This window comes from Streptomyces sp. NBC_01283 (assembly GCF_041435335.1).
Lineage (GTDB): Bacteria > Actinomycetota > Actinomycetes > Streptomycetales > Streptomycetaceae > Streptomyces.
This window is the reverse complement of sequence record NZ_CP108430.1, coordinates 401,842-458,326: the sequence shown is the minus strand read 5'-3', so window position 1 is coordinate 458,326 and position 56,485 is coordinate 401,842. Positions and strand designations below refer to the sequence as shown.

The 56,485-nt window shown below is 68.6% G+C and carries 50 protein-coding genes and 9 pseudogenes (2 of these 59 running past the window's edge); 27 read left to right on the top strand and 32 right to left on the bottom strand.

The window, feature by feature from the left end:
* Nucleotides 1–160, bottom strand: partial view of a hypothetical protein gene (locus tag OG302_RS01955; RefSeq protein WP_371750393.1) — the beginning only. It extends 560 nt beyond the left edge of the window; 160 of the gene's 720 nt are visible here — the first part of the coding sequence; its start codon is at nt 158–160; its stop codon lies beyond the left edge, outside the window.
* A 443-nt stretch (nt 161–603) separates the two neighbouring features.
* Nucleotides 604–660, bottom strand: a pseudogene (locus OG302_RS01950) (hypothetical protein); the annotation flags it as partial.
* Between the two features lie 31 nt (nt 661–691).
* On the opposite strand from OG302_RS01950, the gene OG302_RS01945 reads away from it, so the two are divergent.
* The 3 genes and pseudogenes from OG302_RS01945 to OG302_RS01935 all read left to right on the top strand — a co-directional run bounded on the left by OG302_RS01945 (nt 692) and on the right by OG302_RS01935 (nt 2,686).
* Nucleotides 692–1,318, top strand: coding sequence for a sensor histidine kinase (locus tag OG302_RS01945; RefSeq protein ID WP_371525029.1), 627 nt, complete (start codon nt 692–694; stop codon nt 1,316–1,318).
* Nucleotides 1,315–2,054: pseudogene (locus tag OG302_RS01940) on the top strand (response regulator). The gene OG302_RS01945 and the pseudogene OG302_RS01940 overlap by 4 nt, the downstream one beginning before the upstream one ends.
* Nucleotides 2,055–2,275: 221 nt before the next feature.
* A complete protein-coding gene (locus OG302_RS01935; protein ID WP_371525028.1) occupies nt 2,276–2,686 on the top strand; it encodes a VOC family protein in 411 nt (136 codons plus the stop codon).
* Between the two features lie 386 nt (nt 2,687–3,072).
* On the opposite strand, the gene OG302_RS01930 is transcribed toward OG302_RS01935, so the two are convergent.
* A complete protein-coding gene (locus OG302_RS01930; RefSeq protein WP_371525027.1) occupies nt 3,073–3,558 on the bottom strand; it encodes a phospholipase in 486 nt (161 codons plus the stop codon).
* A 335-nt stretch (nt 3,559–3,893) separates the two neighbouring features.
* On the opposite strand from OG302_RS01930, the gene OG302_RS01925 reads away from it, so the two are divergent.
* Both OG302_RS01925 and OG302_RS01920 read left to right on the top strand, forming a co-directional pair.
* Complete coding sequence (locus OG302_RS01925; RefSeq protein ID WP_371525026.1) at nt 3,894–4,208, top strand: ArsR/SmtB family transcription factor; 315 nt, start codon at nt 3,894–3,896, stop codon at nt 4,206–4,208.
* Complete coding sequence (locus OG302_RS01920; protein ID WP_371525025.1) at nt 4,205–4,621, top strand: SRPBCC domain-containing protein; 417 nt, start codon at nt 4,205–4,207, stop codon at nt 4,619–4,621. The genes OG302_RS01925 and OG302_RS01920 overlap by 4 nt, the downstream gene beginning before the upstream one ends.
* A gap of 375 nt (nt 4,622–4,996) precedes the next feature.
* Here the strand turns inward: OG302_RS01920 and OG302_RS01915 are convergent, their stop codons facing one another.
* Nucleotides 4,997–6,136: an AI-2E family transporter gene (locus OG302_RS01915; RefSeq protein ID WP_371525024.1), complete on the bottom strand. Its 1,140-nt coding sequence runs from the start codon at nt 6,134–6,136 to the stop codon at nt 4,997–4,999.
* Nucleotides 6,137–6,667: 531 nt separating this feature from the next.
* On the opposite strand from OG302_RS01915, the gene OG302_RS01910 reads away from it, so the two are divergent.
* From OG302_RS01910 to OG302_RS01900, 3 genes and pseudogenes are all read left to right on the top strand, one after another.
* Nucleotides 6,668–7,960 (top strand): ATP-binding protein, encoded by a 1,293-nt coding sequence (locus OG302_RS01910; RefSeq protein WP_371525023.1) that lies wholly within the window; start codon nt 6,668–6,670, stop codon nt 7,958–7,960.
* A gap of 323 nt (nt 7,961–8,283) precedes the next feature.
* A pseudogene (locus OG302_RS01905) lies at nt 8,284–8,475 on the top strand (hypothetical protein); the annotation flags it as partial.
* A gap of 175 nt (nt 8,476–8,650) precedes the next feature.
* Entirely contained in the window at nt 8,651–8,983 is a 333-nt protein-coding gene (locus tag OG302_RS01900) for a metalloregulator ArsR/SmtB family transcription factor (protein WP_363199308.1), read from the top strand.
* Nucleotides 8,984–9,318: 335 nt separating this feature from the next.
* Here OG302_RS01900 and OG302_RS01895 read toward each other — a convergent pair whose 3' ends face one another.
* The gene (locus OG302_RS01895) at nt 9,319–10,047 is read right to left on the bottom strand and encodes an SDR family oxidoreductase (RefSeq protein WP_371525022.1); all 729 of its coding nucleotides are present in this window, start codon (nt 10,045–10,047) and stop codon (nt 9,319–9,321) included.
* Between the two features lie 75 nt (nt 10,048–10,122).
* Here OG302_RS01895 and OG302_RS01890 point away from each other — a divergent pair, with 75 nt between their 5' ends.
* Nucleotides 10,123–10,500 (top strand): MerR family transcriptional regulator, encoded by a 378-nt coding sequence (locus tag OG302_RS01890; RefSeq protein WP_371525021.1) that lies wholly within the window; start codon nt 10,123–10,125, stop codon nt 10,498–10,500.
* 219 nt (nt 10,501–10,719) lie between these two features.
* On the opposite strand, the gene OG302_RS01885 is transcribed toward OG302_RS01890, so the two are convergent.
* The 6 genes from OG302_RS01885 to OG302_RS01860 form a co-directional block, all read right to left on the bottom strand.
* A complete protein-coding gene (locus OG302_RS01885) occupies nt 10,720–12,372 on the bottom strand; it encodes a methyltransferase domain-containing protein (protein ID WP_371525020.1) in 1,653 nt (550 codons plus the stop codon).
* 485 nt (nt 12,373–12,857) lie between these two features.
* The gene (locus OG302_RS01880; protein ID WP_371525018.1) at nt 12,858–13,223 is read right to left on the bottom strand and encodes a DUF3662 domain-containing protein; all 366 of its coding nucleotides are present in this window, start codon (nt 13,221–13,223) and stop codon (nt 12,858–12,860) included.
* Nucleotides 13,224–13,600: 377 nt separating this feature from the next.
* Nucleotides 13,601–14,122 (bottom strand): GNAT family N-acetyltransferase, encoded by a 522-nt coding sequence (locus OG302_RS01875; protein WP_371525017.1) that lies wholly within the window; start codon nt 14,120–14,122, stop codon nt 13,601–13,603.
* Nucleotides 14,123–14,272: 150 nt separating this feature from the next.
* A complete protein-coding gene (locus tag OG302_RS01870) occupies nt 14,273–15,013 on the bottom strand; it encodes a class I SAM-dependent methyltransferase (protein WP_371525016.1) in 741 nt (246 codons plus the stop codon).
* Between the two features lie 316 nt (nt 15,014–15,329).
* Entirely contained in the window at nt 15,330–17,447 is a 2,118-nt protein-coding gene (locus OG302_RS01865; protein WP_371525015.1) for an NB-ARC domain-containing protein, read from the bottom strand.
* Between the two features lie 109 nt (nt 17,448–17,556).
* The gene (locus tag OG302_RS01860) at nt 17,557–18,081 is read right to left on the bottom strand and encodes a SpoIIE family protein phosphatase (protein WP_371525014.1); all 525 of its coding nucleotides are present in this window, start codon (nt 18,079–18,081) and stop codon (nt 17,557–17,559) included.
* 166 nt (nt 18,082–18,247) lie between these two features.
* Here OG302_RS01860 and OG302_RS01855 point away from each other — a divergent pair, with 166 nt between their 5' ends.
* From OG302_RS01855 to OG302_RS01845, 3 genes and pseudogenes are all read left to right on the top strand, one after another.
* Nucleotides 18,248–19,453: a serine hydrolase domain-containing protein gene (locus tag OG302_RS01855; RefSeq protein ID WP_371525013.1), complete on the top strand. Its 1,206-nt coding sequence runs from the start codon at nt 18,248–18,250 to the stop codon at nt 19,451–19,453.
* Nucleotides 19,454–19,749: 296 nt separating this feature from the next.
* Nucleotides 19,750–19,803: pseudogene (locus tag OG302_RS01850) on the top strand (hypothetical protein); the annotation flags it as partial.
* An 18-nt stretch (nt 19,804–19,821) separates the two neighbouring features.
* Nucleotides 19,822–20,070, top strand: coding sequence for an ABC transporter ATP-binding protein (locus tag OG302_RS01845; RefSeq protein WP_371525012.1), 249 nt, complete (start codon nt 19,822–19,824; stop codon nt 20,068–20,070).
* A gap of 24 nt (nt 20,071–20,094) precedes the next feature.
* Here OG302_RS01845 and OG302_RS01840 read toward each other — a convergent pair whose 3' ends face one another.
* From OG302_RS01840 to OG302_RS01830, 3 genes are all read right to left on the bottom strand, one after another.
* Complete coding sequence (locus OG302_RS01840) at nt 20,095–20,640, bottom strand: DoxX family protein (RefSeq protein ID WP_371525011.1); 546 nt, start codon at nt 20,638–20,640, stop codon at nt 20,095–20,097.
* Between the two features lie 408 nt (nt 20,641–21,048).
* Complete coding sequence (locus OG302_RS01835) at nt 21,049–21,300, bottom strand: WhiB family transcriptional regulator (RefSeq protein ID WP_371525010.1); 252 nt, start codon at nt 21,298–21,300, stop codon at nt 21,049–21,051.
* 10 nt (nt 21,301–21,310) lie between these two features.
* Nucleotides 21,311–21,943 carry a hypothetical protein gene (locus tag OG302_RS01830; RefSeq protein ID WP_371525009.1) on the bottom strand — a complete coding sequence of 211 codons (633 nt, stop codon included), beginning with the start codon at nt 21,941–21,943 and terminating at the stop codon, nt 21,311–21,313.
* A gap of 325 nt (nt 21,944–22,268) precedes the next feature.
* Between OG302_RS01830 and OG302_RS01825 the strand changes: the two genes are divergently transcribed.
* On the top strand, nt 22,269–22,817 hold the full coding sequence (locus OG302_RS01825) for a phosphatase PAP2 family protein (protein ID WP_371525008.1): 549 nt from the start codon (nt 22,269–22,271) through the stop codon (nt 22,815–22,817).
* 150 nt (nt 22,818–22,967) lie between these two features.
* Here OG302_RS01825 and OG302_RS01820 read toward each other — a convergent pair whose 3' ends face one another.
* On the bottom strand, nt 22,968–24,434 hold the full coding sequence (locus OG302_RS01820) for a non-reducing end alpha-L-arabinofuranosidase family hydrolase (protein WP_371525007.1): 1,467 nt from the start codon (nt 24,432–24,434) through the stop codon (nt 22,968–22,970).
* Between the two features lie 753 nt (nt 24,435–25,187).
* On the opposite strand from OG302_RS01820, the gene OG302_RS01815 reads away from it, so the two are divergent.
* The 3 genes from OG302_RS01815 to OG302_RS01805 all read left to right on the top strand — a co-directional run bounded on the left by OG302_RS01815 (nt 25,188) and on the right by OG302_RS01805 (nt 29,610).
* The gene (locus OG302_RS01815; protein ID WP_371525006.1) at nt 25,188–26,618 is read left to right on the top strand and encodes an endo-1,4-beta-xylanase; all 1,431 of its coding nucleotides are present in this window, start codon (nt 25,188–25,190) and stop codon (nt 26,616–26,618) included.
* Between the two features lie 340 nt (nt 26,619–26,958).
* Nucleotides 26,959–28,935 (top strand): hypothetical protein, encoded by a 1,977-nt coding sequence (locus OG302_RS01810; protein WP_371525005.1) that lies wholly within the window; start codon nt 26,959–26,961, stop codon nt 28,933–28,935.
* A gap of 126 nt (nt 28,936–29,061) precedes the next feature.
* The gene (locus OG302_RS01805) at nt 29,062–29,610 is read left to right on the top strand and encodes a hypothetical protein (protein ID WP_371525004.1); all 549 of its coding nucleotides are present in this window, start codon (nt 29,062–29,064) and stop codon (nt 29,608–29,610) included.
* Between the two features lie 55 nt (nt 29,611–29,665).
* Here the strand turns inward: OG302_RS01805 and OG302_RS01800 are convergent, their stop codons facing one another.
* Together OG302_RS01800 and OG302_RS01795 are read right to left on the bottom strand one after the other, a co-directional pair.
* Entirely contained in the window at nt 29,666–30,421 is a 756-nt protein-coding gene (locus OG302_RS01800) for an SDR family NAD(P)-dependent oxidoreductase (RefSeq protein WP_371525003.1), read from the bottom strand.
* A gap of 78 nt (nt 30,422–30,499) precedes the next feature.
* Complete coding sequence (locus OG302_RS01795) at nt 30,500–31,270, bottom strand: SDR family NAD(P)-dependent oxidoreductase (RefSeq protein ID WP_371525002.1); 771 nt, start codon at nt 31,268–31,270, stop codon at nt 30,500–30,502.
* A gap of 160 nt (nt 31,271–31,430) precedes the next feature.
* Here OG302_RS01795 and OG302_RS01790 point away from each other — a divergent pair, with 160 nt between their 5' ends.
* Together OG302_RS01790 and OG302_RS01785 are read left to right on the top strand one after the other, a co-directional pair.
* Nucleotides 31,431–32,267 (top strand): helix-turn-helix transcriptional regulator, encoded by an 837-nt coding sequence (locus OG302_RS01790; protein WP_371525001.1) that lies wholly within the window; start codon nt 31,431–31,433, stop codon nt 32,265–32,267.
* Between the two features lie 260 nt (nt 32,268–32,527).
* Nucleotides 32,528–32,774: pseudogene (locus tag OG302_RS01785) on the top strand (aldo/keto reductase); the annotation flags it as partial.
* Between the two features lie 449 nt (nt 32,775–33,223).
* Here OG302_RS01785 and OG302_RS01780 read toward each other — a convergent pair.
* The 3 genes from OG302_RS01780 to OG302_RS01770 all read right to left on the bottom strand — a co-directional run bounded on the left by OG302_RS01780 (nt 33,224) and on the right by OG302_RS01770 (nt 36,043).
* Nucleotides 33,224–34,729: a caspase domain-containing protein gene (locus OG302_RS01780; RefSeq protein WP_371525000.1), complete on the bottom strand. Its 1,506-nt coding sequence runs from the start codon at nt 34,727–34,729 to the stop codon at nt 33,224–33,226.
* A complete protein-coding gene (locus tag OG302_RS01775) occupies nt 34,722–35,153 on the bottom strand; it encodes a hypothetical protein (protein ID WP_371524999.1) in 432 nt (143 codons plus the stop codon). The genes OG302_RS01780 and OG302_RS01775 overlap by 8 nt, the downstream gene beginning before the upstream one ends.
* 317 nt (nt 35,154–35,470) lie before the next feature.
* Entirely contained in the window at nt 35,471–36,043 is a 573-nt protein-coding gene (locus tag OG302_RS01770; RefSeq protein ID WP_371524998.1) for a hypothetical protein, read from the bottom strand.
* A 212-nt stretch (nt 36,044–36,255) separates the two neighbouring features.
* On the opposite strand from OG302_RS01770, the pseudogene OG302_RS01765 reads away from it, so the two are divergent.
* A pseudogene (locus tag OG302_RS01765) lies at nt 36,256–36,540 on the top strand (replication-associated recombination protein A); the annotation flags it as partial.
* A gap of 114 nt (nt 36,541–36,654) precedes the next feature.
* Here the strand turns inward: OG302_RS01765 and OG302_RS01760 are convergent.
* Nucleotides 36,655–37,029, bottom strand: a complete 375-nt coding sequence (locus OG302_RS01760) for a VOC family protein (protein WP_361835504.1) — start codon at nt 37,027–37,029, stop codon at nt 36,655–36,657.
* A 539-nt stretch (nt 37,030–37,568) separates the two neighbouring features.
* Complete coding sequence (locus OG302_RS01755) at nt 37,569–37,811, bottom strand: DUF6479 family protein (protein ID WP_371524997.1); 243 nt, start codon at nt 37,809–37,811, stop codon at nt 37,569–37,571.
* Nucleotides 37,812–39,130: 1,319 nt separating this feature from the next.
* On the opposite strand from OG302_RS01755, the pseudogene OG302_RS01750 reads away from it, so the two are divergent.
* Nucleotides 39,131–39,337, top strand: a pseudogene (locus OG302_RS01750) (transposase family protein); the annotation flags it as partial.
* A 164-nt stretch (nt 39,338–39,501) separates the two neighbouring features.
* Nucleotides 39,502–39,859 (top strand): annotated as a pseudogene (gene tnpA / locus OG302_RS01745) (IS200/IS605 family transposase).
* Between the two features lie 488 nt (nt 39,860–40,347).
* Here tnpA and OG302_RS01740 read toward each other — a convergent pair.
* Both OG302_RS01740 and OG302_RS01735 read right to left on the bottom strand, forming a co-directional pair.
* Nucleotides 40,348–41,688: an FG-GAP and VCBS repeat-containing protein gene (locus OG302_RS01740; protein ID WP_371524996.1), complete on the bottom strand. Its 1,341-nt coding sequence runs from the start codon at nt 41,686–41,688 to the stop codon at nt 40,348–40,350.
* Nucleotides 41,689–42,291: 603 nt separating this feature from the next.
* Nucleotides 42,292–42,447, bottom strand: coding sequence for a hypothetical protein (locus tag OG302_RS01735; protein ID WP_371524995.1), 156 nt, complete (start codon nt 42,445–42,447; stop codon nt 42,292–42,294).
* Nucleotides 42,448–42,992: 545 nt separating this feature from the next.
* Here OG302_RS01735 and OG302_RS01730 point away from each other — a divergent pair.
* Nucleotides 42,993–43,688, top strand: coding sequence for a L,D-transpeptidase (locus tag OG302_RS01730; RefSeq protein ID WP_371524994.1), 696 nt, complete (start codon nt 42,993–42,995; stop codon nt 43,686–43,688).
* A 459-nt stretch (nt 43,689–44,147) separates the two neighbouring features.
* Here OG302_RS01730 and OG302_RS01725 read toward each other — a convergent pair whose 3' ends face one another.
* Nucleotides 44,148–44,591 (bottom strand): pentapeptide repeat-containing protein, encoded by a 444-nt coding sequence (locus tag OG302_RS01725; RefSeq protein WP_371524993.1) that lies wholly within the window; start codon nt 44,589–44,591, stop codon nt 44,148–44,150.
* A 58-nt stretch (nt 44,592–44,649) separates the two neighbouring features.
* Nucleotides 44,650–45,126, bottom strand: a complete 477-nt coding sequence (locus OG302_RS01720; RefSeq protein WP_371524992.1) for a hypothetical protein — start codon at nt 45,124–45,126, stop codon at nt 44,650–44,652.
* A 258-nt stretch (nt 45,127–45,384) separates the two neighbouring features.
* Between OG302_RS01720 and OG302_RS01715 the strand changes: the two genes are divergently transcribed.
* Together OG302_RS01715 and OG302_RS01710 are read left to right on the top strand one after the other, a co-directional pair.
* Nucleotides 45,385–45,690 (top strand): DUF6247 family protein, encoded by a 306-nt coding sequence (locus OG302_RS01715; RefSeq protein WP_371524991.1) that lies wholly within the window; start codon nt 45,385–45,387, stop codon nt 45,688–45,690.
* Nucleotides 45,687–45,947, top strand: coding sequence for a hypothetical protein (locus tag OG302_RS01710; protein WP_371524990.1), 261 nt, complete (start codon nt 45,687–45,689; stop codon nt 45,945–45,947). Before OG302_RS01715 ends, OG302_RS01710 begins: the two co-directional genes overlap by 4 nt.
* Before the next feature lie 119 nt (nt 45,948–46,066).
* Here the strand turns inward: OG302_RS01710 and OG302_RS01705 are convergent, their stop codons facing one another.
* Together OG302_RS01705 and OG302_RS01700 are read right to left on the bottom strand one after the other, a co-directional pair.
* Nucleotides 46,067–46,591 (bottom strand): hypothetical protein, encoded by a 525-nt coding sequence (locus OG302_RS01705; protein WP_371524989.1) that lies wholly within the window; start codon nt 46,589–46,591, stop codon nt 46,067–46,069.
* A 225-nt stretch (nt 46,592–46,816) separates the two neighbouring features.
* Nucleotides 46,817–50,170 carry a S8 family serine peptidase gene (locus OG302_RS01700; RefSeq protein WP_371524988.1) on the bottom strand — a complete coding sequence of 1,118 codons (3,354 nt, stop codon included), beginning with the start codon at nt 50,168–50,170 and terminating at the stop codon, nt 46,817–46,819.
* Between the two features lie 529 nt (nt 50,171–50,699).
* Here OG302_RS01700 and OG302_RS01695 point away from each other — a divergent pair.
* On the top strand, nt 50,700–51,917 hold the full coding sequence (locus OG302_RS01695; protein WP_371524987.1) for an alpha/beta hydrolase family protein: 1,218 nt from the start codon (nt 50,700–50,702) through the stop codon (nt 51,915–51,917).
* Between the two features lie 92 nt (nt 51,918–52,009).
* Here the strand turns inward: OG302_RS01695 and OG302_RS01690 are convergent.
* Nucleotides 52,010–53,192 (bottom strand): annotated as a pseudogene (locus OG302_RS01690) (PP2C family protein-serine/threonine phosphatase).
* A 350-nt stretch (nt 53,193–53,542) separates the two neighbouring features.
* Nucleotides 53,543–53,785: a hypothetical protein gene (locus OG302_RS01685; protein WP_371524986.1), complete on the bottom strand. Its 243-nt coding sequence runs from the start codon at nt 53,783–53,785 to the stop codon at nt 53,543–53,545.
* 108 nt (nt 53,786–53,893) lie between these two features.
* On the opposite strand from OG302_RS01685, the gene OG302_RS01680 reads away from it, so the two are divergent.
* Entirely contained in the window at nt 53,894–54,253 is a 360-nt protein-coding gene (locus tag OG302_RS01680; RefSeq protein WP_371524985.1) for a TetR family transcriptional regulator C-terminal domain-containing protein, read from the top strand.
* Between the two features lie 82 nt (nt 54,254–54,335).
* Here the strand turns inward: OG302_RS01680 and OG302_RS01675 are convergent, their stop codons facing one another.
* Nucleotides 54,336–54,995: a class I SAM-dependent methyltransferase gene (locus OG302_RS01675; protein WP_371524984.1), complete on the bottom strand. Its 660-nt coding sequence runs from the start codon at nt 54,993–54,995 to the stop codon at nt 54,336–54,338.
* A gap of 128 nt (nt 54,996–55,123) precedes the next feature.
* Complete coding sequence (locus tag OG302_RS01670; protein ID WP_371524983.1) at nt 55,124–55,537, bottom strand: DUF4190 domain-containing protein; 414 nt, start codon at nt 55,535–55,537, stop codon at nt 55,124–55,126.
* 563 nt (nt 55,538–56,100) lie between these two features.
* Between OG302_RS01670 and OG302_RS01665 the strand changes: the two genes are divergently transcribed.
* On the top strand, nt 56,101–56,485 hold the beginning of the coding sequence (locus OG302_RS01665; protein WP_371524982.1) for a low temperature requirement protein A. The gene runs 881 nt beyond the window's last position; only the first 385 of its 1,266 coding nucleotides appear in the window; the start codon lies at nt 56,101–56,103; its stop codon lies beyond the right edge, outside the window.

Below are 56,485 nucleotides of genomic sequence, written 5' to 3'. Positions count from 1 at the left end.
CGCTGCCGACAACGGCAGTCACCGGGGAGCGACGGTTCACCCGCCACAAGCGAGTGACGGGGCGCGTGTTTCGGAAGTAGGCGACCAGAGTGCGTATGAGCCACCCGAGCAGAAAGGCAAGGAGAGATGCGACGAGGTTGACCAGCACATCAAGTGGCACGACCCACCCCGCCCCCACACTCGCGACGCTCCAGAGACAAGAACACCGCACCTCCCCTGCAAGCCAGGATGTCGCACGAGCGTGGGTCTGAGAAGAGCGCACCGCAGCCTTCGGCGCCACGGGCCGGTCGATAGCCGAATGATCATCGGGGCTCTGCTGTGGGGAGGAGCCCTTCCGCGCAGCATCGCCCGGTCGTGGGAGGGGATGCGGGACAGTCCGCGCGAGAGGGGCCGTCGCGTGCTGTTTGGGATTCGCGGGTCCCACAGCCCTGGGTATCTCCGTGAGATGCCCGCCCCTTTCAGAGGCGTTGCGTCCACCTGCACGGCATTGGGACGGGAGATGTGCGCGGCTGCTACTTCTGCCCGGGCGGAGCCTGACAGGTCGTCCTTGGCGGGGAGCCTGCCCGTGGTGAGGTAGAACGTTGCGGCCTTGTCCGCGCAGGGATTGCCGTCGGGCGCGTAGAGGACGCCGTGCCCCTCGCCGCCGGCGGCGGTGAGCATCCGGGAGCCGCGAAGAACCCGGTGCATGGCCATGTTCAAACGAAACCGGCTGGCCCACGAGTTGCACGACTCGATCGGGCACACCCTGACGGCCGCCACGATCCAGGCGGCGGTGGCGGGCGAGGTGCTCTGTGTCGACCCGGTGGCGGCGCGGGCTGCCCTGCGCAGCATCGAGGAGTCGACCCGGGCCGCCCTGGAGGACCTGGACTATGTGCTGGGCGTGCTGCGCGAGGAGAAGGCGGGAACGGCGCCGGCCCGGACCCTGGCCGACCTGCCCGAACTGCTCGACCGGCTGCGGCACGCGGGCGCGGTGGTGGAGCCGGAGCTGTCGGGCGACTACGCACAGGTGCAGGGAACGCTCTCCCGGGCGGCGTACCGGATCCTGCAGGAAGGGCTGACGAACGCGCTGCGGCACGGAGAGGGCGGCCCTATCCGGGTCAAGGTGGCGGCCGCGTCGGACTCACTGGAGCTCGACGTGGTCAACCGGACCGGAGGAGCTGGGAGCGGAACGAGCCCAGATGCCTTCCCGACGTCCGGGCACGGACTGCCCGGCCTCTTGGAGCGCGTGCGGCTCCTGCACGGCGACATCGAGGCCGGCCCGGACGGACCGGAGCACTGGCGGCTCGCGGTCCGCCTGCCAGTACGCTTGCCCGCATGATCGGCTCACCAGCGAGCGCAGCGGTCGCGACCGGCCCCGACGCGAGCGCAGCCATCACAACTGACACCGCCGACGCCTCCGGCTGCACCACACTTCTGATCGCGGACGACGACGCGGTGACCCGCAGCGGTCTGCGCACGCTGCTCGCCATGCAGCCCGGGATCACCGTCGTCGGGGAAGCCGCCGACGGCATCGAAGCGGTCGAGCGGACCCGGCAGTTGCGGCCGGACGTGGTCCTGATGGACGTACGGATGCCGCGCCGCAGCGGCATAGAGCCACTCGGCAGCTCCTCGCCGGGCCCGCCGACCCGCCGAAAGTCGTGGTGATCACCACCTTCGAGAACGACGACTACGTCACCGCCGCACTCAGCGCCGGGGCCAGCGGCTTCGTCCTCAAGCGGCTCCCCGTCCCCAAGATCGCGGAGGCGGTGCGGGTGGTCGCGGCGGGCGAGGCGATCCTCTTCCCGGCGGCCCTGCGCCAGATGGTCACCGCCCGCCCACGGGAATCCGCCGAGGCGCTGCCGCAGGCGGCGCTGGCGGGCCGGGAGGAGGAGATGCTGCGTCTGATGGCCACCGGCCGCTCCAACCCGGACATCGCGGAGTCGTGCAGGGTGAGCCTGGAGACGGTGAAGACACACGTCGGGAACGTGCTGACCAAGCTCGGCGCGCAGAACCGGACCCACGCCGTGGTGATCGCGTACGAAACCGGCCTGGTCGTCCCCGGGGTCACGGGCTGACGCGACATCAGGTGCCTTGCGTCGGCCGTCTGTGCCGCCGGACCAGCCTCCCGGGCGGTCGAGCCCCGGGAAACCTGCGGCCCGGGGCAGGCTCGGCTAGGGGAACCTGGTGAGTTGCCTGCGCTCGCGGTGGGAGAGGGGGAGGGCCGCGGAGGCGTTGCGGACCGGCTTTGCTCAGGCTTTCCTCGAAGTCAGGTGTGAGCCTGTGGCAAGATCGCGGGATGCTGCGACTCACCGATTTCATTATCGACTGCCCGGACACGATGAAGCTGGCGGCTTTCTACTCCGAGGTGACGGGCCGTCCGATCAAGGAAGGCAGCTCCGAGGACTGGGCCGGCATCCAGTTCGGCGAGATCGAGCTGGCATTCATCCGGGTCGAGGACTACCGCGCTCCGCAGTGGCCCGACACCGAGCACCCCAAGCAGTTCCACCTCGACTTCGAAGTGGACGAGATCGAGTCCGAGCAGCGCCGCGTCCTCGACCTCGGCGCGACGCTGAGGCAGGACTTCATCGGCCCCAACGGCTACGGCTGGCAGGTCTACACCGACCCGATCGGCCACCCCTTCTGCCTGTGCCGCAACAAGGGTGTCGTCTGGACCGACCAGGGCCCGACGTGGCCCAAGGCCAGCTAATCGGCTTGGACGAGGTTGGTTGCTGACTGTCGTATCCGGTCGCGTTGATGGGGCATGGCTTTCATGGCCTGGGCGACGGCCTCGCCGATGGCGTCGGTGGTGGTCTGGGCGCGTTGCGGGTGGTTCCGGTACTTCGGAGACGTCCAGCGCCGTGCCGGCGCGGCACGGTCGTTGTCGCCGCACACCCTGGCCGAACGCCCCAGGCGTGAGGCGTCCGGCAGGCTTGACCGCGCCGCCGTGGAGGCGCCGGGCCGCCGCGCGGACCGTGAGCACATTGCACTCCAGCAGGTAGGCAGCCTCCGGGGGCGGGCCTGCCGCGGCCGTGGGGCAGAGCAAGGGCGGTGACCCGCACGCGGTCACCGCCCTTCGTGCAGATGAGCGACGGGTCAGATGGTGGCCCCGTCGCCCACAACGCCGGAGAAGCCGAGCTTGTCGACGGCCTGGTAGTAGGTCCAGGCCGTCCCGTTGCACGTGGTCTGCGTCGCGCCGCTGTACCGAGCGCACACTCTCTTCAGGTCCTCGTAGAAGGCGCTGTCGACGCGGGCCTTGTTGGCGCTGAAGGTGCCCGCCTCCTTGTAGTTGCGGTACCCGAAGTCGTGCCGGGCGCAGGACGTCTTGAAGGGGAAGCCGAGGGGGTTGTCGGGCGAGCTGGAGCAGTAGTCGGTGGACCAGTTGAACTGGTACGCGCTCCAGGCCCCCTGGTTGGCATTGGCCGACACCCAGGCGTTGTAACTGCCCGCGTCGGTCTGGGTCCACTGGCTGAGCACCTGCGCCTTGTCAGCGGGCACGGCGGACGCGGGGGCGGCAGCCACTCCCATGGCCAGGGTGAGGGCAGCTGTGCTTACGGCGAGAGCGGTCAGTCGAGGGCGCATGGGGCCTCCTGTGGGGGGGGATGACACTTCCGTCTCAACAAGCTCTGTCATTCCCACAGTTGGCACTTCAACAAACGAGGCGTTCGCGTGAACTCCGTTTGACCGACAGGGGTTTGGGGCGACATCGGCAGTGGGCTGCGCGCTGTCGGAGCGGCATCCGTGTCGGCTCGGATGGTGGCGGTGAGGGTGTGTGCGCAGACGGCAATGCCTGTCCTGCCTGGGGCATGATGGCCCTGGCCTGCGCGCTTGCGGGATCCAGACAGGCGTCTGGGTCCCGCCCGTGAATGTGTCGGAGAAAGTCGACGCGTCGGGTTTCTCCGACACATGCTGTCGTGATGCCTACGGATGTGTTCGGCGTGCTGGCTAATCCGGTACGCCGCAAACTGCTCGAAAGCCTGCGTTCCGGGCCTCGCTCCACTGGTGAGCTGGCCGGGATGTTCGAGCTCGGGCGGCCCGCCGTCTCCGAGCATCTGGCGGTGCTTCGTAACGCTGGGCTGGTACGGGAGGAGCCGCGTGGTCGACACCGCTTCCACCACCTCGAACCGGCCCGGCTGGCCGAGGTGAGCGAGTGGCTGCATCCGTTCGAGCACTACTGGAAACAGCGTCTTGAGGCGCTGTCCGATCTCCTGGACGAGGAAGACGGAACGTGACGACCGAAAACGACACGATCACCTGCGAGAAGTTCCTCCCCCACCCCCCGGCGGCGGTGTGGAAGGCCCTGACCGAACCCGAGCTTCATGCCCGCTGGTGGGCCGCCGGAGATGTCAAGCCCGTCGTCGGACACCGCTTCACCTTCGACATGGGCAACAACTTCGGCCACCAGTCCTGCGAGGTGACAGAGGTGGACGACGAGCGTCTGCTGGCCTACCGGTTCGCCGAGGGCGTCCTCGACACCACCATCACCTGGACCCTGCACCCCGAAGACGGCGGCACCCGCCTCGTCCTGACCCACGCGGGCTTCGACCTCGACTCCCCGATGGGACGACAGGCTCTCGCGGGCATGGGCAACGGCTGGCCCCACGTCCTGGACAACCTTGCCCAGACCCTGGCCGCCACCGCCTGACCCGCACCGCGCGATGAGTCAGCCGAGCCGGTTCAGTGCAGTTGAACCGCACGGCCGTTCATCAGCGCAGTTGAACCGCACGGCCGTTCACCGGCTCTGCCGCCCAACTCGACGGCGACCGCACGAAGCCACTGCTTCGTGCCGAGGCTGGAGCGTCGATGCCGTTCGCCGAAGGTATTTCGTCGACAGGACGGCCGGTAGCAGAACAACCGCAACACTCGAAGCCAGACCTGCAACGTCTGCCCGGTCAGCGGCCGTTCGGCGAGACTTCGCTCGCAAGAGGAGTGCGCCCGCTGGGCTCTCGCCCGACGCCCCGGACACCGTGTCGTCGGGCCGCCGGTGGAACTCCGGTCAGAGTCCAAACGTGAATCCCCATCAAGGCTGAGGATGGGAGGGGGAGTTGGGAGGGGGCGTGGAAGCGGGGGGTGTGTCGTCGGCCGCGGGCTCCTGTGGTGGGTCGCTGAGCTGCTCGCGCAGATAGTTCCAGACCACCGCGATCAGCGCCGCTACCGGTACCGCGAGCAGGCTGCCCACGACGCCGGCCAGGTTCGCGCCCAGTGTGACCGCCAGCAGGATCACTCCCGCGTGCAGGCCCAGCCCCCGACTTTGGATGATCGGCTGGAACACGTTGCCCTCGAGTTGCTGCACCACGACGATGATCACCAGCACGATCAGCGCGTCTGTCAGACCGTTGGACACCAAAGCGATGAGCACCGCCACCAAGCCGGCGAACAGGGCGCCCACGATCGGCACGAACGCCGATACGAAGGTCAGTACCGCCAGCGGGAGCACGAGGGGCACACTCAGGATCCACAGGCCCAGACCGATGAAGATCGCGTCGAGCATGCCGACGAAGGCCTGGGAACGTACGAATGCGCCCAGAGTGTCCCAGCTGCGCGCCGCCACGATCGGGATGTCGGTGGCGAGCCGGCCGGGGAGCTGACGGGCGAGCCACGGAAGGAAGCGCGGGCCGTCCTTGAGGAAGAAGAACATCAAGAAGAGTGCCAGGATCGCGGTGACCACCCCGTTCAACACGGTGCTCACTCCTGTGAAGAGAGTGGTCACCATGCTGCCGACGCTGTCCTTGATCTGCGCGGTCGCCGAGTCGACTCCGCCTGAGATCTGGGCGTCGCCGATGTTGAGGGGTGGCCCGGCGGCCCACTGGCGCAACTTCTCGATACCTTCGGTCACGCCGTCGGTCAGTTCGCCGGACTCGGAGGCCACCGGCACGGCGATCAGCGCCACGATGCCCGCGGCGGCCAGGAGGAACAGCACGGTCACCACCGAGGCGGCCAGGGCGGGGGGCCAGCCGCGTCGGCGTAGGAAGTGGGCCAGAGGCCACGTCAGTGTGGTGAGCAAGAGGCCCACTATGAGCGGCCAGAGGACCGACCACATCCGACCGAGAATCCACAGGGCCGCCATGGCGGCGACAAGAACCAGCAGCAACTCGACGGAGACCCGTGCCGATCTGCGGAGCGCGGCAGCGGTTTTAGTGGAACTCAGCGTGGCAGGCATGGGGGACACCCTATTGATACGTCAGCAATAGCGGAGGCCGCCAACAGGTTCTCGCGCGGTCGTCGGGGTCGATGCGTTCGAAGTCCGCGGTGCTCAGCAGCGACGTCGACCGTCTCGCGTCCAGACTCCACCTGGCCGTAGTACTCCGGCAGGAGGTGGATGTTGTGTTGGCGCCGGTTGGAACCTTGCCCGCTTTGGGCGTCGAAGGCTGTGCGCTGGGCGGCGACCGCAAGTCCGGTGCCCACAGCACTCCTGCGCCGCATGATCGCCTACCGCGCCCGCGCCCCGCGCCCCGCGCCCGCGAACACGAGGAGGGCAGGGCGCTGTGGAGGTGACCACAACGCCTCGCGGTCGGAAGTGCGGGGCACGGCAGGCCGGCGACGTCGTGCACGCTCGGCGCCCCTGCGCCCAGTGACGGTTCGTAGCATCGTCCCCTCGCGCCTTGTGCACAGTGGCACACGACCGGTGACCTCCCCCGCCTCTAGCCTCGCCGCACCGGCGCGACAACACAACGATCGAGGGGCGGCCCCTGTGAACTGGCTGATCCATGACTACCGCGAGAGCGATCTCGCCGCAGTGGTCCACCTGATGGACACCACTGCCGAGCTCGGCCAGGAATCCGTCTTCTCCGTGGCGGAGTGCATCAGTGCCCTGACATCACGCCAGCCGGGCGTCGTCGCTGTCCACCAGGGCGTACCCATCGGGACGGCCCTGGCTTGTGTGGCGGGGGAGCGGGCCTGGGTGATGCGGATCGCGATTGCCCCGTCCTGGCGGGGGCGCGGCCTGGCCAGCGCACTGCTGGTAGAGCTGGAGCGCCGCCTGGTCGCCGCGCGGGTCGGGCGGATTTCCTATGTCCTGCCCGAGGAGGACCTTTTCGGCGATGGACTCCTCAACGCGGGCTACACCAGGCGGCCCGCCGTCGCCTACTTCGAGAAGGTCGAGCCGGTGCACGGGCCCGCCGCCAGCCTTCTCGACGATCTCGGTGGCCGGCTGTTGCCCGCTGACCTGTGGGCCAAGGTCGTCGGCATGGAGCGGGAGAAGGACCTGATCGAACGGCGGGTCGTGCTTCCGCTGGCCGAGCCGGAGCGTGCGGCTCTGCACGGTGTGCGACCGCCGCGCGCGGTGGGCCTGTTCGGGCCGCCGGGGACGGGCAAGACGACCTTCGCGCGTGCGATCGCCTCGCGGCTCGGCTGGCCGTTCGTGGAGATCCTGCCCTCACGGCTGGCGGATGGGGGCAATCTGGCGGCCGCGCTGCGCTCCGCGTTCGCGGCGATCGCCGAGCTGGAACGCGTCCTGGTCTTCATCGACGAGGTCGAGGAGATCGCCCCGGTCCGGCAGGAACCGGCGCAGCCCGGCGGGGTGCACGGGGTGACCAACGAACTGCTCAAGCTCATCCCGGGCTTCCGAGAGGGCGACGAGCGGCTCCTGGTGTGTGCGACGAACTCGATCCGCTCCCTGGATCCTGCCTTCTTGCGTCCCGGTCGGTTCGACTACCTGATCCCGATCGGTACGCCGGACAAGGCCGCCCGGGCGGCGATCTGGGCGCGCTACACGGACGGGCGAGCGGAGGTGGACATCGACGAACTGGTGACAGCGAGCGAGCTGTTCACGCCCGCTGACATCGAACACGCTGCGCGGATCGCCGCCCACAGCTCCTTCGAGCGCGATCTGGTCGCGGTCGGCGGGCAGGCGGCCGCCGCGGAGGCATTGCCGGGCGCGAGCACGGCGGACTATGTGGACGCGATCGCCCAGTGCCGTCCCACGGTGACGCCTCAGATGATCGACCAATTCGAGTCGGACATCACCACGCATGCCCGGTTCTGACCCAGCACGAACCCCCGGAGACTCGCTCGGTTTCCGGGGGCTCTGGCCGGTGGTGTGCGGTGTCCCGCTCCGGCTGCTCGCTGCCGGTGTGCGGCGCCGGTAGGTCTTCAGGCAGTGGCTGGCTGCCGGGTGTCAGTTTCTCCTGGCCTCGGAGCGCTACACCCAGTACGCGGTCCTGACCAGGTAGGCGGTCTCCGCCGCCTCACCCGTGTTTCCGTACGCTCCTTCGAAGGCCAGATAGCCGTGACCGGCCGGCGGTCAACTGTCGGCGGGCTAGATGGAACTCCCCTCGTGCCACTTTGAAGGCCCGGTCGTCGATGTAACAGATGCTCGGTCTCAAGGACAAGATCGAGGACATCCTGATCACCCTGGGCACCCAGTACCACCTCATCCGCCCAGTTGCCGGGAGGTCCGGGAACGGGCTGTTCATCTACCTCGTCATCGACAAGGGCCGGTCGAACCTCGCCATGGCACGGCATCACGTCAAGCGCGCCGAGGAGCAACTGGAGCTCTGAGCTCCGGCGCCTGATTTTTGCCCGCTAGTTGCAGAGTTCTTCAAGTCTCTTTGTCTGCATCTGTCGAACTCTCGGCTTCTGTGCCCCGGCGGGTAAAGAATCGGACGGTGCACCGGGCGGCCGGGCCGCCGCGCCCGTCCGCAGCCTTATCCGAGTCAGGGAAGTGAGCGATCCCGTGCAGCGCCCCCTCTATCAGGTCAAAGCAGAGTTCTTCCGCATGCTCGGCCACCCTGTGCGCATCCGTGTTCTGGAGCTGCTGCAGAACGGGCCGGTGTCCGTACGGGATCTGCTCACCGACATCGACATTGAACCGTCCAATCTCTCCCAACAGCTCGCCGTGCTGCGCCGGTCCGGAATCGTTGTCTCCATCCGCGAGGGCACCTCGGTCAGTTACGCCCTGGCCGGAGGCGATGTCGCCGAACTCCTGCGGGCGGCACGTCGCATCCTCACCGAACTCCTCGCCGGTCAGAGCGCTCTGCTGGCCGAGCTCCAGGATGCCGAGAGGTAAACGCAGCGTCGACGAAGTCGGCCGGCCATCTGCCTCTTGATTCGTTTCAGGTCCGTGATCCTTCCTTCGGCGACGCCCGAGCTGAAGGGCAGGGGTACGGCCGCGGCGACCTCGTCGAGATCGGCGAGAAGTCCGCCTGAGAAGCTGCCCAGTTGAGCGACGCCGAAGGTACGGGCCCGGCGGATCCAGGCGTCGAGCTGCGCGGGCGCCGTTTGTCGAAGACGGTCGCGAACGCGCGGATGAGCCACAACATGAAGATCCACAACTGCGGCTGGAGTATTGATTGGCCGATCTCAGAAGCAACCGACCGAAGTCAGCGCGGCCCGAGGAACCTCTCAGGCCGCCGTCAGCGCCGCCAGGGCACGGTCCATTGCGGCGTTGAACTCTTCCGGCGTCAGCGGCAGCCGGGACTTGACGTCCCGACTCCACTGGTCGGCGAGGACCTCGGCGGAGCCCGCCTCGACACCCTCGAGCGCCGCTTCGGCCAGGTCCGACGGCGCGATCTTGTCCACGGGCCAGCCCGCGGCCATGTCGGTGTCGGCCAGGCCGAGGTGCACCGCTGTCACGAGCGTGCCCTGCTCGGCGAGCTCCAGGCGGACGCCGTTGGTCATGGCCCAAGCGGCGGCCTTGGTCAGGTGGTAGGCATTGGCGCCCTTTCCTCCGAACCACGACATGGCGGAGAGGACGTTGACGATCGCGCCCCCGCCGTTCCTGGCGAGCACCGGCGCGAACTCCCGGATCATTCCCAGGTGGCCGAACATGTTGGTCTCCAGCTCGTGCCGCACCGCGTCCAGCGAACCGGTCACCAGATCGGTCCCCGTCTGGATCCCCGCGTTGTTGATGAGCAGCGAGACGTCCGGGGCGGCCTCGGCGGCGGCCTTCACGGATGCGGGATCGGCGATGTCGAGGGGCAGCACCTCGACCCCGGGCAGGTCCACGGCCTCCGGCCGGCGGGCCGTCGCGTAGACCTTGCGGGCGCCCCGTTCGAGCAGGCGCTGGGTGAAGGCGCGGCCCAGGCCGCGGTTGGCTCCAGTGACAAGGGCAACTGAGTTGTTGATGTCCATGACCGGTACGCTAAAACCTGACGTTAACGTCAGGGGCAAGTGCTGGTCCTCAGGGCCGGGGCGAGAGGAATCACCATGACCGTCACCGAGGCCGCGGCCGAGCGGCTGATCCGCATCGGCGAAGTGGCACGGGGTGCCGGCGTCTCGGTGCGCGCCGTGCGCTACTACGAGCAGCAGGGGCTGCTCATCGCGGAGCGCAGCCCATCCGGCCAGCGCCTCTACCGGCAGGACGCCATCGCCCGGGTCCGCTTCTTCCAGCAGATGTTCGCCGCCGGCCTGACCAGCCGACGGATCACGGAACTCCTTCCGTGCTGGGACTCCGGACACACCGACGCCGAGCAACGAACCATGCTGCGCGCCGAGCGCGACCGCGTCCAAGCCAAGATCGACGACCTGCGGGCTGCCCTGGCTCGCCTCGACGAGGTCATCGCGATCACGGACACGCACCCGTAGGCGCGGTCGGCCGGACGCCGCACCAGCGATCTAGGGCTGGAGTACGAGTACTCGGTCCGCCGCTGGGCGGCTACCGATCGGGCACGTCCATGGGGGCGAACCGTTCTGGTCCATGGCCGACGGACTTCTGCCGCCGGCCTGTCACCGACCCCGCGTTCGGGCATCGGCGACAGACGACGGTCGAGAGAAGGACCGTTCAGTTGTCCGGCCGGCTCGGGCTCAGCCGTTGCCGCCGAGCCTGAAATGGAAGATTCCCCAAGTGAGGTGAGCCTCGCTGCCACCGTTGATCCAGTGGCCGAGTCCCTTCTTCATCTGGGCGAGGTAGTCGTGGCTGATCTTCCTGGCCAGCCCTTCGGCTTCTTGGCGTTCGGTCTCCTCGAGGACACGCGTGTAATGGTTCACCAGTTGTTCGCGGTGCTCTTCGAAACCACCGTCGACGGCGGTGAACCCGAGCCGGGCGAGCTCGCGCGTGTAGAAGCCGGGCGAGCCCATGTCGTCCAGGTGGATTCGGTCGAGGATCGGCTGCAGCACGTCGGTGCAGGCGCCGTCCGCGGCCGCCATGGGGTCGGTGAAGATGAGGTGGCCGCCGGGCCGCAGTACCCGCGCGATCTCTTCGAGGACCTGGACCCGGTTGCCGCTGTGCAGGAAGGCGTCCTGGGACCAGACGACGTCGACCTGGTCGTCCGGGTAGGGGATGTCCTCGAAGGACCCGTCGACGACCTCGATCCTGTCGGTGAGTCCGCGGGCCGAGTTGCGCTCCTTGTGGCGCTGGTTCTCCACCTCGCTGAGGTTGAGGGCAAGGACCCGGCAGCCGTACGTCTGCGCCAGGTACCGCGCGGAACCGCCGAACCCGGAACCGAGATCGAGCACCACCGAATCCCGGGTCAACTCCAGCTTCGACGCCATCCGCTCGACGGTCCGCCGGCTGGCGGTCGCGATGGGCTCCACGGGGCTCTCGTAGAGGCCGATATGAATGTCCTCGCCGCCCCACACCGTGGCATAGAAGGTGTCGGCGTCGGGTGAGTTGTAGTAGCTGCGGGCGGTGCCGACCGCGCCTTTGTACGGTGTCTCGTTCTCCATCCGGTACTCCTTCTCCGCGACGTGCACGAAGAAGTCCGGCTGCTCACCCCGATAGGTGTGCTGGAAGTCGCCGTAGGTCTCGATGTGCTGGAAGCCCACCTCGGACATGAGGCGCCGGGTGTAGTTCTTCCGCAGCGGGAACATGTTGAGGTGGTAGATCGAGTTGTCGGGGAAGCTGTACCGCATACGGCACAGGCCCTCATCGACATACTCCGGCTCTACGATGACGTCTTCGCCGCAGTAGTAGTACCGGTGCTTGCTGGTGTACCCATCGTCCAGGATCGCGTCGTAATTGCGCTGGTCCAGTACGAGAATTCCGTCGTGCTTGAGCATCGCGTAGAACTCGGCCAGAGCCTTGCGCCGGTCACGCTCCGAGAAGAGATGCGTGAAGGAGTTTCCGAGGCAGACGATGGCGTCGTACTCGCCGTGGACGTCTCTGTTGAGCCATCGCCAGTCCGCTTGCACAACCCGCAGGATGTGTCCTCCCTGCTGCGTACCATTCTCGAAGGCCCGCGCCAGCATCTCCGCGCTGCCGTCCGCGCTGACGGTCTCGAATCCGGCGGAAAGCAGGGCTACGGAATGAAAGCCCGTGCCTGTCGCGACATCGAGTACGCTCCGCACCCCCCATTTTCGCAGGAGGTCGATGAAGAAATTGCCTTCGCTTTCCGCTCGTTTCTCCCAGTCTATGAGGGAGTCCCATTTTTCGACGAAGCTGGGGACGTACTCCTCCGTGTAGTGCCCGGTTTCGCGTACTTCGACAGGGTTGTCGCCGAACTCTTGAGCCGGTTGCACGATGATGGAGACCCTTCAGCTATGAGGAATCTTGCCCTGGCGCGGCACCCCAAGGCGGCACAGGGCTCCAGGCCTTGAGAGCCGCGCGGTCTGAGCGGATCGCTATCCAGGACCGTGCGGTCTCATGCCTGCGAAGTTCGTATACGGGAGCGGACTGTCGCGAAAAACCGCCTTGGCCAGCGCCTTTACCGCCTAAAGATTATTTCGCACAGCGGAGGATTCCGGCCCCCTCGCATATAGGACAGTCGCGGGCGAATCACCGTTTCGTCGACAGTCGGCCGGGGTGGCGGGGGAGGGGGCTGTGCATAACAGATCTTCAATTCGTCGTGCAATGTGGCCTGTTCGGCATTCTGGCCAAGCGCGGCTCATGTGCTGGGCGCCGCGTCACGAACGCAGCACGGGTCTTCGCCATCCCTCTGGCGCGGAGTCCGCCGTGAGCCGGGTGCGAGGCTGCTCGCTGGTCTTATGGGGCGTGATCGCTGCTGTCAGGTGGGATCGACCCCGCTGGACAGGCGAAATTGTTCGACAGCGCCGTCGGAAGCGGCATGAATGTGCACAGAAACCGGGCCTGGAAACGTGTAACCCTGTTCCGCCGCGTGCCGGCAGACCTGAGCGTCGAGCTGGCGTTGCACTTGCGCCTTGTATGGGGCCAGTCGCCGGTGAGAATCTGGCGGCAGCTCAAGTGTGTATGTGTTGGGCGCCAGGATGCATTCCCGATCGACGATGATCGTATTGTCGTCGCATGTCTGGCGAAGTTCGGCCAGAACTTCTGGCTGGTCCCGTTGCCCAGGCAGCACACGCTCCCACAGCGGGTCGGTCCACTTCTCCAGGGCGTTCTCCACGTTGCTCATGATTCCCATACCGATCGGGTGCCCGACGAGACGTGATGCACGCACGCCGGCGGGTGCTGGGATCGACTCGCCGCTTGCCGCTCGCTGAGCGGTGATGTGGATGCGCGGCTCGGGGGTGAGGTCGGCTTCCCGCTGAGGCGCAGGCCGCAGTCCACCTCTGGAGCGCCAGGGTGCCGGGTTTTTGCGCCCCCTCGTCGGGCCCCGGCAGCGTACTGGTGGGCTCGGACGATGTTGGAGTCGACCGACACCAGCCAGTCGATCTCACGGCCGCATCAGCCCGCGCCTGGCCTTCCCGAAGCATCCGCTCGAAGGTGCCGTCCCTGGCCCACCGGCGGAAGCGGGTGTGCAGCGCGGCCCAGGACCCGTACCGGCAAAGCCTATGCGCCCGTGTTCAGGAAGATCCAATGGTCGTCCGGCAGGTTCTCAGGGGTCGGAGGGGGAACGGGGCGGGTCTCCTCGTGCCAGGCGGAGCCCACGGCAGCCGTGGCGATTCCACGCCAGAATCGAGCAGCGCCTGCGTTGGCCTCCTGGAAAGCGATCGCCCAGGCACCGGGCCGGGAGCGCAGCAGATGAAGGGCGGCCTGCCGACCGACGCCGCGCCTGCGCAGCGCCCGTACGACGAAGAACGCGGAGATCGAGGTCTCGCCCTCGAGCGTCGTACGGGTCAGGATGAAACCGCCCGGCGTCGTACCGTATTGGATCAGCAGGGCTTCCCTCCCCGGCTCATCAAAGAACAGCGGCAGGCTGCTGAACCCGAACCTCCCGTCGGCCGCCGGGAGGTGGCCGAGAAACTCCGAGATGTCGTGGCGGTACAACTGGGCCAACTGCTCGACGGAGCTCCGTAGTTCACCGCTCGCAGGGCGCAGGGTGATTGGCGCGGAGTCAGTAATCGGGCCCATCCAGCAATTCTCGCATGCACGCGATGTGTTCCAGTGCGGGGAGCATCGCGCAAACCCGCGTCGGCCGCACACCTGCCCAGCGAGACTTTGACGAAACGTCGTAGAGTCCGCCCGGCGAGGGGATGCCTTCACGTCTCGGCGCGGCGGAACTCACGGTTTGTGGGTTACCCAGAGTAGTTCCGCCGGCCAGCGATGTGCCCAGTCAGGTGGGTCGGTTTCGTTGTAGCCGTTGGGTGTTCCGAGCTCGGGCCGCGGCTCGATGAGGTCGTCGATGATGAGACCCGCGCCGCGCAGGACCTTGACCCAGTCGCCGTAGGTGAGCTGATAGCTGGTCGCGCCGACGTCTTCGGCGATGGTGTTCAGCCCGAAGTAGTCCTGCTGCAGCGTGGTGGTCACGCGGCTGGCGGCTTCGTCGTAGCAAGCTTCGAACCATGGGCTGGCGACGTTGAACACCAGCCGCCCGCCTCGGCTCAAGACGCGTGCGGCCTGCGGGACGGCCAGGTGCGGAGGCGCCCAGCTGAGCCCACCGAAGTCGCAGAACACCAGGTCGAAGCTATCGGCGGCGAAGGGGAGTTGTTCGGCGGCGCCTTGCACCAGCGGGTAGCGGGCCGCTCCCATCGCGCGGGCTGCTGCGGCGAGTTGGGCTTCGGACAGGTCGAGCCCGACCACGGTGGCGCCCTCGGCGGCGAGCGCCCTGGACCACTGGCCGGCACCGCAGCCGAGCTCGAGGACGCGCTTGCCGGTGACGTCGCCCAGCGCATGCAGGTGCGCGTCGGGGATGGAGTACATGCCCCACAGCCGGGGTGCGGCGCCGATTTGCGGGTCGTGCTTGTGCTGGTAGGCGTCGCTGATCTGGTTCCAGAGCCGCCGGTTGGCGGGGATGCTGTCCACGTGCCGACTCCAGCACTGCCTGCCGGGGGCGGTCAACACGATTAGGGCACTGCCCGGCCCTCGCCTGGACGCCCACCCGGGAGTGCGGGACTTGCGGTGGGTCCGCGTCGTTGGGTGGTCGTCGGGTGATCGGGCGGAGGTTCGCCCGGCTGGTGCGGTACCGAAGACTGTCCAAGGGCTACGAGCTCCTTGGCCGTCAACCGGGAGAAAGCGGTTTGCCTGGCCAGCGGCATACCTCTGTTCCGGCTTCGACACCAACACCACTCTCGCGTAACTGAGTTGAAGTCGTCTGCCACCAGACTCCATGGCGCTGTGGTCAGTCGATCTCAAGGTCCGGTGGGGCGGTCCCGGGCGTGTGGAGGGCATGGTTGATGCCGACGTCGGGGTCGCTGTCGTAGCCGGCACGGAAGGTGGTCTCATAGGTGTCGTCGCCGATGGCCTGACGGGCCTGCGCCTCGCACGCCTGGCGGGCGGCGACGAGTTCGGGTGCCCCCATCTGGGGGGAACCGAGGGTCTGCCATACCCGGTCGGCGGTGCCGAGGAGCTGGGCGGCTCGCTCGGCGTGCCCGGACGAGAGCACCGCGGAGGCGAGTGCGTCGAGGGCCATGGCGATGCCGAGGCTGTCGCGGACGCGGCGTTTGCCGTCCAGGGCGTCGCGGGCATGGGCTTCGGCCTCTGCCGCCCGTCCCAGGGCCAGCGCGGCGAGGGCGCGGAGGAGGTCGCCCCAGGCGCGGGCATGCGTCTCGCCGTGGTCGTCGCATACGACGCAGAGACGGTCCGCGACGACCGCGGCCTCGGCGACCTCCCCGAGCTGGATGTGGACGAAGGACCGGGCGACCTGGACGAGGGACCACGCCGCGTCGTAGCGCCCGGGGGGCGGCGGGGTGCACGGCGCCGTGTCGAGCGCCTCGGCCGCCCGCGTCTGCCGACCGCTCAACGCGAGACAGGCGCCCTCGAGAATGGCAGCAGCGGCCGGGACGGTCTCATCGGCCTCGTCGGCCGTGACCTCCCGGAAGGTGTCGACGAGGCGGAGGCCGGTCTCCATGTCACCCACGGTCTGGCCGACCATACCGCGGGCCCACAGGGCCTTGGCGCGGTCCGGTCCGGAGGCCGGATCCAGGTCCAGGGCCCGGTCGAGGTAATACTCACCCTCCTGGGCGAAGCCGCAGGCGTACCAGAAGAACCACAGTGCCCCGGCCATCTGCAGCCCACTGGGCCCGTCCTGCTCGGCGAGGCAGAAGTCAAGGGCGGCGCGGAGATTGGCGTGTTCGGCGGTCGTCCGGTCGTGCCAGGCGATCTGGTCCGGCCCCATCCAGGCGGCATCCGCGGCCTGGGCCAGCGCCCGGAAGTAGTCCCGGTGCCGGTGGCGCAGCGTGGACTCCTCACCGAGACCGCGCAGCCAGGCGGCGCCGAACTCGCGGATGGTGTCGAGCATCCGGTAGCGCTCGCCACCGCCGGTCGGCTCCCACATCACGACCGACTTGTCCGTCAGGGAGGCGAGCAGCCCCGGGATCGCCCGCTCGGGAAGGCGCGCGTCGGCGCAGACCGCCCGGGCGGCCTCGGCGTCGAAGCCGCCGACGAGGACGGAAAGGCGGGCCCAGAGCAGCCGTTCGGCCGGGGTGCACAGTTCGTGGCTCCAGCCGATCGCGGTGCGCAGTGCCTGGTGCCAGGGCGGCTCGGTGTCGCCCACCACCTCGTCGGTGGTACCCAGGACGGCGAAGCGGTCGTCCAGCTTCTCGGTCAGCTCGGCCACGGACAGGTCTCGCAGGCGGGCCGCAGCCAGTTCGATGGCGAGCGGGAGGCCGTCCAGGGAGCGGCACAGGCGTACGAGATCGGGCCGGTTGGCGTCGGTGACCGCGAAGCCGGGCACCGCCTCGGCGGCCCGGTCGGCCAGCAGGGCCATCGCGTCCGCACCACCGAATGCCGCGCCTTCGCCTTCGGGTACGGGCAGTGGGGCGACGGTCAGCGGCCGCTCCACGTGGATGCCCAGGGGGCGGCGGCTGGTGACCAGGATCCGCAGTCCCGGCGCGGCCCGCAGCAGGACCTCGGCGGCCAGTGCGCACTCGTGGACCAGGTGCTCGCAGGTGTCCAGGACAAGCAGCACCTCGCGCCCCGCCAGGTAGTCGGCCAGCACATCGATCATGGGCCGCGTCGTCTGATCCACCAGCGCAAGGACCTCGGAGACGGCGTGTGCGAGCAGCGCGCCTCGGCGCAGCGACGAGAGCTCCACCCACCACACACCGTCCCGGAAGGACGGCTGCACCTCATGCGCGGCCCGCAGTGCGAGCCGGGTCTTGCCCACCCCGCCGACCCCGGCCAGCGTCACGAGCCGGGCGCCGTTGTCGAACAGCCGCCGGATCTGCGCCAGTTCCTGCTGTCGGCCGTACAACTCACGTGTCTCCGAGGTGAGGTTCCCCGCTCCTTGCCGACGCATGGTCGCACCCTTCCTTTCCTTGCTCTCCCGCCGTGGGGCGGCAGTATGGCGGCTGTGCTCGGGCCGCGGGACGGTCGGCACGAAAGTGACCGGAAGCGTCGCCGCCCGATCACGACCGACCGAGGTTGCCCTGTGGCGCGCTCGGTACGTCGTCGTTCTTCGGTACGGGGAGCACCGGTCCCATCAGCAGGCCGGCGGTGGGCTGGACGAACAGCAGGGTGAGGTCGTGGCCGTCGCCGCCGTGGGCGGCCGAGTGGTGGTCGACGAGGTCGACCAGGTTCGCAAGGGCCTCGTCGAGGGTGAGGGCGCTCAGCGCGGCCCGGACCCGGCGGTCGAGGGCCAGCGGGGTGCCGTGCGCGTCCCGGGCCTCGGTGAGACCTTCGGTGTAGAGCAGCATGCACTGCTCGGGGGTGAGCAGGACGGCCTGCACACGCGCTCTGGGCCGGTGGAGTGGTGCGTCATCCAGCTGACCCAAGGCGTCCACGGTCTCCGCGAGTTCATCGCCGACGCCGACGCCGACGCCGACGCCGACGCCGACGCCGACGCCGACGCCGACGCCGACGAGGGCAAGAAGCCCGTCGCTGACGTGCCGCCCCACCCCTGACCCCACCCCCATGGGGGTGGGGTTGTCCATACCTCCTGGTCGGGGGGCTCCGCCATGGCCGCGCAGTGCCCTTCCATGAGGCAATGATCTTGGAAGGCCGCACGGCGCGGCCCACCCGTCCGATGCCGCAACACCCGTGACACATAGGTCAGTTGTGCCCCGTCGGGCGTTCGACGAGCGAGATGAGACAGCCACCATGGCCTACATACGAAACTTCGCCCCTACGTGCCGCAGAGTCGCTCTGGGTGCGGTGGCCGCGGCCACCGTCACGGTGACCCTGGCGATGCCGCTCTCCACGGCCTGGGCCCAGCAGGACGGGCGGTCGACGGGTGCGGGGCGGGCGGCCCTGCAGCGGGATCTGGACGACATCGTCCAGAAGGACGGAGTGGTCGGCGCCCAGGCCGCCTTGGTGGACGGCAAGAGCCGTATCTCCGTGCGCAGTGGCACCGCCGAACGCGGCACCGGCCGGAAGGTTCCGCACGACGGCTACTTCCGGATGGGCAGCAACACCAAGACCTTCGTCGCCACGGTCATGCTGCAGCTGGAGGCCGAGGGCCGCGTCCGGCTCGACGACATGGTCGACGACTGGCTGCCCGGGGTGGTCGAGGGGCAGGGCAATGACGGGAAGCGCATCACCGTGCGGCAGTTGCTCCAGCACACCAGCGGCCTGCCCGACTACGTCCCTCACCTGCCGGGCATCTTCGACGAGGGTGAATTCCAGAAGCACCGCTTCGATGCCTTCAAGCCGCGCGACCTGGTCCGGTTCGCCATGCGGGACAAGCCCACGTTCGAGCCCGGCAAGGGCTGGAACTACTCCAACACCAACTACGTACTCGCCGGGATGATCATCGAGAAGGTGACGGGCCGGAACTGGAGCGAGGAGGTCCGCACCCTGATCATCAAGCCCCTCGGCCTCAAGCACACCTACTCCGCGCGCGAACGCGCCGACTTCGGCCTGCCGTGGCCCCACGCCAACAGCTACCAGCAGTTCAAGCCCGGGGGTCCGCTGGTCGAAAGCACCGAGGTCAACATGAGCTGGGGCGACTCGGCAGGTGACCTCGTCACCACATCCAAGGACCTCACGCGCTTCTGGCGGGGGCTGCTCGGCGGCGAACTGCTCAAGCCGAAGCAGCTGAAGGAGATGAAGACGACGGTGCCTGCGCCGAGGGAGGGCCTCGATACGCAGGAGAGGATGGGCCTCGGCATCTTCTGGCGGCCGCTGAGCTGCGGAGGCGGGTACTGGGGGCATGGCGGGACCACCCTCGGCCACCTCAACGCCAACGGCTTCGTCGGCAAGGGGGAGCGGGGCGTCGTCATGATGCGCTCCACCAACCTCAACACGGACGACCGTGACGTCCGCGCCGACGAGCTCCTCGACGACGCCTTGTGCAAGCGGAAGTGACCGTGTGGAGGGCCTGTCGGCCCTTGGCCCCTCCTCGGTGAAGACACCGTGTCGTCACGCGCCGGGCGGTGTGGTCTCGGTGCAGGATGACACCTGCCCGAGGCCACCCGCGCCCAGAGCGCCGCGTTCCGCCACCTGCTGATGATCTTCCAGGGCCCGCACTCGACCGTCGCCGGCGTGCGCGCGAGGCTGTCGTCGAGGCGGTCCAGCTTCACCGATCCATGCCCAAGACGAACTCCGCTGCCCAGTGGTGGAGTTGGTCGACATCGTCGGCCTGGAGGCCGTAGGTACGGGCTCTGCCGAAAGCGCTGTCGGGCGGCCAGCGGCAGCGCGTCGCCATCGCCCGCGCGCTGGCAGGCCAACCGCAGGTGCTGATCCTCGACGAGGCGATCGCGGTGCTGGACGTATCGATCCAGGCACAGGTCCCCGCCCTGCTCGCCGATGTGCGGGCGACCACCGGGACCGATGTGCGGGCGACCACCGGGACCGTGCTGCTGGTCATCACGCACGGCCTCGGGGCCGTCCGGCACATCAGCGACGACCCACAGCACCCCTACACGCGGCGCCTGATCGAGTCAGTCCCGAAGCAGGGCTGGAAGCCGCGCCGAAGGGTGTAGGGGCCGGCTCGGCCTTGATTGCCACTACCGGAGGGATTTGACCGCACCGCTCAGCGCGCCCGTGGCCGCGCGCCCGGTGTGGCGCGCGGCATGGCGACCGGACTTGGCTGCGGTACGGCCGCGGGACGCGCCGGACTTCGCGGCCGCGCGGCTGCGGTAGGCCACGGAGGGTTTGCCGTGCGTGTCGGCCGCCGCGAGCAGCAGGCCGCCGAGCAGCGAGAGGTTCTTGATGAACTGGGTGCGCTGGGCGGCTCGCCGTTCCGGGTCCTCCTCCTTCCACCAGGCGTGCCCGGCCAGGGTCGTCGGCACCAGGGAACCGGCCAGCGCGAGCGCGGCGGCGCGCGGAAGCCGCCCGGTGGCCAGCATCATGCCGGCACCGACCTGCACCGCACCGTTGATACGGACCAGGCGTTCGGGGTCCTCCGTGAGCCGCGGTATCCGGGAACCCAGCGGGACTGCGACCGGCTCCGCGGCGGAGGCCACGCGCTTGGGGTCCCGGAGGGTACTGAGACCTCCCGAAAGGAAGACGGAAGCGAGCAAGGGACGTGCGCATTTCCTGAGAACAGCCATGCCTTCCGGCTTCCCCCGATACGGATACTCAGACAGCTTTCACGCGGAGAGATCAATCCCTGTGTCTTGGGCTGTTCGCCTGACTGTCCCGGGAGCCTGGCTGGCACCCGCAGCCTTGCAGCGTCCCCGCGTTTCTTGCGGGCTTGCGCTGCCCAGACCCTGTGGTGTCCGCTGTCGAGGCATGGCGGACGGGCAACACCATCCCCGAACTCGGCAGAGCCGGTGGTCGCCATCCGGCCGACGGCGTTCTCACACCTTCGTGCTCATGTCCCCCCTGGCGCCCGGCCGGCAAAAGGCCCGTCCTCATACCGGGCGGCCCGGAAGGACCTCACGGGCCGCGGCGTGCCCGCCGTCGGCCAGGTCTGCCGGGGCGCGGTGCGGCAGGCCATGCCGTCACGCGCGTCCTCATTACCGGTTGGCCCGTTGCTTGGCGGGGCGGCGTTTGGACGGGCGGCGTTTGCGCGCCCGTTCCTCTTCGGTCAGCCCGCCCCAGACCCCTGCGGCTTCCCCCGCCTCCATCGCGTACTCGCGGCACTCATACGTGACGGGGCACCGAGCACAGATCTCGCGGGCGGCTGCCTGGTCCGCCAGCGCCGGCCCAGCCTGCCCTACCGGGAAGAAGAGTTCGGGATCTGTGTCCGCGCAGGCAGCCTTGCTCATCCACTTCTGGTCAAGCGGCAACACATCCATGTGCCGCCGAGTGCCCCTCGCCGGCCGGATGAAACGGTATGCCCTCGGAGTGACGGCCGGGACGCAAGAGAATCCTCTCGCTCAACGGAGCGCCTTCGGAGGCGAATTGAGGTGAAGCGAGGCGTTGGGCGGCCACCATGTGCAGAGCGCGCAGGGTCTCGCGCTGCTGGACCGCACGGCTGTGCAGTTCCTCGAGCCGCTTGGGGTCCAGGCGTGTGTCCCGGGTGGCGACGGCGCCGAGCGTCTGCCAGAGCAGCGTCTTCCCGTCCACGACGAGCAACAGCCCCTCCAACTCGATGGCAGTGCTGAGTGCGGCGCTCCGCAACAGCCGGCCGTTGAGCTTGAGCCGCCCCGCCTTCTCGGCCGCCCAGCCCTCGTAAGCCTTGTAGCGGCGGACGGGAACGTCTAGCAGCTCCATGAAGCGCAGCAGCGACTGCCGGTCCAGCTCTACGTCGTTGGCGAGGCTCCCGAGCCCGGGGCCGTGCTCGGAGTGTTGATGGACCCGGGCCACCCGCTTGGCGAGCTCCACTCCGGCTGTGGCACCGGCCAAATGGTCATTGAGGTAGACCGCCAGCCACTGCCGAGCCCGGTCCACGCCGCTGCTCTCGTTCACCGCCACACCAAATCCCCGCCATGCCGACCCACTGATGAATGCCTCGGTTCCTCTCGTTCCTCTCGCGCGCTCCTGAAGTCCTGCCCCTGGCAGGCGGGTACCACTCAGCCGAGGGCGCTACCGCCTCCCGGCGCAGGGCCTTGCGAAACTTCGGTCCGGTCGCCGCACAAGGAGCCCCACACTCACCGAGCCGCGCGACACCCAGAAAGGGGTCCGAGGATGGACTGTGCCGACCCGACGAATCATGACCATCGCCCGGCGGATGATCGACCGATTGTGCCCGTTGGGCTGCTTACCGGGCACCGCTTGGGGATATCCGCAGTGCATGAGGTTGCTGACAAGCGTGAGTGAGGCTGACCGGGTCCTGACACAACGGGCGGCTTCGCGCATCCCGCCGGGTGTGGCCAAGGTGCTCTCGGCGGTGGAGGAGTCCGCGGAGAGCACGAAGCTGTGGTGCGGGGCCGCCGTCGCCATGGCCTGGCTGGGTGGGTGGCGGGGACGTAAGGCCGCGGCGGCCGGGCTGGGGGCCCTGGTGGTGGCGCAGCTCGTGTCGAACGGATTGTGCAAGCAGCTCGCCGACCGCCCCAGGCCGCCGGCGGAGTGGATCCCGCACGATGAGGTCGCCGACCGTCCCGACTCTTCCTCCTTCCCCTCCGGCCATACCGCGGCCGCGGTCGCCTTCACCGCCGCTGCCGCCCCCATCTGGCCGGCCGTGGGCGCGCTGTGCGCGGTGCCGACCGCCATGGTGGCCCTTGAACGGGTGCAGTCGGGCGCCCACTACCCCAGCGACGTGGCCGCCGGAGCCGCCATCGGCCTGGCCAGTGCCTGGCTCGCCCGCCACGCCCCGGCGCTCCTGCTGCGCCACTGGCCATAATTCGAGAATCGACCGTGCGGGCCTCGGGGAACCGCATCGCGCGGCTGTCGCGGTATCAGCGCTGACGTTGTCGCGTGACCCGGGCGGGCTCGGCTGTGCGCCGAGCCCGCCGTGGCGGCTCCATTCCGGAGCCGGTCCCGTGTCACGCCGTCAGCGCTGCAGCGTCAGCAGACCCGGACGGTAGGGCAGGAGACCGTAGTCGCCTCCGGAGTTGGGGCTGCGCCCCTGGTAGAGCAACTGCAGATGGCAGGGATCGACGGTCATGGTCTGATCGGGGCTGGTGCGGATCAGTTCGCCGTGGCTGATGTCGTTGGTCCAGGTGGCGCCGCTGTTGGCCTTGCCGGCGAAGGGATTGCTCTCGGACCCGGCCTGGGGCGTCCATGTGCCGTTCAGACTGGTGGCCGTGAACGAGCGGAAGTAGCGGCCCTGCGAGCCGATCGCCTCGACGAGCATGAGGTAGCGGTTCTGGCCCTGCAGCTTGTAGACCTGCGGGGCTTCGAACAGGTTGTTCGTCGTATCGCTCATGACCACGGTCGAGGTCGTGCCGAAGCTGCCCGGGAAGTTCCCGATCGGCATGCTGGCCCGGTAGATCTTGCCGTTGTCACCGGCGAAGAACAGGTACATGTTCGTGCCGTCAGCGATGAGTGTCTGGTCGATCGGGCCCGTTCCGGAGCCGGCGATGCTTCCGGAGAAGAGCTCGTGCTCCGCTGACCAGCCATTGGGGTTGGTGGGGTCGCTCGATGTCCGGTAGGAGAAGGCGGTCTTGCCCCACTGGTAGGTGAGCACCCAGATGTTCTTCGGCGCGAAGTAGAAGAGCGTGGGCGCGACGGTGGACGTCGACATCGTGTTCTGGCTTGCCGATCCCATCTCCGACCAGTTGGTGAACAGGCCGAAATTCATCGACCCCCAACGCGTCCCCGTGTCGTGCGTCGTCGCATAGACGAGTTGCCTGCCGTTGTACGGGACGACGGTGAAGTCCTTGAGCGAGGCCCACCCCGGCTTGGGCTGCGCCAGCGCGCCCGTTGACGTCCAGCGATAGGTCGACGGAAGGTCGCACGGGCCGGAGTTGTCGCCGCCGGCCTTGACGAGCTTCCACTGCTGGTTGGTGCCGCCCCAGTCGTCGTACTGGACGATGTTCGCGTTGTCAGCGGTGGAGGCCCCTTGCACTTCGAGGGCCTTGCTGCTGTGGCGCGAGATGAACCGCACGTAGCCATCGGAGCTATCAGCCAGCCGCCACTGCTGGTTGGTGCCGTTCAGGTCGGCCCACTGGACGAGCGGTCCGCCGTTCGCGGTGGACTGGTTGTGGACGTCCAGCACCTTGCCCGAGAGGCGGGACTTGATGCGGTAGTAGCCGCTCCCGGAATCGACGAACTGCCACTGCTGCTGGTTCTGATCGTTCCTGGCCCACTGGGTGATGCGGGCGCCGTCGTTGGTCGCCATGTTGTAGACGTCCAGGGCCTTGCCACTGTTGCGGTTGACCAGCACATACGAGGCGTTGGGGTCCACGGTTGCCGCGGCGGCGGGCTGGGAACCGAGGAAGGTTGCCAGGAGCAGCAAGGGGGTGAGGACGGCGAGTAAGCGTCTTGGACGGGCCAGGGACGGTAGGTGAAACCGCATCAGAGGGCCTCCTTCAGGGGTGGGGGTGAGGCGCCCGGGGTGGGCTGAGGCGTCCCCGATGAACCGCGGAGCGGCCGTGCGGCGGCAGGGACGGTTCCGAAAACTTTCGGAAGTTTTCCGGTTTCTCTGACGCCACAAGCTAGGAATGCGGGGCCGTCTGGTCAAGGTCCGTCACTGATCTGTCCGTAAACAGCGCCTCTCTCTTGACCTGACAGGCATTTGTGGGAGGGGGTTGGCCGGGCGGCGGCCGCAGACCTGTCCCGGCCACGGCCTCGGCTCTGGCGTTACGGCATCTGCCGTCGGCGGTGCCGGGGGACCGACGTGGCTCGCCGGGGCCGGAAAGTTTCGGGTAAGGAACGGAAACTTCTTGGGCGGGTGTATTGACGATCCACCGTCAATACCTCAATCATCCCTGTCTGAGACCCCGTCCATAGTTCGAGATTTCGAACCGCGCCGACCCTCAGCAATCTGCGATGTACGGCAGATCCACGCACACCTGTACAGCAGATCGGCACGCCAAAACACCGCGCCACCCCTGTTTTCGTTCCGGTGAGGTTCGCACCAACGCACTCTGGCCTTCGCGCAGTTGGAGAGGTACGCGACTCCGCGTGGCGGCCCCCGGCTGAGCCGCAATGGAGTACCCCCATGCCTGTGTCGAAACACCGCCGCCCGCCGTACGTCACCCGACGGGAGCGGACGGCGCATGTCCCTGCGCTTCAGTCCTTCCGTGATTTCTACCTTGGAGGCACAGTCATGGGCTCGTATGCCCTTCCCAGACCCGTTATCCGCCGAAAGATCCACGGCCTGCTGCTGGCGCTGGTCGTCGGCGTCCTCGGCGCGGCCGGCGCACTGGTCGCGCCGCCGTCCGCACACGCCGCCGAGACCACGCTCGGCGCCGCGGCGGCGCAGAGCGGCCGCTACTTCGGCACCGCCATCGCTTCGGGCAGGCTGGGCGACTCGGCGTACACGTCGATCGCGGGCCGTGAGTTCAACTCGGTGACGGCCGAGAACGAGATGAAGATAGACGCCACCGAACCGCAGCGGGGCCAGTTCAACTTCACCGCCGGTGACCGCGTCTACAACTGGGCGGTGCAGAACGGCAAGCAGGTGCGCGGTCATACCCTGGCCTGGCACTCCCAGCAGCCCGGCTGGATGCAGAACCTCAGCGGCGGCACGCTGCGCCAGGCGATGGTCGAGCACATCAACGGCGTGATGACCCACTACAAGGGCAAGATCGCCCAGTGGGACGTCGTGAACGAGGCTTTCGCCGACGGCAGTTCGGGAGCCCGGCGCGACTCCAACCTGCAGCGCACCGGCAATGACTGGATCGAGGTCGCCTTCCGCACCGCGCGCGCAGCCGACCCGTCCGCCAAGCTCTGCTACAACGACTACAACGTCGAGAACTGGACCTGGGCCAAGACCCAGGCCGTGTACGCCATGGTCCGAGACTTCAAGCAGCGCGGCGTACCGATCGACTGCGTCGGCTTCCAGTCGCACTTCAACAGCGACAGCCCCTACAACAGCAACTTCCGCACCACGCTGCAGAGCTTCGCCGCTCTCGGCGTCGACGTGGCCATCACCGAACTCGACATCCAGGGCGCCTCGGCCACGACCTATGCCAACGTGACCAACGACTGCCTGGCCGTCGCGCGCTGCCTCGGCATCACCGTCTGGGGTGTGCGCGACACCGACTCCTGGCGACCGGAGCACTCGCCGCTGCTGTTCAACGGCGACGGCAGCAAGAAGCCCGCCTACACCGCCGTCCTCAACGCCCTCAACGGCGGTTCCACTACGCCTCCTTCGGGCACCGGGCAGATCAAGGGCGTCGCTTCGGGCCGCTGCCTGGATGTGCCCAGCGCCAGTACTACTGACGGCACCCAGCTCCAGCTGTGGGACTGCCACAACGGCACCAACCAGCAGTGGACCCACACCGCCGCTCGTGAGCTCAGGGTCTACGGCAACAAGTGCCTGGACGCCGCCGGCACCAGCAACGGCACCAAAGTCCAGATCTACAGCTGCTCGGGCGCCGACAACCAGAAATGGCGCCTCGACTCCGACGGATCCATCGTCGGCGTCCAGTCCGGCCTCTGCCTCGATGCCGTCGCAGCCGGCACCGCCAACGGCACCCTGACCCAGCTCTACTCCTGCTCTAACGGCAGCAACCAACGCTGGACCCGCACCTGACAAGACCCGCCACAAACGAAAGGGGGAACCGGTGAGGACCTAGGGCACGGCTTCCCTCGTCCCTCCACACCCGACGGAGGCAACGGCGTCCGGTTGCCTGGAGCACCATGACACCTCCAGGCAACCGGCTTGAGGCTCTGGAAGAACCCGAGGTCCTTCGGGCTGCACGAAGTCAAGATGTTCTTCGTCTGCAGGTGGTACACGCCCGCTACGTCATCAGGGGGCCACGTGATCCAAGCGGTCGCCGGTGTGCGCTTCTCCGACGGAGCGCCGGGCGCAAGGTGAAGCGCGTGCCCCGGCACCGACGAAAGGCGGGTACGCGATCCGGCAGGATGGCCTTATGTCCCACACCCCGCTACGCCCCGCACAGCCCTTCGATGAGAAGTGGATCGCTCAGGCCCTCAACGGTTTCATCGAAGGTTCAGGGCACTGGGGGCCCGGCACGCTCGCCGTGTTCACCGAGGTCGGCGGCTACTTGACCGGGAGTGGCGAGAAGCCGCCCGCACGGTACCGGGGCTGGAACTGGTACCGGTTCATCGGTCGGTGCGGCGCCGTGGCCCTGCGGGCGAGCTCCTTCCATGTGCAGGACCATCTGCGCGCGGTTCAGCTGGCGATGCTGGATGTATGGGCAGAAACTCCCTTTGCCGACCCGGAGGTTCGCGCCCGGATGCGTGCGGGCGTTCTCGAACTCGCCGACACGGCCACGCGTGCCGCTCGGGCCCACGACGGTGCGGTGGTCGCTCTGCATGGGCTCGGCGCAGGCCGGGACGGTCAGCGTTTCGTCGAGTTGCGCACCGGCACCGCGCAGCCGTCGGCACCAGGTCGGATCACGGACACCGAGCCGGTGCCCGCGACGGGTTGGGACACCCCTGACCGGCTGCGGCGCATCGTGCACCTCGTACGGCAGAAGGGCCCCGCGCCCTGGGACCGCGCGGCGGCCGTGGTGCTCGCCGAGCGGACCGGGCTGAGTCGGGCCGGTGCCGCGCTGCTGCTCGCCGGAATACCCGATGTGAAGTACGGGTACGGAGGCCTCGGTGCCGAGGCGCGCAAGGTGATGGGGCTCAAGCAGTCCGAAGCCGAGGCCGGTGAGCGGGAGTTGGCGAGCCTGCGGGTGGCCGAGCGCCTCGACCTGCTGGCCGACGTGCTGCCCGCGGACCCCGGGCAGCTGTGGCTGGAGGGCGGGCAGCTGGCGCTCGCCGAGCGGATCGCCGAGGCCTGGCGCCGGCAACAGGGCGTACGCCCCGCCGTGCCGGAGTCGACGCTCGCCGTCGCCGCCGAGCACAGCGATGTACGAATGGCCCCGGCAGCCGTGTGCGCCGTGTTCGCCGATCCCGCGCGCGAGCCGCGGCTGACCCGCGACCCGGACACCCGGCTGCGGGTGAACAGCATCAGCGGCGGCGGCTGGGAGGGCGACGAGGGTTTCCGTTTCAGGGAGCTGCTCGCCGTGGTCTGCGACGCCGTCGACTGGGTGTACGCCGAGCTTCCCGAAGGAGATCCCGTACGGCGGGGTGTCCCCGAGACCGTACAGCTGCTGCGGGAACGCCTGGCCCACCCGGGGTTGCTGCTCTCCGCCCGTGGCCGCAGCCTGCGCGGCCGGACCGTGGCGGAACTACTGCCGGGCTTCCCCGGCGCCCTGCCCTACGGGGACGCCGCTGAGCCGCTTGCCCATCCCACGCTCGACGACGGCCTGGTCGTCGTGTCCGAGGCAGGGTTCGACCGGCGCGGTGAGCGCGAGGCGCCCGGCGTGTACTTCCGGCCCGGCCGCTACGGGGTCGACGAGCGCTCGCGGCGCCTGGAGGCCGTGGTCGACGCGGAGGGCTCGCATCTGGCGCTGGTTCGCCGGCTGCGCGGTCCCGATTTCGAGCGGATCGTGCAGCGCATAACCGAGGGGGCGCTGCCGCCCGGCGGCTACGAGACCGATCCGCGGCTGTCCGCACCGGAGGTGGTCGAGGAGGCGATTGCCGCCACCGGTGTGGATACGGACGCCGCCACCTTGTATCTGCAGTTGCTCGCCCTGCCTGTGCCCACCGACCGCCGCATCCGCTGCTTCAACCGATGGACTCCCGCGCACCACAAGGCCGTTGAGGCCGTACTCGTCGAGGCCGGTCTGGTGGTTGCCGACCACAGGCCCCGGGCCGGGCGGGGGATGTTCCTGCCCGGCGACTGGGTGGGCGGGGACAAGTTCTACCCTCCGATGGAGACCTGGAAGGCCGGGCTGCTCGGGGTCCGGGTGATCGGGCGCAAAGTCTGCTCCCGGCCCGTCGCCGGCCCCCTGCCCGAACTCTTCGCCCGGGCCTGGCGGATGCGTCCCAACTGAGCCGGCACGTCCCACAGGTTGCGCCAGAACACCGGAGGCGATCCTCAGCTGTTTGAGAAGTGGACGGTTGGTCGCCGCTCGGGAGCGCCTTGATCCCAGGAAGGGCGCCTCTGGCAAGATGACGTCATGTTCGATTTCGGCATCGCGGGCTACCAGCCGGCATGGTTGGACGGCCGTAGTGACGTCGTGCAGGAGCATGGGCATCGTCTGCGTGGTCTTGCTGGCAGGACGCTCACGAGGGTCTGGATGGTCTGGGACCTCAGGGATGGCGAGTGGTTCTCCGACTGCCCGGTGCTGTTCGACTTCGATGGCCAGCAGGTCGAGATCAATTATCAAAAGCTGGGCGATCTCTCCCTGACGTGGAACATGATCGACCCTACCTATCCGGTCCGGTGGCCCGGCTTCGACCTGCAGTGGCGCCCCGAGCCTTTCCCCGGGCTACAGGCGTTGCGGGGGCTCCGGCTCAGGGCGGCCGAACTGCTCGAATGGACGGGCGAGGACGTCGCTCAGGGAAACGTCGACATCAGCTTCGTCTTCGAGACGGGTCGCGTGACTGTCTTCAACGCACTCGACGAGAACGGGGTGAGCTTCGGCCCTCCTGGTCCGAGTCAGCGATCCCACCCGTTCCATGTCCTTCTGCCAGGCGGCAAAGTAGTCGTAGACGGTGCCCCATAGGGCCCTCTTCTTGCGGCCGTTTGAGCGTGACGAATCGGACTCCTGCGGTCTTGGGTCAGTGCGCGGTGAGCCCGCCGTCGACGACGAACTCCGCCCCGGTGACGAACGAGGACTCGTCGCTGGCCAGGAACAGCATCGTGGGGGCGATCTCCTCGGGGCGGCCGGCGCGCCGCATCGGGGTTCGTACGATGTCGGGCTGCTGGTCCCCCTCCTCGTCGAGGATCTCCTGGATCATGGGAGTGGAGATGACCCCCGGGTGAACGGAGTTCACCCGCACGCCCCGCGTCGCGTACTCCACCGCGGCGGTCTTGGTCAGCAGGCGTACCGCTCCTTTTGACGCCTGGTACGCGGCGGCGGCTCCGCTGCCGATCAGCCCCAGGACGGACGAGGTGTTGACCACCGAGCCGTTGCCGCTGGCGCGCAGCAGCGGCATGGCGGTCTTCATGCCCAGCCAGGTGCCGGTCTGGTTGACCGCGATCACCCGGTCCCACGCCTGCGGATCGGTGTCCTCGACGCCGGGCCAGTCCACGATGCCCGCGATGTTCACCAGCACGTCCAGTCCTGCGAAGCGCTGCTCGACCTGGGCGATGGCCTCGCTCCACTGCTGTGCCGACGAGACGTCCAGGCCGATGCCCAGGGCCTCGGCGCCCTCGCTCTCCAGCCGTGCCGCCAGGTCCGCCGCGGCGCCGGTGGAGGCATCGGTGACCACGAGACGTGCTCCTTCGCGGGCGAACAGCTCCGCGGTGGCCCGCCCGATGCCGCCCGTCGCGCCGGTGATCAGCGCTGTCTTTCCTGTCAGGCGTCCCGTCATGGCGGTAATCCCCTCGATTCTCTGTCTGGTGCTGGTGCTGGTGCTGGTGCTGGTGTGCTCGGTGTGCCCTGTGCCGGATCAGAGCGCGGTGAAGCCGCCGTCGGCGGCGACCACGGCTCCCGTGACGAAGCTGGAGCGCGGTGACGCGAGGAAGCACAGGACCTCGGCGATCTCCGCGGGCTGCGCCACCCGGCCCAGGGGCTGTGCGTCGGCGAAGGACGCCAGGTATGCCCGGCTGTCGGAGCGGAACGTGTCGAGGAAGTCGGTCTCGATCACGCCTGCGGCGACGAGGTTGGCGCGGATGCCCAGGGGCCCGCCCTCGACGGCGAGCACCTTGGTCAGCTGGGCCAGAGCGCCCTTGGACGCGCTGTAGGCGGCGCCCTCGGGCAGGGCGACGGTGCACGTGTAGGAGCCGGTGCTGACGATGGCTCCGCCGCCGCGGGCCTTCATGGCGCGGAAGGCTTCGCGGGCGAAGAAGAAGGAGCCGCGGGCGTTGACCGCCATCACCGCGTCCCAGTCCTCTGCGGTGGTGTCGGTGATGGGCTTGTTCAAGGTGCGCCCGGCGTTGTTCACCAGGATGTCCAGCCCGCCGAAGGTGTCGACGGCGGCCTGCACGGTCCGCGCGGCGGTCTCCTCCCCTGTCACGTCACCGGTCACCGGCAGAACGCCGGGAAACTCGTCCGCCAGGGTCTCGGCCTCCGGGCGCAGGTCGACGGCGACGACATGGGCGCCGCGAGCACTCAGGAGCGCCACCGTCTCCCTGCCCACGCCCCGCGCGGCCCCTGTGACGACGGCGACCTTCCCGGCGAACTCGGTGGCCTGCCGATCGCCTTCATCTCTCCTGTCCATGGCGGGCTCCTCTCCTCGATACTGCTCGATCAGTGCGCTTCCCTCGCATGGGTCGCGCCCCACCGAGAATGGGCAGGCAGGCGGCCATCGGCCAGGGTGCGCTCTGCCTGGGTGCGGCACACCCAGGCAGAGCTCCGGGCCCGGGCCCTACCCTGAACACATGTCTGAACGCACGGCCGACAACCACCTGGGCGATTTCCTCCGCGCACGCCGCGCCGACCTGGGGCCGGCGGACGTCGGCATGGCGAGTTACGGAACCCGCAAGGTCGCTGGACTGCGCCGCGAGGAGGTCGCCGTCCTGAGCGGAGTGAATACCGACTACTACGCCCGCCTGGAACAGGGGCGCGAGCGCAACCCCTCACCCCAGGTGCTCGACGCCCTCACCCGCGCGCTGCGGCTCGGCACCGACGCCCGCGCGCACCTGTACCGACTGGCCGGGGCCACACCGGACCACCCGCTCGCCGCGCACACCGCAGAGCGGGTCAGTCCAGCACTGCGCCAGCTGATGGACGGCTACCCGAACACCCCCGCGTTCGTCCTCGACCGGACCCTGGACATCCTCGCCACCAACGCCCTGGCCGACGCCGTCTACGCCCCGTTCGACCCGGCGGACAACCTGGCGCGCATGACGTTCCTCGACCCCGCGGGCCGGCACTTCTACACGGACTGGGACCGGGCGGCCCAGACCACCGTCGCCAACCTGCGCCACGCAGCAGGCTTCGACCCGAACGCCCCACGGCTGCGCGAGCTGGTCCACACCCTCACCGAGCACAGTGCCACGTTCACCCGCCTCTGGAACGCCCACACCGTGCGCGGTAAGACCCAGGACGCCAAACGCCTGCGCCACCCGGACGTCGGCCCCCTCACCCTCACCTATCAGGCCTTCGACGTACGCGAAGCGCCCGGCCAGCAACTCGTCATCTACCATGCCGAACCGGGCAGCCCCAGCGCCCAGGCCCTGGGCTTGCTCGGCTCCCTCCACGCCACCCGGCGCTAGCCTCGCGCGCAGACTTCCCCTGACCGCCACCAGCGGCCACGGCCCCCGGAACTGGTCCCCGCCCGTCGGCCACCCCACCGGACCGGCCGACCCCGGCTGGCCAGGCGCGCCCCGGCCTTCGGACCGAGATGGGGGAGTGGGCGATACCCCGCGCGTGCCGGTGCAGCACGCGCGGGCCATCCTGGCTGGCGTAGTGGTCCGCGAGAAGCCGCGTACCGCTGCCGCCGCGCAAGTCCGGGGGCACGACGTCGTTGCGCACTGCCGCCATCCGCCGCGCCCACGACCTGGGCGTCACCTTCTTCGAGACCGCCGAGCTCTACGGCTTGGGCACCGGCTCCAACGAGATCCTGGTCTGCAAGGCGGGCGGGCAAGGACTTCCGCGACGACGTGGTCCTGGCCACCAAGTTCAGCTTCGACCTGTCCGACTTGTCCGGCCCGTCCCAGGGGTACGGCCTCAACAGCCGCCCCGACAACATCCGCAAGGTCGCCGACAACAGCCTGCGCTGGTCCGATTGCGCCGTAGTCCATGATCAGTCCGGTGGGCGGCAGACAACGGTCGGGTGGGGGCGGCATCGGATCTTCTTGAGCTTTCGCTTGATCACACGGGTGAGGTGGGCAAGGTCCGATGTGGCGGCGAAGGCGGCCGGTTAAGGCCGGGTGGGTCTTGGTGTCGGCGGCAGGAAGTTGTTCGATGGGGGGTGAGGGCACGGCGGGAAGGGAGCCCGGGCTGGCGCTGAGCGCGCGGTTGTTGGAGGTGGATGCGGCCGGGGGCGTTGACCACCCACGTGCGTGCGGTGGGGCGGGGTGAATGTGCGCACGGTGCGGCGGCGGCTGGATGGCCGCTGCGGCCGGGCGGATCCGGCGCCCGGCCGACGGCCACGCGCGAGCAACGAGGGGAAGACGTGTCGGCGTATCACCCAACCGTGATCACCATCCGGTGACCTTTGACACGGACCCTAGGCGAACCAGTCGGGGTGGCGCTTGCGGAGATCGGCCATGGCGGCGACGAAGGCATTGAGGGCGTCGCGCATCAGCTCCCCGTAGGGCTCCTCGAACACTGCCGCCTGAGCGCCGAAGCGGACCGTGGTGGTGACCACTTCCGTCTCCCCGCTCCACCCCGCTTGGTCGTTGCTGCCCGACCAGGTCTCCCACCGGCTCGTGGAGGACACCGAGAGGGACGACAGCTCCCGATACGACACCCGCAGCAGGTGTGTCCCGTCGAGTACACACAGATGTGTGCTCGTATAGGCCACCGCCCATCGCCAGTTCACGATGCGGCCCGTCCCGACGTGACCGATCAGCCGCTCCCAGTTGAGGAGGTGGCACCTGTCCCGAAGCTTGGCGACTCTGCGCCCCACGGATGTGCCCGCGTCGATGAGGGCGGCACCCTGCTCTCGCAGTAGTCGGCGCAACGCGATTTCGAAGTCGGCGGGTTCGGCGAGGTGGCGCTCGATGTGGGCGTCCACCTGCTGCTTGTCGTAGCCGATACCCCTCTTGCCCGACACCTCGGAGAAGTAGGGCGGCCGGACAGGTGTGGTCCGTTGAGAGTCCGACACGAGGTCGATGACCTGATTGAGGTGTTTCATGACCTCGCCGATGTCGTATCCGGAACCCTTCACCGGGTCGAACGGGAAATTCGTTGAGGGCGCGGCCAGGCCCGGCTCCGGGGTGGCCGCGGCGACCGGTTCGACCGCGGCGGGACGGCTCGGTCTGGGCCCGGCCGGATTGAAGGCGACGACAAGGTCACCGGTCGCGCTGTTGACGCTGAGGGTTGGCGTCTGATCGGGCAGAATTCGCCGGACCCGGTCGCAGACGTCCCGGTAGAACTCCTCGGCGCCTACGCGGCCGTCACCGTCCCGGTCGCCCGTGCCGTGGCGCAGCGACTGCACCACGGCCGTGGTGAAGACCGACGGCTTGGCCCCATCGCGGCTGCGCTCGCCGTCCTCGTGGCTGTACTGCAGCGAGGTCGAGGAGGTGATGATGAAGCGCCCGCGGCCTCCGAGGTTGCCCGCCACGTCGACGGCATGCTCGCCCGCGCGCGTGCGCAGGCCCTTCACGAACGCGCCGCTGTAGCAGCAGTCAAGGAGCAGGATGATCTGCTGCGACGCGCTCTGCTCCATGCGGTCGTTGAGGAAGTCGGCGTCGAGCGAGCTTGCTTCGAGCGTGTCGACCTCCGTGTCCCGGGCGGCGAAGTGCAGCCGGCCCCGGGAGTCCTTTATGCCGTGGCAGGAGAGATGGAGCAGTAGAAGGTCCTCGGGAGCCGCCGCGTTGAAGAAACACTGCACGCTCCGGGCCACTTCGTCGCGCGTCCGGTTCTTGAGGACGCCGACCTCGAAGCCCCCGATCGCCCCGTCCCTCAGCACCTCGGAGAGGGCTAGCGCGTCCGCGTCCGCCCCGGGCAGATGTTCCAGCCGCGGATCGTCGTAGCGCGAGGCCGCCACGACGAGAGCCCGCCTAGCCACGGTCGCCGGACTCCGCCGCCCGAGCCGCGTCCCGGTCCCGCTCGACGGATGTGAAGAAGTGCTCGATCGCCTCGCGCTGTTCGGCGCGTCCGGCTGAGGTGAGCCGCAGTTTGTGCTCGCCCAGCTTCATCTCGATGGAGCCGGAGTTGCGGCGCCGCAGCCAGTCCTGCAGCAGCCCGATCAACGATCGCACCAGTGTCGGCGCGGTCCGCAGGGTGATCACGATCGTGGCGGCCTCCCACGCCTCGACCGACCGGGTGCCCACCGGCGCCGGCCCCGCGCGCAGCGGCGTGACGCGATGCAATGCGAGCCCCACCAGCTCCTCCGTCAACGCTGTCGTTTCGGCCTCAGACACGCGCATTCCGGCCGACTCGTCGTGCCACAGCCGAACGGTTGCCTCGGCGAGATCCCCGTGACGGTCCATGCCCCGTCCCCCTCATGGAAGTGCTTCAAGCGCAAGAAGGGGGACAGAGTGGCATGAACGGGCCCGTCTTCGGGGCGGTTTCGTGGATGTTCGCACTCCACCGGGCTGAGCATGCCCCACAACCTGCCCCATGCCCCGGCCACCCAATTCCGGTTTTTCGGAGGCGCTGGGCAGCAATGGCTGGAGCCGCTGGTCTCCGCCGGGTTCTTCTCGGCTCCCTTGCCGCCGCAGCCGTATGGCGATGAGGGCCTGATGCGGCTGGACGTGTGGCCGGAGTCTGCTTACCTTGCCCGAGTCGCGGCGGATAAGCCACAGGATCACATGCCGTCCGGTGCGGAACGGCGGCGGCTTGTCCAGAAGGAGAACCGCCTTCGCCGGTTGCGCCGGGTGCCGAGAATGCGGTCGTGGATATATGTGTCGGGCAGTTCGGCCGTCCGGCGGGCGAGTTCCTGGAACGCTGAGAGGTATGAGCTGTCGCTTCCTCGCAACTCGCGCTCTCGTTCTACGAATGGCTGGGTGGCCCTCCAGACGTTGATGATCCGGTGACGTAGAAGCGGAAGAAACAACTTCTCGTCCACGAGCTGGAAGACGGTCAGGGTGGCGAAGGAATGGTAGTAGTACACGACATTGCAGAAGGCCGCCTTCGCCTCGCCGGGAAGCCCGCGCACTCCCTCGCTCGGGTCATGTTCCTGCTGAAGACGGTTGCACACGTAGTCGTGCTGGTCGTGAAACGCGGCTGACCGGAACTCGTCGAGCAGAGTGATCATCGCCTGAATATTGTTCACGTGCTGACTGATCCGCGTCTGCCGGACACCAATCCAGGTGGGAACAGCGATGGCGATCACGGCGATGACGACTGGGAGCACGTTGATGAGGAACGCTTTGAGCATCCGATCAAGCTAGAGAGGAATCGCAGCCGACAAGCCGGATGCACACATCTGGAGCGTTTCTGCCTGCTCTTGCAGTGAGCCCGTCGCTACTCAGGTTGACTCGTAGAGCCTGCGGGATCGTGACGGTTCATGATCCCTGCGGTACGACGGAATCATGAGGTACGCGCAGAGGGGCGGGTACACGCCCGCCGAGCAGCAGAAGCGCCGTCTACCGCGGCTTCAACGCCGCACACCGCGCCGCCCACCGCACCGGCTCACTCATGCCGCCCGCCCACATCCTCAACGCTCCCACCCGGCTGATGAAGGACATCGGCTACGGCAAGGACTACCAGTACGACCCCGACACCACCGATGGCTTCTCCGGCGCCGACTACTTCCCCGACGACATGGACCGCGAGACGTACTACCAGCCCACCCAAAACGGCTACGAGGAACAGATTCGCCAACGGCTTGAGCGGTGGTCGGCCCTGCGGAGGCAACGCCGGAATGAGGGGTGACGCGGCGTTGCACGTACCCCTGCAAGTAGTGGATTTTGTGGAGGCCCCTGATGCTGATGGCACATCCGTGTCGTGCTGAAGAGCCTGCTTGAGTGCGACGAACTCGACGGACTGTCAGTGGAGGCAGAGACAGAACGGGTGGCCGGCCGGGTCCGCGTAAATTCGCCAATTGGCTTCTGGGTGGAGTTGGTCCGTCCGCTCCAGCACGGTTGCGCCGAGGGCGAGCGCCCGCTTTTCCTCCCCGTCGAGGTCGTCCACGTCGAAGTCCAGATGGAGCTGCTGCGGGCGCTCCTGGCTGGGCCATTCCGGCGGTCGGTAGCTTTCCACCCGCTGGCAGGCCAGTGGTGTCCCCTCGAATCCGTGCACCTCGATCCAGTCGGAATCCCCCGGGTCTGCGACCACCCGGCCGCCGAGGAGCTCCGCGTAGAACCGTGCGAGCCGTACCGGGTCGGCGCAGTCCAGCGCGACAGCCTGCAGCTTTCGAATCACTTACACCACTTCTCTTTCGTCGGCCGCTTCTTCGACATCCTGCACGAGTGGCCTCATGCCCGCTGGCCGGGCGGTTAGGCCCGTCGGCACGTCGACAGGACAACCGACCGCACTGCGAGGTTTCCGCGGCACCGCCTCTTACGCAACGCCCCCGGACTGACCGCACGGCCTAGCGACTCCGGGCCAAGGGGCGGCTGGCGTCGCGGGGCTACGAAAACGGTAGGGGGGTGGGCCAGACCGTCGCAGACCGAGCAGCGCAAAGCATCGACCAAGGCGGACCGCGGCCATCCATGGCTGCTTGGCCGTCGTCGGCAAGCGCTTGCCTGACGACCGTGCGGTGTCGTCAGCGCCGGGCCGACACGCGAATGCATGAGCGTGGAGAAGAAGGGCACCGGACGCGTGCGGGCCGGGAGGATCATGATGCCTGGGGAGGTCGAAGGCCCTCCCGGCTCGACCACAGGGGGCCAAACAACGCCAGGGCGTCTGCTTCATTCGCTCCGGAGTCGATCCGGTCGAGGCGTCTTGAGCTGGTCCTCGTTTCAGGGGTGCGGGTGGCCCTGTTCGGGGTCGTCGTCGGGGGTCTGCCAGGTTTCTCCGCGCTGGGCTTCGCCACTGGGGGGAGTGCGGTGGGACGGTGCAGTTGGTTCGGTGCGGCGGGCAGCGCGGCGCCGGCCGCTGATGAACATGGCGAGTAGCCCTGCGACCACGACGATGCCGACGATGAGGAAGACCAGCGAGCCGCCACCCTCGACGGCGAGAACGGTTTGACGGTGAGTCTGCATGACGATCAACTACCCGAACTGTGGCGAAACAGTACAAAGAGTCGCCGGCTTGGGGGAAAGCGCCGCCGTGTACGGGTCTGGGGTCCAAAAGCGGCCCCAGCCCGGACGACCGCGCACGGCCGGGTATCGGTTCTGATGCATGCCCACGCGTTGGCCTGGACGGTCGCGTAGTGGCTACCGGTCTCCTGGCCGTCAGGGAATCCCAGCAGTCCGTCCGGCCCAGCGGAGCACAGTTCTGCCGCACCCACGTGGTCACACTCGGATAGGTAGGGCAGCGCAGGCCCCGCCTGCCGGGGGCTCAGGCGGCGGGCCCATGGCGAGGTCGGTCAGGGCCTTCATCCGTGGTCGGTAGGTCTTGGTGCCCCTCGTCCCACGGGTTTGTCCAGCCGCACACCCCGCAGGCGTAGCGCCCGCTGATGCCTGAAATCTGGGTGCCGCAGCCGCGACAGTCCGTTGTTGTAATCCCTGGTGGCTGGAATCCCCCGGCCGACGGGGGAGGCGTCTCGGACGTCATGACTTCGACCCTACCCATGCCGCTGTTGCCGAACGGCTGATAGGGCCGCACTGCCCGCACGCCCAGGAGCCGTCCGAAGCTTGTTGGGCCGATCCACCGCATGAGGGACAGTTCACCTGACTCAACTCCATGCCCAGCGGCCCTCGCCGGTCCTTGTCCGAGTGCCCCCTAAACGGAGGGTTAAGCGAACGGCTATCTGGTTGCACGCATGCGGAAGACTCGGGGCTGACGTTCTCGAAGCCCACCGCCCAGTCTTACCGAGGTCGGATCGTGGAGCCGCTGTGGCACAGCCGCTTCGGCTCCTTGCCAGGGCCGTTGGCGGTCCCGTCGCCGCCGGTGACCCACTGGTCCGGCTCCCTCCCGTAGCGGACGCAGACCGGGCCGATCCGGCGGCCGCCGACGGGCTAGGTGCCGTGAGACGGGCCTTGCCAGGCGCGCCCTACGGCGGCGTCGCCCGGCTCGACTTGTCAGACCCTGCATCTAGAGTGCGGCGAGATGGGGCCGGTTCCGAGGCCACCAGCACGGGAGAACGGCAGCCTCCCTGGTCTGCACGGGGGTGGCTTCGGCCCAACCGGCGTCCAGGCAATGTCGAGGGCCACGAGTGCAGCCTGCCAGCCCGGCCCCATCCTTGGCCGCCCTGACCACCGCCAACTCGCCACAGCTGGTGCACTTGTCTCTGTACTCCGCGGCGCACTTCGAGGGCCCTGGCAAGATTTCCTTGAAGTTGGGGAGTGCCACCGTGCGCCGGTGACGCCCCGTCACGGGACGCGCCATTGTCGGCGAGTGTGATGACCTCGTACAGATCGTGTCTCCGCACCCCGATGCGGTGCGGGTGGAACGGGTGTGGGTGGCGGGCGGCGTGGTCCGTATCGCGGCCCGTACCCGGGAGTTGACGGTGGCGTGTCCGGGCTGCGGTCGCGGTTCCGTACGGACGCACAGTCGCTATTGCCGCACGCTGGCCGATGTCACTGTCGGGGGCCGCCCGGTCGTGATCGGGCTGTCGGTGCGGCGGCTGTTCTGCGACGGCCCGGGCTGCGGTCGGCGGACGTTCGTTGAGCAGGTGGAGGGGTTGACGGTGCGCTATCAGCGTCGCAGCCCACTGTTGCAGCACCTGGTGCAGAGGGCCGGGGTGCTGCTCGCCGACGGCGGCGGCGCCCGGCTTCTGCAGACACTCATTTGGTCTTCACGCCCAAATACCGGTGCGGACCGTTCACCGACGAGACCCTCCCGCGCTGCGAAGAGATCATGCTCGCCGTATGCGCGGACTTCGAAACCGAGCTGGTCGAGTTCAACGGCGAACGCGATCACGTCCACCTGCTGGTGCACTACCCGCCCAAGGTCACCATCTCCCGACTGGTCCGGCTCCCTCAAGGGCGTGTCTGCCCGCAGGCTGCGCCAGGAGTTCCCCGGCCACATCCGCAAGCACCTGTGGGGGGATCACTTCTGGTCCCCGTCCTACTTCGCAGCATCCTGCGGCGGAGCACCGCTGGCGATCATCAAGGAGTACATCGAGAACCAGAAACGTCCCGACTGAGGCCAACAGCCCAGACCCGTACGCCTGTGCGGGTCACACCTGCCTTGAGAAGCGATTCCTCCCGGGCGTGAACACCCAGGGTTCCTCGCTAGATCATGCTGAAGACACGCGGCAGAGCCGCGCGGGAATCCGGCCGCCTCGGGGGCCGTGCTCTCGGATGGGCACAGGTGCCGCCACTCTCGCCTCAGCGACGGTCCCGGGCGCCGCGGCGTGCCGCGAGTGCCGTAGCCGGCCAGCCGGTGCAGATCCGCCACCGGATCAGAGCAGGCCCCCGACCAGCACGGTCCGGTGGGACCAGACAGAGCCGGTCCTGCCGACCAAGGCTGGTTGAGAATTGGAAAGCTCGGATGAGACCGAGTGAGAATCCAAGTGCAGGGAGACAGGACACCCGCCCGTCTCAGCACCGTGTCCCATCGGCCGCCGGCTGGACATCGACCGTGAGACTGAATGCGTAGGAGCGCACCGGGTGTCGGTGAACGAGCCTGTGCCTACGAACCTTGGTCCTTGCTGGGGGCGACCGGGAAGGACGCCTCGTCGCGGTCCGTGCCGTCGGTGATCCACCATCTGTCCTTGCCGAGAAGGGCCAGTTCTGCGCGGCCATCGCGGTCCCAGTCGTGGACGTCGAAGAGCGTGCCGTCGACGGGGCCGTCGTCACCCGGCACGGAGCGCTTGGTGGTGCGCCAGGGCTTCGACCCGAGCCCGTGCTCAGAGCCGCCCCGCAGCACCTCAATCCGCGCGTCCCCCGTCTCCTTCTTCTTGGTGAGCTGCACGGCCAGGTCGTCGCAGCCATCACCGTTGAAGTCTCCGGCGGCGAGCCGGGTGCCAAAGCCCTCCTTGAAGTCACCGCCCTCCATGGTGACCCACTTGTCCGGCTCCTTCCCGTAGCGGACGCTGACTTGGCCGCGGCGGTGGGGTGTATCGACCTCGTCGTAGCTGTCGACGAAGCTCCGGCCGATGGCGACGTCCTGTCGCCCATCGCCGTCGAAGTCGCCGAAGACGACGTTCTCGCCCTCCGGCAGATGCTCGGGCTTCTTGTTCAGGCCGCCGGCGGTATGGGTGCCGCCGGTGAACAGCAGGGGTGGATCGTAGGGGGAGTCGTAGAGCGCGAGATCGGTGGCGGCGTCGTCGTTCGCGTCCCCGGCGACCAGCACGGGTGACGCGCCCTCGTGGACGGGGCTGGGGATCTCCACCGTCCGGGCGGGGGCGCCGGAGCGCTTGAACGGTCCCTTGAGGACGATCAGTTCCTGTTTCTCGTTCGAGTCCCTGAAGACCGCGAGGTCGGTGTGGCCGTCCCCATCGAAGTCCCCGGCGATCGGCGCGGTGTTGTATCCGCTGCCCGGCAGTCGGACGCTCCCGTGCGGACCGCTGGCCTGCGGGCCCTTGGGACCTCCCCACAGGACCTGGGCGGCGCCGCTGACGATGAGGTCGGCGTGGCCGTCCTCATCCAGGTCGGCGATCGTGGGCTGCCACGGGTCGTCACCCGTCTGGATGCCGTCGGGCACACCGAGGTCCTCCTGGGTGAGGAGGGTCGTGCGGTCGTGGTCCGGACCGTGCTCGGAGCCGGGTACGACGAGCACGTCGACCTTCAACGACCGGGAAATCTCGTGCACCAGATCGACAAAGCCATCCCCGTCGAGATCGAGGGCCGCGGGCACGTCCTTGCGCGTCGAATCGGCTGCTCGGCAGGGGCTGTTGGGCACCGCGCGCACGCCGTCGGACGGGAGAAGGATGAGGCACGCCACCACTGCTACTCCTATGAGGGAGGCCAGTACGGCGTGCCACATGCGCAGGTGGCGGACGAACGGACCGCCTGCTGTCGGAAGGTGCATCAGCCCACTTCACGGGCGTGGACGCGGGCCGCACAAGGAAGCAGATCATTTTGTTACGGGGGTGATGCACGACGGTCCTGCCCCCCCCGTTAACGAGAGACCCGGTTGCCCGCCACCGGCGCAGGTTCCGGGTGCAGACCTGCCTAGTGCAATCGGACTCCGCGACCCGCGCCGCCCGAAGCGCCTCGCTCTCGCCTACCAGCGCCTGGCACAGGCACATGCAGTTCACCCCGGGGCGCACGATCAGCCGGACTCCGTCAACGGCCACCGTGGTTCTCATGGCGCAGGTATGCGGTTGAGGGACCCGGTCCTCCAAGAGCGCCCCAAGCAGGGCGGGCAGGGAACGAGGACGACCTCAGGGCAGCGCGGCGTGGCAGCGACACCAGGCAGAGGCCCACCCGAGCTGGTCTGCCACATGCCGTCTTCGTAGGTCTCGCCATCTCGGATGGTGTGCTGGCACTGACCTCACAGGTAGGGAGCCAGAGGGGCAGTCATAGGGATCTCCGCTCGATGCCGAGGGAGCAGGCGGCCGCTCGCCATGAGCTCACTTTCGAGCGGCCGCCTCTTCCCGCTGTGGCCAGTCCGACGTAGCCGCGGCGGGGGCTAGGGATGGCGGCGGACGTATCCGGCCCGCTCGGCGCACTTCTCGTGCAGGGTGACGGCCGCACCACCCGCAGCGATGGAGAGCATGACGAAGGTGGTGGTGGGCTGACCCTGTGTGATCGGCTGGTCGCAGTGCCAGCAGAACCGCCCGGTCACCGCCGTGCCGCCTTCAGGATCTGCCGCAGGGCAGTACCGGTGCGGCAGTGCGCAAGCTCGTCCGCGCATTGCTCGCATGTATGGGTGTGGTCGAGCTGCGTCCGGTATACGTGCAGAAGGACACAGGGGCGGCACCCGCGGGGGAACCAGTGAGCGGAGCTGCCGTGGGCGTCCACGGCCCGCTCGCCGAAGTGCGCGGCTGTCGTGTTGAGGGCGACGGCGCACCACACGCAAGGCCTGCCGCTCGCCTGAGGCTCGGACAGGGTTTCAACGGAAGGCAGCGGGCCGGCGTTCAGAAGGCCGTCGGAGCCGGGGACGTATACGCAGAGCCCGCCTTGCTGGCCGGTCGGCGCTGCCGAACGCGCCCCTGGCCCGCGCAGCCTCGGCGAGGTGCTCGATGGTCGCCAATACCTGCCGTACCCCGGCGGCAAATCGCCCTCTGTTACACACCTGTGCCGATTCGCCCTACAACGAACCCCGCGGCCGCGTCGTCTAACAGGTGGGATCCGAGCCGCGGACCAATGACGAACGAGGAGTGGGCACCAATGGGGGACATACGCAGACGAGGAGCTGTGGCGCTGGGGATCACCGTGCTGGTGGCCCCGCTCACGGTGGCGCTCGGCACGGGCAGTGCTCAGGCCGCGTCGTGCTCGACACAGACCGGGCCCTACCAGAAGCAGGTCGAGAAGTTCCTCGGCCGCCCGGTGGACGGCAAGCAGTCGGCAGCCGACTGCAAGGTCATCAAGGCCTTCCAGACCAAGCACAACATCACCCCGAACGCCGGGTACGCGGGCAGCGTCACCTGGGGCGTCATGAACCTCATGAACAAGCAGAAGGCGGTGGGCAACAACCCCAACAAGGCGGGTAAGTGCCCGACCAACAAGGGACGCATCGCCTGTGTCGACCTGACGCTCCAGCTCAGCTGGATCCAGGACGGCAAGAACCTCAAGTACGGCCCGATCCCGGTACGCACCGGCCGCAACGGCCACGAAACCCGCACGGGCCTGAAGAAGGTCTACTGGCGCGACATCGACCACGTGTCGAGCATCTACCACGTGCCGATGCCGTACAGCCAGTTCTTCGACGGCGGCCAGGCGTTCCATTCGGTCGGCATCAGCGTCTGGTCCCCGCCGGGCTCCCACGGCTGCGTCAACATGACGAAGAAGGACGCCGTGAAGTACTGGAACATGCTGCGCAAGGGCGACGACGTCTTCGTCTACGGCCGCAAGCCGGGCACCTGATCCGCCATCCGCCGTTTTCGCGGACCGACGGCCCGAGCGAGGGGCGCCGCCGAACGGAGCTGCGCCCTCTTGAAGTGGCTGAGCGGAGGGCGCGGGGATGTCGTCCCCCGGTTCTTGTACTGGTCGTGGGCGGCTGTTGTGAAGTAGATCGTCCAGCAGGGGTGGGTTTCTGAAGGCTTCCGTGGTCCGCGGCTTCCGTGGTCCGCGGCTGCGGACAGATCCCCGCCCTGCTGGTCGAGCATCTGCGCCAGGCAGTCGCGCAGCCCACGCTTCCCTGCTGGGGTTGCGCAACCGGGCCATCGGCACGCTCGCGTTCGCTGAGACCCTTGGATGCCCGGATCCACCGTCGTGGAGGGCTACTTCGAGGCCGGGGGAGGCTGGGACGGGGACGCGACGAACGGGGTGGTGTCGTTCGGAGCGGCGGTCAGGGCGCCGGCTGCAGCCACGCATCTGGCAGGCTCAGTCCGTGCGGCAGCGACCCGCCCCCGACACCAGGTCGATCGGCGCGGGGCCGGTCGACCTGGTGAAGTCGAGCGTGGCGCCGGTGAACCGCGCGCCGCGAAAGTCGACCGTGCCCCCCCCCGAGAACGTGGCGCCGAAGTCGACTCTTCCGCCGCAGAACACCGCTTGGTTGAAGATGACCGTGCCGCCGGAGAACGTTGCGCCGCCGAACGAGACGGTGCCGCCGGAGAAGCACGCGTAGACAAAGGAGAACGTGCCGTCGGAAAACCGGGCGTCGCGGAAGGAGACCGTGGCCCCGGGGGCGAACACAGCGCCGGTGAAGTCTCCGCCGTCGAAGACGACGCCGGTGAAGTCGAGGTCGTACCCCTGCCAGGAGACGGAAGTTTCCTCGGGGTCGACCGACGTGCGGTCCCGGATGAGGCGGATGATGGTGTGCCGCACCTCGCGCAGCGCCAGGTAAGCGTGCCGGGCGGCAGCGTCGTCCGGCGGCAGGTCGGCCTCAGCGGTGTAGGGCAGGCGCAGATACGCACGGCACGTCGACGCACGTCTGGCGCAGCAGGCCGGTGGGTGCGTCGTCGGCGAGCCCGGCCAGCGCGTGCACCCCGCCGAGGCGCACCGCGGCGGACTCGTCGCCGATCTGGGAGACGGCCGTGGTGAAGCGTTCGGTGTGCAGCCGGGTCGCCTCGCGCAGCGCGCCGTCCTCGTCGACCCGTTGACGTCGGTAGGCCACCACCAGGGCGACCAGAGCACCGGCCCCGGCCACTACCCCGAACGCCAGCTTCACCAGGTCGAACAGCGTCGAGGCATCCAGGCGTGGCTGGGCTTTCAGGCCGCGGGCGCCGAGCAGGTCCCACCCGGCGAAGAACACCCCGGCTGCGATGCCGACCGTAGCGATGAAGGTCAGGGACAGGACGAGGCCGACCGGCCATAGGCGCAGGCCACGCGGCTTCCGGCGGCGTATCGGTTGAGGGATCACACCGAAGGATCGCCCAGGACCAGCAGAGGCTGCAGCCCGTCGACTCATCGCATCTCGTCCCGATGCCCGATGCCCGATGCCCGATGCCCGATGCCCGACGCCGACCGCAAGACGATCGCGGCAAAGCCCCCGTACCCGCGCAGAAGGCCTGCCCCGTGTCACCGCTGACGGACCAATAGAAGAGATCTACCCATGCCCGCGTCCACAGTCACGCCGCGCGCGTACCGTGACGGTAGGACCCGCAAGGAGGACCAGCCGATGAGCGCGCAGCCCGACCACGCCCCCGTCACGCCCTACGCCCCCGCCCCGGGAGCTCCGGCCGAACTCCTCGCACAGCTGCGCGCCGACCGGCGCGCAGCGCAGTGGGTGCCTGCCTTCGAGCGGGACTGGGCAGCGGCGCTGGAGGAGTCCCGCCGGACGTTCTCCCTGGCCGGGCTGTACGAGGTCGTCCAGGAGTGGCAAGGCCGCCTGGCCCACGCCCCGGCGGTCGACGCGTTCGTCGCCTCCGGCCACGACGACAGCGCATCCATCGACATGGCGGAGCTGCGGGGCAGACGCCGGTGACCGCACAGCCGTACGCGGTCCGCTTCTCCCCGTCGGCCGCGAAGGTCCTCGGCATCCTGCCCGAGCACGTCGAAGACACGGTGTGGGACGTCTTGGACGCTGCCGCGGCCGACCCCTGGGGCTTTGGCCAGTGGAACGCGGAGGACCCCGAGGGCGAGGACGTGCGGTACGCGTCCGTCGGCCAACTGTCCCTCACCTACTGGGTGAACAGGCCCCTGCGCCGCCTGACCGTCCTGAACATCGTCTGGCTCGGATAGCTGCCCGGTGACAGCGCCCGACCCCAGCATCGCAACGGCCCAGGGCGGGGCGTTTCGCGTGGTCGCCACGGCCGTATCCGCCGACAGCCGGCCGCCGGGTATCGCCTACGGCCCGCACGTCAGCCTTGTTCTTGTTCGGCGGCCATGGAGTCGAAGGTTTCCCGCATCAGTTGATCGATGACTCCGGGCCGTCCGGCCAGGGAATCGAAGAGGTCGGCGAGGAGCCACAACACGAAGCCGTGTACGAGAGCCTCCTCCGGCGGGATCTGCCCGAATCGGTCGCGCCACTCCACGGTGTCCATGCCCATCGCAGCGGCCATGAGGACCCCGGTGGCCATCGGCACCTGAGCCGGGTCGGCCGTCTCGAACGTGGGGAGCCCGCGGATCACGGCGGGGATCAGATCGCTGAGCGGATCGAGCCGATCCTCGCTACCGGACTGTTCGGCGATCAGATAGCCGGTCAGCACGCCCACCAGGAAGACCGTGCCACGGGACACCTCCTCACGCCCGTACGCGTCCACCGCGGCCGTGACGCGCTGCTGCGCCTCCTGGCGGTCCTCAGCAGAAGTCCGCTTGTCCAGGACCCGGTATGCGGCCCACGCCGCACGGATCGCCTCATCCACGACTACGCCGTCACTCGTCATGGAACAAACCGTAGGCGAGGAAACGCGCTGCCCGAGAACTCCTTCAAGGAAATCGCCAGGCCTCGCGCGTGGCACGGGACAACGGCCCGCGCAGCTCACGCACCTGCGACACGCGTGAGCTTCCTCAAGGCGAAACCGACAAAAAGAGGCCGGGCCACGGGAAGCGTTCCCGTGGCCCGGCCTCATGACGTGGCCGCTGGGCCTGTCATCGTCGCGGACGCCTCGTCACGGAGCGAGCCGGTACGCGTTCGTGATCGTCTCCGTCACGGTGTTGCCGCTCGTGTCCTTCACATACACGCGGTACGACACGGGCTTGGCCGCCGCGGGGTGCTTGACGCTCGCGGTGTGCGCCCCGCTGGTGTCGGTCGTGACGGCGGCCGACTTCCATGTGCTGCCGCCGTCGTAGGAGACCTTGACGGTCAAGGCGGCGATCTTGCCGGGTCCGGCTGCCGCGCCGGCCACCTTCAACGGCACCTTGAGCGTGCTGCCTGCCGGGGACGTGCCGTTCAGCGCCAGTTTCGGCGCGAGGCGGACGGTGGACAGGGGCAGCGTGGTGGGCGGGGCGTCGGGCGTCTTCGCCGACTTGAACGTCCAGGCCGCGGCCACCTTGGTGCTGGTGGTGGCGACCGTGGCCGCGCGGGTGGCCTCCATGGTCAGACGGTAGGAGGCGGAGGCGGCCGGGAGATCGGCGTTGACCGCGCCGGGACCCCCCTCGGCGATGGTGCGGCCGCCCGACTCCAGCCGGGTGAAGCCGCCGGTCGTCACGGAGCTGCCCGCATGCCCCGCGCCGTCGCTGAAGAGCTGGACGTAGGCGTCCATGGAGTTGCCCGCGCGGCGCGCGCCCTGCCCGTCATCGGCGTTCAGGTCGGGGCCGACGACACCGGTGTTGAAGTTCAGCGTGTAGCGCTTCCCCGCCTTGTACGCCACCGCGCCGGTGCCGTAGTCGATGGTGGAAGCCCCCGTGCCGTCGAGCTGCGCCATGGACCAACTCCAGCGCAGATCCTTGGTGTTGACATAGCTCGTACCAGAGGCCGGGAGCTTGAGTTCCGTCAGCGGCTGCAGAGGCGGGTTGTAGCCGTTCGTGCCGATCGGCGTGGCGGACAGCGTGCCCTTGCGCCGCGCGGCGGAGGAGCCGACGCCGTATTTCACCTCGGCGAGTTCGGCCTTGGTGGCGGCGTGCTTCAGGCCCGAGAACCAGCTGCCGCTACGGCTGAAGCCCAGCCGGTAGTCGACGTTCCGCGCCGCCGTCCCCGAGGCCTTCCAGACACCGTTGTACTGGGCGTTCAGGGTGGGAGATGCGGCGCCGATGCCGAGGGTGCGGATGACGGTGTCCTCGCCCAGGCTCCAGCTGCGCGCGATGCCCAGCGCCGCGTCGTCGTAGCTGATGTCCGACGTCGTCAGACGCGCGCCGGCGTCCGGGGTGGTCACGGACACCGGCTTGGCCTTGCGCGAGTCCAGTATGACCGTCGCCTTCGCGGCGACCTTCAGCTTCGGCTGGACGAAGACCGCGAAGCTCTTCGTCGGGCCGTAGACGGAACTCTCCAGCGCATACGTGCCCTTCGGCACCCGCAGCGTGACCGGACCCTCCCGGTAGGGGACCTCGATCTTCCGCTGCGTGCGGTCGGTGAGCGTGGTGGTGTAGTTGGACGAGTCCGTGCCGTTGACGTCGAGGTGCTTGACCGTGAGGTCATAGGACTCGACCTCACGGTCGACGACCAGGCCGGTGCGCACTTCCTGGCCGTCGCCGGCGGCCAGCAGCGTCCCGCCGTAGATGCCGTCGGAGGTGCCGAGCGTGGTGTCGGCGGTGACGGTGGTCTTCGCGGTGCCGCCCGCCGGGACGGTGAGCTTGGCGTCCTTGACGGTGAACATCTTCGACGGCCCCGGGCGGCCCCTGGGGTCCAGGGCGTCGGCGGAGAGCGTCAGGGTGACGGGCTTGGTGCCGAGGTTGCGGTAGGTGACGGTCTTGGCGACCGGCTTGTCGTCGGTGTGCGGCCAGGCCTGCGTGCCGAAGGCGACCGTGCCGGGCTCCGGGACGACGGAAGCGGTGACGGCGCGCGTCAGGTCGACGCGGCCCGCCCCCTGCTGATGGGCGTTGAGTGTGGGGTTGGGCGTGGCGGAGCCGGTCAGCGCGGCCTTGAGCTGCGGGCCGGTCCACTTCGGGTGCTGCTGGAGGAGCAGGGCGGCGGAACCGGCCACGTGCGGCGTCGCCATCGAGGTGCCCGACATGGCGACATAGGGGTCGCTCTCGGAATCGCCGGGGATCTGCGTGGAGCGTGCGGCCGTGATGTCGTCGCCGGGCGCGGTGAGGTCGGGCTTGGCGACCCCGTCGGCCTGCGGGCCCCGGCTGGAGGTCTCCGCGATGTTGTCCTGCTTGTCGACGGAGCCGACGGTCAGGGCGGCGGGGGCGCTGCCGGGCGAGTTCAACGTACCGGCCTCGGGGCCGTCGTTGCCCGCCGCGATGACGAACAGGGCCTTGCCGGAGAGCCGTGCGACGGCCTCCTCCAGCGGGTCGGTCCCCGGCGAGTCGAGGCTGCCGAGACTCAGGTTGACGATCTTGGCGTCGCTGTCGACCGCCCACTGCATGCCGGCGGCGATGCTGGACTCGGTCCCCGTGCCCTCCACCTCGGAGATGACCTTGCCGTCCAGGACCTGTACGTCGGGCGCCACACCCTTGTACTTGCCGCCCGACTTGGCCCCGGAGCCCGCGAGGGTCGAGGCGACGTGCGTGCCGTGGCCCATGCGGTCCTTGGCGTCGGGTGCGGACTCGGTGAAGTTCTTCTCGGCGACCTCGACACCCTTGAGGTCCGGGTGCGTCTGGTCGACCCCGGTATCCAGGACGGCGACCTTGACGCCCTTGCCGGTGTATCCGGCCGCCCACATGGTGGGGGCGCCGATCTGCGGCACGCTCTTGTCGAGAGAGGGACGGACCGTGGCGTCCAGCCAGAGGTGCTCGATGGCCGGGGCCGCGGTGGTCCGCGCGTTCGTACGGCCGCCCGTTCCGCCGGTGAGCTTCGTCCAGACGTCCCCTGCGCCGGACTTGGGCGCGTCGAACGCCTCGCCGCCGATGGCGGGCAGCGTACGGCGATCGCGGGCCAGGCCGTGGAAGGTGTCGCCGGGGCGGTTGTTGGCGCGTCCGGGCCGGTACTTGACGATCAGCGGTAGCGAGGTGCGGTGGGCGTCGTCGTACTTGTCCCCGACGAGCCGTGTGACATCGAAGAGCCGCCGGTCCAGCCTGCCAGCGTTGATCAGTGACTGGGCATCCTGCGGCACGACGTAGGTGTGCCCGGCCTCGCGCCGTACCGCGATCGCGACCTTCTCGCGCCCCTCGCCGCGGATCAGCCGGACGACCTGTTTGCCCCCTGCCCGGACGACCACCCGGTCGCCGGTCACCAACGTGACGGTCGCCGTCTTCCCGCCCTGCGCCGCCCGACCGGTCTTGGTCTCCCCACCGGTACGTATGCCCGCGCTACGGTCCTTCCCTGGATCCGGTCTGGAGTCGGCCGAGGCCACCCCCGCGACCAGTGCACCGGACATCACGGCGGCCATCGCCGCCGTCCCCACCCTTGATATGACTGCCACCCGATTTTGCCTGTCTCTGAGCGTGCCTGACGTGGTCGCCCGTAACACGTGATCTTTGAGGTGTTTGGTTCTGGGGAGACGGAAGATGCGGCGGAGATATCTTTTGGAATGGTGGTTGACGTCCCACCAGATGCGGTCAAGTCCCGCTAAATATGGGCATTTGGCACGCTCGCTTTACTCTGGGCGAGGAGCGCGAGGGTGAAGCGCGCAGAACTGCGTGAGAGTGGTTCCGTCCCCTTGACCGAACTTCGGTACCGCGTCCGTCTCCTGGCGGCTGGCGGTCGAAATGCTCAGGTGGAGCTGATGGGCGATCCCCTTCACCGTCGGCCCCGGGTGCTCGGGGCGGGCTCCGGTCCGGGCGACCCTGCCGGCTGGATCAGCCCGGGGGCGTAAGTCCGCAGGTTGATGCGAACAGCGTGTATGTGACCGGTGGGCCGATGCTGCGGGGGAGGGGCAGGTGACAGCGTCGTCCAGTGTCCGCGGGCCGGCCGCAGGGCACAGTTGACGAACCGTCACCAGGGGAGAGCACATGAGCACCACGTTCACCGGCCGAACGGGCATCACGCGCCGCCACATGATGGGAGCTGCGCTGGCCGCCGGGGCGGCAGTGCCGCTCGCCGGCGTTGCCGACTCCGCGTGGGCACGCCCGGTCGAGGCCGACGCGGCGGCGAGGCGGCTGATGCTGCCAGCACCGAGGGGGCCGTATCCGGTGGGCACGGTCCAACTGCACCTGGTCGACCGGTCGCGTCCGGACACTGTCGCGGGTCCCGGGCACTTCCGTGAGCTGATGGCCACGATCTGGTATCCCGCCCGGAATGTCCGGCGCTACCCGGTGGCGCCCTGGATGCCGGCCGACGTGCTTCAGGCGTTCCTCGCCGACGCCGGGTTGAGCGAGCTGGCCTCGCGGGGGCCGCTGACGGCCGGCCGTGTGGGTGCTCCGGTGCGTCGAACGGGGCAGCGGCTGCCCGTCGTCGTGTTTTCGCACGGCGCGCACAGCCACCAGGGCGATCACACCATCATGGTCCAGGAGCTGGCCAGCCATGGGTATGCGGTGGTGACGGTGGCTCACCAGTACGACACCTACACCCAGTTCCCCGACGGCCGGATCGCCGTCCCGCTCAAGGATGGGCAGGCGCCGACGCTGCCAGGGGACTTCGCCGCCGACCTGCGCTTCGTCCTGGACTGCGTCGCGGATCTGGCCGCCGGGCACAATCCCGACGCCGGCAACAGAAGGCTGCCGGCCGGGCTGCTGGGCTCAATCGACGCACGGCGCGTCGGCGCGTTCGGCTGGTCCAAGGGCGGGACGGCCACTGCCTGCGCCATGCTCGCGGACGAGCGGATCCGGGCCGGGCTGAGCCTGGACGGGCCGATGCAGATGAGGCCGCCGCTGGCCGGCGACCTGGACCGGCCGTTCATGATCATGTCCGCCGTGTACACCCGGGCCACGGATCCTCAGGTCGCCGCATTCTGGTCGCACCTGCGGGGCTGGCGGCTGAACATCCAGACCCAGGGCGCCGCCCACCTCTCCTACGGCGACAACGAGGCGCTGTTCCCCCAGGTGGCGAAGCTGTACGGATGGAGCGCGCAGCAGCTCCAGGACGTGATCGGCACCCTCGATCCCGAGGAGGCGGTGCGGATCCAGCAGGCCTATCCGCTCGCGTTCTTCGACCAGCACCTGCGCCACCGTCGGGGGCGCCTGCTCGACGGACCGTCCCCGGGCTTCCCGGCAGTGACGTTCATTCCGTGAGGACCCCGGGCGACAGCACCGCGGTGTCCGGACCGCAAGCAGGCATCGCGGTCGAGCTTCAAAGACGAACAGGACTCGACACGGGCTCACAGTCACTGCGCACTGTGCACAGCGGCACCGTGCCAGTCCAGGATGAGGATGGTGGCGTCGTCCTTGAGATTGCCCCGGCAGGCATTCAACACCGCTGTCGTCAGGGTGCGCACGGCTTCCCTGGGGTGCGAGGCACGGGAGTCGCGCACGAGAGAAGCCAGATCGGCATCTGCGGCACCGCGCTCCTGCATGCCGTCCGTGAGGAGGACAAGGCGGTCGCCGGGGCGCAGCTGAAGCTTCTGCAGTCGGTACGAGTTGGGTGCCGCCACGCCGAATGGCAGGTTGACTTCGAGCTTGATCTCCTGGGTTTCGGTGTCGCCGTCGCGTAGGAGCAGTGGCCAGGGGTGTCCTGCATTGACCAGTTCGCAGGTGCCCGTCTCCAGACGGATGCAGAGCAGTTGCCCGGTGGCCAGTCCATGACCGTGGGCCAGCAGAGCCTCGTGGGCGCGACGTGCCTGAACGAGGGCGTCGCAGCCAGTTCGGCGGGCGCCGCGCAAGGCCCCGGTAACCAACGTGGCCAGCAGGGCGGAGTCGGTGTCGTGGCCCATGGCATCGGTGATGGACAGATGCAGCGTCTCCCGATCGAGGGTGTAGTCGTACGTGTCGCCACCGATGTCGTCGGCCGGGACCAGTCCGGCTGCCAACGTGAACTGGGGGGGCTTCGCAGCAGGAGGCAGAAGGCAGCAGTTGGTGCTGGATTTCTGCGGCCAGGCTGGTCCGGGTGGTGCGCCGGCCCGCGTGGTACAGGTCGGTGAAGCGGCGGTCGGTGACGATTATGTAGGCCAGCGCATGGGCCGCTTCACTGATCTGTCCGAGCACGGTGTCGTCGGCGTACTGGAGCGTCACCTCCAGCACCCCGATGCAGTCACCGCGATTGGTCACAGGCGAAATCACGCGCCGTCCGCCCTGACCATCCGATTCCACATGCTGTCGCTGGCTGCGCAGAACTGTGTCGTAGACGCTGCCCTGCAAATCGCTCCGCTGCGCAGCGTCCGTCCACTCTCCCTCGGCGGGCGCGCTCAGACGCAGTAGCCGCTGCCCCATGAGATCGGCGAACAGGAACGACACACGCTCCGCCCCGAAGCGCTTGCGCAGGTCGTGCGCGATGACGCTGACGGACTCCCCGGGCGGCGCGGACTCCGCGGCGGCCAGAAGCTCGCCCAGTTCCAGATCTCTGCCATCCATGGCAACCTCCCGTCGGCTGTCGCCACTTATGCCCAGGGATTCGCATACCTCACCTGGCAGATCCGTTGCGCCTGGTCACAGCGTTAATCCTGCTGGCCGGTCCTTGGCGGAAGAGCCCGGCTGACGACCAACCGCACATGTGTACTGGCTGCCGGGGCGGTCACGCCGGTCAACTCCTGCCGAGGGACGAAGGAATGAGGCGAAGGACGCGCAGCTGCCTCCGGCCGTGCTGCGGGAAGGCGCAGGCCTGCGGGGCCAGCGGAACGTGCAGGAGCGTCAGCGGTTGAAGCGGGGGCGCCAGAGTGCGGAGCAGTTGCATGAGGGCGGCATGGCCATGTCCTCCGGCTGCGTCAAGGGCGATCTGCGCTGGTCGGCATCGGCGGAACCGGGAGGCTTTCAGCACGCCAGGTCGCTACGGCGCCGGCTGACACGATCAGTCCCATGCCGACGAGCACCGGAGCGGAGAGACTTTCGGCGAGGACGATGGCGCCGATCAGTGCGCCCATCACCGGGTCGAGGGAGAACAACGTCGCGACCACTTTGGCGCCGGGCATCTTCGCGGCCTGGAAATCCAGGGTGAAGGCGAGGGCCACCCCACGACGCCGGAGACAGCGACCAGGCCCTTCGGGGGAAAGGACGGCCTGATCGCAGCCGCGCTGCACCGGCGCCTGGATCCCTGGGGACAGGTATGGCAGGAAGCGGTGGATGCCGCGGCCACACCCGCCGAGAAGCTCCTGGCTCTGTTCGACGCGGTCTCCGTCTCCCGGGACCGGTACACCCCAGGCCGCGGGTGCGCCTTCCTCGCGACCGGCACGGAACTGCCCGACCTCGACCACCCCGTCCACGCCGTGATCGAGGCGGAGTCCACGCTCCTTCTCGCGCGGCTGAACCAGCTGGCGGAAGCCGTCACCACCGAGGCCCCCGCCGCCCTGGTGGGCAACGTACTGCTCGTGTACGACGGAGCCATGGCCGGCCTCCAACGAGGACGGATGCCAGACCCCCTCGGCCACGGCAAGACGCTGGCGAGACGCCTGATCCAGAACGCGATCGAGTCCGAATAGGACGGCGTGGGAGTCTCCCCATGACCAGAACGTCTTCCAACTCGCCATGTAGGGCACGCTCTTGAAGCCCCGGGCCAATCACCTAGCGGCGCGCGAGCAGTACTCCGCCGAGCTTGCGTGCCGCCGCTGTGAGCGTGGGGTCGGCCTCGAGGGTGAAGCCGGCCTCGTCGAGCCAGGCAGCGACTTGGCTCGGTTGGCGACGACGGACGTAGGACTCCGGCCAGGGCTCGCCGCTCTCCTGGGGCTCAGGCGGTGAAGCATCGCCGACGTGAAAACCCAGTAGCAGCAGACCGCCGGGCCGCAGCACCCGACGGAAGCCGGCAAGGACCGCGCCGATCGCGCCGTCGGGGACGTGGATGATCGAGTACCAGGCGATCAGAGCAGCCAACGAACCCTCTTCAAGATCGAGTTGTGTCATCGACCCCACCTCGAACCGCAGACCGGGATGCTCACGCCGTGCCACCTCGATCATCCGGGGCGACAGATCGATACCGAAGGCGTCCACGCCGAGCTCCCTCAGGTGGGCGGTGATCCTCCCCGGCCCGCACCCCACGTCCGCGACGGGTCCGCCGCCTTGCGCCCGTACCCGCTCGGCGAACAGCGCCATGACCTCCTGCTCGGGCGGCAGTTCGGCCAAGAGGTGGCGCGTCTCGTCCGCGTAGCTGGTGGCATCGGCATCGTAGGACGCCCGCGTGTCCGCCAACCACCTCTCGGTTTCTGGGCCTTCCTGTCCGGTGCTCACACCCGCAGGCTAGCCCAGCAGCCGATCGCGCTCCGGCCGACTACGGCACCAGGAGGTTCTTTCTCCGCGCCGGGCAGGACTGCGATCAAGGCCGAGTTGAGACTGAGGGCGGCGCAGTGACGGCCGGGTCAGTCATTGATCTCCCGGTCGAAATCCTTCGCACACGCATCACGCTCACTCTTCGAGTCGGCGTGCTTTACACAGTCATCGAAGTTCTTGTACTCGTCGGAGTTCAGAATCGACGCGCCGATCGCGATGATCACGGCGGATGCGATGAGGCCCAGCGCGCCGAGTACCGCTCCGATGACCGACATCTTGCCGTAGGGTGCCCGGCCACCACGCGCCTTACGCGCACCGATGATGCCGAAGATGACGGCCAGCAGTCCCAACAGGACGCCGCCGAACACGGTCCAGAAGAGCAGGATCGCCAGAATGCCGAGAGTCAGCGCGGCGACCGCCATGGCGTTGGTGCGCCTCACCTCTGGGTGCCGGGGAGGCTGGTCGTAGTCGCCAGAAGTCTGGGGACGGTCGGGGAAAGACATGGCATCACACTCATCTCTGTTTCCGCCTGGCCGAGTTGTCGTTGGTGCCGAGTGCCCCGCAGTTGGCCATGAATGCGCGCGCTGTCGAATTCCGCAACCGCAACAAGAGGAACGGGCGACTCAGTTCGCCCTGGCGACGCCGATGGAGCAGGCGAGGCGGACGCGCGGCTCGGACCGGCTGACCCAGTTCGAGGAGAGCATCTCCCGAGGGAGCCTGGCTTCGGCTCGGCATGACCTACTGGAATGCTGACCGTGCGCCGCCACGACGTGTCATGTGTCAGGACGCGGTGAAGCATGCTCCGACGCCGGTGATCTCCTGCGCGCTGACGCTGTGACCCCACGGGGCGGTATGTGCGTTCCGTAAGTCGACGGCCTTGCGCAACCACCTTGAGGACCGCAGTAGTTGGGACCAGTTCGCAGTTGCACGAGTCGCAAGCCTCCCGGAGGAAGGCAAGCCGTATGCATGGTCGGGAAAACTGAAGCAGCAGGCCCCGGACAGGGTGCTTCGTCGGCGGGTAAGGTGCACGCGCGGGCGCGCAACTGTACCGGGGGGTAGCGGATAAATGATCACGCGGCGTGATGGCCATGGGATGGTGGCCACCGGCGAGAGCCACCGGGTGACGCCGGCTGAACTGTTCTTCGACCTTGCTTTCGTCTACGCCATCACCCAGGTCACTGGCCTGATGGCAGCAGACCCGACAGTGACGCGCCTGCTCGGCGCGGGGGTAGTGCTTGCCCTGCTGTGGTTCTGCTGGTGCTGCTTCGCCTGGTTGGGCAACGTCGTTCGCGCCGACGCAGGCGCGCTCTTCGGTGTGCTCGTGGTGGTGATGGCGGGGGTGTTCGTTGTCTCGCTGACGGTCCCGGAGGTGTATTCGGACGCCCAGGGCGGCGTGAACGCGCCGTTGGTGTTCGTCCTTTGCTACGGCGCTTTCCGGGCGCTGCACCTGA

Coding starts and splice junctions, on each gene's coding strand:
- OG302_RS01945 (WP_371525029.1), top strand. CDS start 692: ATGTTCAAACGAAACCGGCTGGCCCACGAGTTGCACGACTCGATCGGG.
- OG302_RS01935 (WP_371525028.1), top strand. CDS start 2,276: ATGCTGCGACTCACCGATTTCATTATCGACTGCCCGGACACGATGAAG.
- OG302_RS01930 (WP_371525027.1), bottom strand. CDS start 3,558: ATGCGCCCTCGACTGACCGCTCTCGCCGTAAGCACAGCTGCCCTCACC.
- OG302_RS01925 (WP_371525026.1), top strand. CDS start 3,894: ATGCCTACGGATGTGTTCGGCGTGCTGGCTAATCCGGTACGCCGCAAA.
- OG302_RS01915 (WP_371525024.1), bottom strand. CDS start 6,136: ATGCCTGCCACGCTGAGTTCCACTAAAACCGCTGCCGCGCTCCGCAGA.
- OG302_RS01895 (WP_371525022.1), bottom strand. CDS start 10,047: ATGGACATCAACAACTCAGTTGCCCTTGTCACTGGAGCCAACCGCGGC.
- OG302_RS01890 (WP_371525021.1), top strand. CDS start 10,123: ATGACCGTCACCGAGGCCGCGGCCGAGCGGCTGATCCGCATCGGCGAA.
- OG302_RS01880 (WP_371525018.1), bottom strand. CDS start 13,223: ATGAGCAACGTGGAGAACGCCCTGGAGAAGTGGACCGACCCGCTGTGG.
- OG302_RS01875 (WP_371525017.1), bottom strand. CDS start 14,122: ATGGGCCCGATTACTGACTCCGCGCCAATCACCCTGCGCCCTGCGAGC.
- OG302_RS01865 (WP_371525015.1), bottom strand. CDS start 17,447: ATGCGTCGGCAAGGAGCGGGGAACCTCACCTCGGAGACACGTGAGTTG.
- OG302_RS01860 (WP_371525014.1), bottom strand. CDS start 18,081: ATGGACAACCCCACCCCCATGGGGGTGGGGTCAGGGGTGGGGCGGCAC.
- OG302_RS01855 (WP_371525013.1), top strand. CDS start 18,248: ATGGCCTACATACGAAACTTCGCCCCTACGTGCCGCAGAGTCGCTCTG.
- OG302_RS01840 (WP_371525011.1), bottom strand. CDS start 20,640: ATGGCTGTTCTCAGGAAATGCGCACGTCCCTTGCTCGCTTCCGTCTTC.
- OG302_RS01835 (WP_371525010.1), bottom strand. CDS start 21,300: ATGAGCAAGGCTGCCTGCGCGGACACAGATCCCGAACTCTTCTTCCCG.
- OG302_RS01825 (WP_371525008.1), top strand. CDS start 22,269: ATGAGGTTGCTGACAAGCGTGAGTGAGGCTGACCGGGTCCTGACACAA.
- OG302_RS01820 (WP_371525007.1), bottom strand. CDS start 24,434: ATGCGGTTTCACCTACCGTCCCTGGCCCGTCCAAGACGCTTACTCGCC.
- OG302_RS01815 (WP_371525006.1), top strand. CDS start 25,188: ATGGGCTCGTATGCCCTTCCCAGACCCGTTATCCGCCGAAAGATCCAC.
- OG302_RS01810 (WP_371525005.1), top strand. CDS start 26,959: ATGTCCCACACCCCGCTACGCCCCGCACAGCCCTTCGATGAGAAGTGG.
- OG302_RS01805 (WP_371525004.1), top strand. CDS start 29,062: ATGTTCGATTTCGGCATCGCGGGCTACCAGCCGGCATGGTTGGACGGC.
- OG302_RS01800 (WP_371525003.1), bottom strand. CDS start 30,421: ATGACGGGACGCCTGACAGGAAAGACAGCGCTGATCACCGGCGCGACG.
- OG302_RS01795 (WP_371525002.1), bottom strand. CDS start 31,270: ATGGACAGGAGAGATGAAGGCGATCGGCAGGCCACCGAGTTCGCCGGG.
- OG302_RS01790 (WP_371525001.1), top strand. CDS start 31,431: ATGTCTGAACGCACGGCCGACAACCACCTGGGCGATTTCCTCCGCGCA.
- OG302_RS01775 (WP_371524999.1), bottom strand. CDS start 35,153: ATGGACCGTCACGGGGATCTCGCCGAGGCAACCGTTCGGCTGTGGCAC.
- OG302_RS01770 (WP_371524998.1), bottom strand. CDS start 36,043: ATGCTCAAAGCGTTCCTCATCAACGTGCTCCCAGTCGTCATCGCCGTG.
- OG302_RS01755 (WP_371524997.1), bottom strand. CDS start 37,811: ATGCAGACTCACCGTCAAACCGTTCTCGCCGTCGAGGGTGGCGGCTCG.
- OG302_RS01740 (WP_371524996.1), bottom strand. CDS start 41,688: ATGCACCTTCCGACAGCAGGCGGTCCGTTCGTCCGCCACCTGCGCATG.
- OG302_RS01730 (WP_371524994.1), top strand. CDS start 42,993: ATGGGGGACATACGCAGACGAGGAGCTGTGGCGCTGGGGATCACCGTG.
- OG302_RS01715 (WP_371524991.1), top strand. CDS start 45,385: ATGAGCGCGCAGCCCGACCACGCCCCCGTCACGCCCTACGCCCCCGCC.
- OG302_RS01705 (WP_371524989.1), bottom strand. CDS start 46,591: ATGACGAGTGACGGCGTAGTCGTGGATGAGGCGATCCGTGCGGCGTGG.
- OG302_RS01695 (WP_371524987.1), top strand. CDS start 50,700: ATGAGCACCACGTTCACCGGCCGAACGGGCATCACGCGCCGCCACATG.
- OG302_RS01670 (WP_371524983.1), bottom strand. CDS start 55,537: ATGTCTTTCCCCGACCGTCCCCAGACTTCTGGCGACTACGACCAGCCT.